This window comes from Streptomyces tricolor (assembly GCF_002155905.1).
Lineage (GTDB): Bacteria > Actinomycetota > Actinomycetes > Streptomycetales > Streptomycetaceae > Streptomyces > Streptomyces tricolor.
The window spans coordinates 1-45,114 of sequence record NZ_MUMF01000126.1; the positions used below are offsets into that span (position 1 = coordinate 1).

The 45,114-nt window shown below is 72.1% G+C and carries 42 protein-coding genes; 27 read left to right on the top strand and 15 right to left on the bottom strand.

Features of this window, described 5'->3' with window-relative positions:
* Positions 1-766: 766 nt before the first annotated feature.
* The 5 genes from CCN44_RS10325 (at position 767) to folE (ending at position 6,838) form a co-directional block, all read left to right on the top strand.
* Positions 767-1,900, top strand: a complete 1,134-nt coding sequence (locus tag CCN44_RS10325; protein ID WP_059251565.1) for a zinc-dependent metalloprotease — start codon at positions 767-769, stop codon at positions 1,898-1,900.
* A 191-nt stretch (positions 1,901-2,091) separates the two neighbouring features.
* Positions 2,092-3,150: a tRNA lysidine(34) synthetase TilS gene (gene tilS, locus CCN44_RS10330; protein ID WP_059251567.1), complete on the top strand. Its 1,059-nt coding sequence runs from the start codon at positions 2,092-2,094 to the stop codon at positions 3,148-3,150.
* Between the two features lie 110 nt (positions 3,151-3,260).
* Entirely contained in the window at positions 3,261-3,821 is a 561-nt protein-coding gene (hpt, locus tag CCN44_RS10335; RefSeq protein ID WP_030342680.1) for a hypoxanthine phosphoribosyltransferase, read from the top strand.
* 217 nt (positions 3,822-4,038) lie between these two features.
* The gene (gene ftsH, locus CCN44_RS10340; protein ID WP_059251569.1) at positions 4,039-6,078 is read left to right on the top strand and encodes an ATP-dependent zinc metalloprotease FtsH; all 2,040 of its coding nucleotides are present in this window, start codon (positions 4,039-4,041) and stop codon (positions 6,076-6,078) included.
* 154 nt (positions 6,079-6,232) lie between these two features.
* Positions 6,233-6,838, top strand: a complete 606-nt coding sequence (gene folE / locus CCN44_RS10345; RefSeq protein ID WP_030342684.1) for a GTP cyclohydrolase I FolE — start codon at positions 6,233-6,235, stop codon at positions 6,836-6,838.
* Between the two features lie 25 nt (positions 6,839-6,863).
* On the opposite strand, the gene CCN44_RS10350 is transcribed toward folE, so the two are convergent.
* From CCN44_RS10350 to CCN44_RS10375, 6 genes are all read right to left on the bottom strand, one after another.
* Positions 6,864-7,352, bottom strand: coding sequence for a DUF3180 domain-containing protein (locus CCN44_RS10350; protein WP_086697454.1), 489 nt, complete (start codon positions 7,350-7,352; stop codon positions 6,864-6,866).
* A 73-nt stretch (positions 7,353-7,425) separates the two neighbouring features.
* Positions 7,426-8,037, bottom strand: coding sequence for a 2-amino-4-hydroxy-6-hydroxymethyldihydropteridine diphosphokinase (gene folK / locus CCN44_RS10355; protein WP_059251573.1), 612 nt, complete (start codon positions 8,035-8,037; stop codon positions 7,426-7,428).
* Positions 8,034-8,393: a dihydroneopterin aldolase gene (gene folB / locus CCN44_RS10360; protein WP_059251576.1), complete on the bottom strand. Its 360-nt coding sequence runs from the start codon at positions 8,391-8,393 to the stop codon at positions 8,034-8,036. Before folB ends, folK begins: the two co-directional genes overlap by 4 nt.
* Before the next feature lie 228 nt (positions 8,394-8,621).
* Entirely contained in the window at positions 8,622-9,155 is a 534-nt protein-coding gene (locus tag CCN44_RS10365; RefSeq protein ID WP_059251578.1) for a nuclear transport factor 2 family protein, read from the bottom strand.
* On the bottom strand, positions 9,152-10,066 hold the full coding sequence (folP, locus tag CCN44_RS10370) for a dihydropteroate synthase (protein WP_189397103.1): 915 nt from the start codon (positions 10,064-10,066) through the stop codon (positions 9,152-9,154). Before folP ends, CCN44_RS10365 begins: the two co-directional genes overlap by 4 nt.
* 127 nt (positions 10,067-10,193) lie before the next feature.
* Entirely contained in the window at positions 10,194-12,008 is a 1,815-nt protein-coding gene (locus CCN44_RS10375) for a phosphatidylglycerol lysyltransferase domain-containing protein (protein ID WP_086697455.1), read from the bottom strand.
* A gap of 226 nt (positions 12,009-12,234) precedes the next feature.
* Between CCN44_RS10375 and CCN44_RS10380 the strand changes: the two genes are divergently transcribed.
* Both CCN44_RS10380 and CCN44_RS10385 read left to right on the top strand, forming a co-directional pair.
* Complete coding sequence (locus CCN44_RS10380) at positions 12,235-13,362, top strand: alpha/beta hydrolase (protein ID WP_059251583.1); 1,128 nt, start codon at positions 12,235-12,237, stop codon at positions 13,360-13,362.
* Between the two features lie 98 nt (positions 13,363-13,460).
* The gene (locus CCN44_RS10385) at positions 13,461-14,888 is read left to right on the top strand and encodes a hypothetical protein (RefSeq protein ID WP_208639746.1); all 1,428 of its coding nucleotides are present in this window, start codon (positions 13,461-13,463) and stop codon (positions 14,886-14,888) included.
* 447 nt (positions 14,889-15,335) lie between these two features.
* Here CCN44_RS10385 and CCN44_RS10390 read toward each other — a convergent pair whose 3' ends face one another.
* Together CCN44_RS10390 and CCN44_RS10395 are read right to left on the bottom strand one after the other, a co-directional pair.
* On the bottom strand, positions 15,336-16,763 hold the full coding sequence (locus tag CCN44_RS10390) for a PH domain-containing protein (protein ID WP_086697464.1): 1,428 nt from the start codon (positions 16,761-16,763) through the stop codon (positions 15,336-15,338).
* A gap of 35 nt (positions 16,764-16,798) precedes the next feature.
* Positions 16,799-17,302, bottom strand: a complete 504-nt coding sequence (locus tag CCN44_RS10395) for a PH domain-containing protein (RefSeq protein ID WP_059251585.1) — start codon at positions 17,300-17,302, stop codon at positions 16,799-16,801.
* Positions 17,303-17,333: 31 nt separating this feature from the next.
* Here CCN44_RS10395 and CCN44_RS10400 point away from each other — a divergent pair, with 31 nt between their 5' ends.
* The gene (locus CCN44_RS10400) at positions 17,334-18,485 is read left to right on the top strand and encodes an NADH-quinone oxidoreductase subunit D (protein WP_059251587.1); all 1,152 of its coding nucleotides are present in this window, start codon (positions 17,334-17,336) and stop codon (positions 18,483-18,485) included.
* 19 nt (positions 18,486-18,504) lie between these two features.
* Here CCN44_RS10400 and CCN44_RS10405 read toward each other — a convergent pair whose 3' ends face one another.
* Complete coding sequence (locus CCN44_RS10405) at positions 18,505-19,785, bottom strand: SAM-dependent methyltransferase (protein ID WP_208639747.1); 1,281 nt, start codon at positions 19,783-19,785, stop codon at positions 18,505-18,507.
* Between the two features lie 118 nt (positions 19,786-19,903).
* Here CCN44_RS10405 and CCN44_RS10410 point away from each other — a divergent pair, with 118 nt between their 5' ends.
* Together CCN44_RS10410 and CCN44_RS10415 are read left to right on the top strand one after the other, a co-directional pair.
* A complete protein-coding gene (locus CCN44_RS10410; protein WP_059251588.1) occupies positions 19,904-21,109 on the top strand; it encodes a sensor histidine kinase in 1,206 nt (401 codons plus the stop codon).
* Between the two features lie 73 nt (positions 21,110-21,182).
* Positions 21,183-21,854, top strand: coding sequence for a response regulator (locus CCN44_RS10415; protein WP_059251591.1), 672 nt, complete (start codon positions 21,183-21,185; stop codon positions 21,852-21,854).
* 28 nt (positions 21,855-21,882) lie between these two features.
* On the opposite strand, the gene CCN44_RS10420 is transcribed toward CCN44_RS10415, so the two are convergent.
* Positions 21,883-22,986, bottom strand: coding sequence for a DUF5937 family protein (locus CCN44_RS10420; protein ID WP_059251594.1), 1,104 nt, complete (start codon positions 22,984-22,986; stop codon positions 21,883-21,885).
* Positions 22,987-23,147: 161 nt separating this feature from the next.
* On the opposite strand from CCN44_RS10420, the gene CCN44_RS10425 reads away from it, so the two are divergent.
* Positions 23,148-23,354: a hypothetical protein gene (locus CCN44_RS10425; protein WP_059251596.1), complete on the top strand. Its 207-nt coding sequence runs from the start codon at positions 23,148-23,150 to the stop codon at positions 23,352-23,354.
* Here the strand turns inward: CCN44_RS10425 and CCN44_RS10430 are convergent.
* Complete coding sequence (locus tag CCN44_RS10430; protein WP_086697466.1) at positions 23,351-24,559, bottom strand: threonine aldolase family protein; 1,209 nt, start codon at positions 24,557-24,559, stop codon at positions 23,351-23,353. The genes CCN44_RS10425 and CCN44_RS10430 overlap by 4 nt on opposite strands.
* A gap of 210 nt (positions 24,560-24,769) precedes the next feature.
* Between CCN44_RS10430 and CCN44_RS10435 the strand changes: the two genes are divergently transcribed.
* The 10 genes from CCN44_RS10435 (at position 24,770) to CCN44_RS10480 (ending at position 33,013) form a co-directional block, all read left to right on the top strand.
* The gene (locus CCN44_RS10435; protein ID WP_086697456.1) at positions 24,770-25,762 is read left to right on the top strand and encodes a Rossmann-like and DUF2520 domain-containing protein; all 993 of its coding nucleotides are present in this window, start codon (positions 24,770-24,772) and stop codon (positions 25,760-25,762) included.
* A complete protein-coding gene (gene panC / locus CCN44_RS10440; protein WP_059251603.1) occupies positions 25,759-26,751 on the top strand; it encodes a pantoate--beta-alanine ligase in 993 nt (330 codons plus the stop codon). Before CCN44_RS10435 ends, panC begins: the two co-directional genes overlap by 4 nt.
* Positions 26,748-28,445 carry an L-aspartate oxidase gene (locus tag CCN44_RS10445; RefSeq protein WP_059251605.1) on the top strand — a complete coding sequence of 566 codons (1,698 nt, stop codon included), beginning with the start codon at positions 26,748-26,750 and terminating at the stop codon, positions 28,443-28,445. Before panC ends, CCN44_RS10445 begins: the two co-directional genes overlap by 4 nt.
* 25 nt (positions 28,446-28,470) lie before the next feature.
* Positions 28,471-29,448: a carboxylating nicotinate-nucleotide diphosphorylase gene (gene nadC / locus CCN44_RS10450; protein WP_059251607.1), complete on the top strand. Its 978-nt coding sequence runs from the start codon at positions 28,471-28,473 to the stop codon at positions 29,446-29,448.
* Positions 29,449-29,453: 5 nt separating this feature from the next.
* Positions 29,454-30,251 (top strand): type III pantothenate kinase, encoded by a 798-nt coding sequence (locus CCN44_RS10455; RefSeq protein WP_030651508.1) that lies wholly within the window; start codon positions 29,454-29,456, stop codon positions 30,249-30,251.
* Between the two features lie 158 nt (positions 30,252-30,409).
* Complete coding sequence (locus CCN44_RS10460; RefSeq protein WP_086697457.1) at positions 30,410-31,078, top strand: hypothetical protein; 669 nt, start codon at positions 30,410-30,412, stop codon at positions 31,076-31,078.
* Positions 31,079-31,154: 76 nt separating this feature from the next.
* Positions 31,155-31,331, top strand: coding sequence for a hypothetical protein (locus CCN44_RS44975; RefSeq protein ID WP_086697458.1), 177 nt, complete (start codon positions 31,155-31,157; stop codon positions 31,329-31,331).
* 177 nt (positions 31,332-31,508) lie between these two features.
* Positions 31,509-31,931 (top strand): BlaI/MecI/CopY family transcriptional regulator, encoded by a 423-nt coding sequence (locus tag CCN44_RS10470; RefSeq protein WP_059251611.1) that lies wholly within the window; start codon positions 31,509-31,511, stop codon positions 31,929-31,931.
* A gap of 9 nt (positions 31,932-31,940) precedes the next feature.
* Positions 31,941-32,474: an amino-acid N-acetyltransferase gene (locus CCN44_RS10475; RefSeq protein WP_030651520.1), complete on the top strand. Its 534-nt coding sequence runs from the start codon at positions 31,941-31,943 to the stop codon at positions 32,472-32,474.
* Positions 32,475-32,677: 203 nt separating this feature from the next.
* Positions 32,678-33,013 (top strand): histone-like nucleoid-structuring protein Lsr2, encoded by a 336-nt coding sequence (locus CCN44_RS10480; protein ID WP_059251614.1) that lies wholly within the window; start codon positions 32,678-32,680, stop codon positions 33,011-33,013.
* Here CCN44_RS10480 and CCN44_RS10485 read toward each other — a convergent pair.
* The gene (locus CCN44_RS10485) at positions 32,992-33,684 is read right to left on the bottom strand and encodes an SCO3374 family protein (RefSeq protein ID WP_202430263.1); all 693 of its coding nucleotides are present in this window, start codon (positions 33,682-33,684) and stop codon (positions 32,992-32,994) included. The two genes, CCN44_RS10480 and CCN44_RS10485, sit on opposite strands and share 22 nt — an antisense overlap.
* A 448-nt stretch (positions 33,685-34,132) precedes the next feature.
* Here CCN44_RS10485 and CCN44_RS10495 point away from each other — a divergent pair, with 448 nt between their 5' ends.
* Entirely contained in the window at positions 34,133-36,658 is a 2,526-nt protein-coding gene (locus tag CCN44_RS10495; protein ID WP_059251616.1) for an ATP-dependent Clp protease ATP-binding subunit, read from the top strand.
* Between the two features lie 68 nt (positions 36,659-36,726).
* On the opposite strand, the gene CCN44_RS10500 is transcribed toward CCN44_RS10495, so the two are convergent.
* Together CCN44_RS10500 and CCN44_RS10505 are read right to left on the bottom strand one after the other, a co-directional pair.
* Positions 36,727-39,762, bottom strand: a complete 3,036-nt coding sequence (locus CCN44_RS10500) for an NACHT domain-containing protein (RefSeq protein WP_086697459.1) — start codon at positions 39,760-39,762, stop codon at positions 36,727-36,729.
* A 60-nt stretch (positions 39,763-39,822) separates the two neighbouring features.
* A complete protein-coding gene (locus CCN44_RS10505; protein ID WP_086697460.1) occupies positions 39,823-40,446 on the bottom strand; it encodes an HAD family acid phosphatase in 624 nt (207 codons plus the stop codon).
* 458 nt (positions 40,447-40,904) lie between these two features.
* Here CCN44_RS10505 and CCN44_RS10510 point away from each other — a divergent pair, with 458 nt between their 5' ends.
* Positions 40,905-41,456, top strand: coding sequence for a M23 family metallopeptidase (locus CCN44_RS10510; RefSeq protein ID WP_059251622.1), 552 nt, complete (start codon positions 40,905-40,907; stop codon positions 41,454-41,456).
* 1 nt (position 41,457) lies between these two features.
* Here CCN44_RS10510 and CCN44_RS10515 read toward each other — a convergent pair whose 3' ends face one another.
* Entirely contained in the window at positions 41,458-42,057 is a 600-nt protein-coding gene (locus CCN44_RS10515; protein ID WP_059251624.1) for a TetR/AcrR family transcriptional regulator, read from the bottom strand.
* A 128-nt stretch (positions 42,058-42,185) separates the two neighbouring features.
* Here CCN44_RS10515 and CCN44_RS10520 point away from each other — a divergent pair, with 128 nt between their 5' ends.
* The 4 genes from CCN44_RS10520 to CCN44_RS10535 all read left to right on the top strand — a co-directional run.
* Positions 42,186-43,757, top strand: coding sequence for an MDR family MFS transporter (locus CCN44_RS10520; RefSeq protein WP_208639748.1), 1,572 nt, complete (start codon positions 42,186-42,188; stop codon positions 43,755-43,757).
* A 170-nt stretch (positions 43,758-43,927) separates the two neighbouring features.
* Positions 43,928-44,404, top strand: a complete 477-nt coding sequence (locus tag CCN44_RS10525; protein WP_086697462.1) for a helix-turn-helix transcriptional regulator — start codon at positions 43,928-43,930, stop codon at positions 44,402-44,404.
* Positions 44,401-44,835 (top strand): VOC family protein, encoded by a 435-nt coding sequence (locus CCN44_RS10530; protein WP_059251630.1) that lies wholly within the window; start codon positions 44,401-44,403, stop codon positions 44,833-44,835. The genes CCN44_RS10525 and CCN44_RS10530 overlap by 4 nt, the downstream gene beginning before the upstream one ends.
* Positions 44,832-45,114: class I SAM-dependent methyltransferase (locus tag CCN44_RS10535; RefSeq protein WP_143649683.1), on the top strand; the 283-nt coding region annotated here is incomplete at its 3' end. The genes CCN44_RS10530 and CCN44_RS10535, both read left to right, overlap by 4 nt.

The following is a 45,114-nucleotide window of genomic DNA, read 5'->3' on the forward strand; positions in this document are numbered from 1 at the left end:
CGGCTCGCGTCGAGCGCCGTCGGTCCCTGCCGGTTTCCGTCGGGCACCGTCGGTCCCTGCCGCGTTAAGCCCCGCACCACCGTCCCCAGTCGGCTCGCGTCGGGCGCCGTCGGCCGTTGCCGGCTTCCGCCCCGCATCACCGTCCCTTGCCGGTTTCCGCCGGGCGCCACCGTCCCTTGCCGGCTTCCGCCGGGCACCGCCGTCCCCTGTCGGCTTCCGTCGGGCGCCGTCGGCCCCTGTCGGTTTCCGTCGGGCGCCGTCGGTCCCTGCCGCCTTCAGCCCCGCAGCACCGGTCCCTGTCGGCTCGCGTCGGGCGCCGTCGGCCGTTGCCGGCTTCCGCCCCGCATCACCGTCCCTTGCCGGCTTCCGTCGGGCACCGCCGTCCCTTGCCGGTTTCCGTTGGGCGCCACCGTCCCTTGCCGGCTCCCGTCGGGCACCGCCGTCCCCTGTCGGCTCGCGTCGGGCGCCGTCGGTCCCTGCCGGTTTCCGTCGGGCACCGTCGGTCCCTGCCGCCTTCAGCCCCGCAGCACCGGTCCCAGTCGGCTCGCGTCGGGCGCCATCGGCCGTTGCCGGCTTCCGCCCCGCATCACCGTCGCTTGCCGGCTCCCGTCGGGCACCGGTCCCTGTCGGCTCGCGTCGGGCGCCGTCGGTCCCTGCCGGTTTTCGCTCTCCGACGCCGGTCCCTGTCGGCTCCCGCCCCCTGCCGCCGCCGCTCGCCGGCTCCACGGCCTGCCCCAAGCGGGAGCCCTCACGTACGGTTGACAACATGACTGGCTTCGGCGGCACCGCATCTCCCGGGATGGTCGACTGGAACCTCGCGGTGGCAACCGCGACACGGCTCGTACGCCCAGGTCCCGACGTCAGCCGCGACGAGGCCAGGGCCGTCGTCGCGGAGCTGCGCCGGCACGCGAAGGCCTCGGAGGGACACGTCCGGGGCTTCACTCGTATGGGCACCGAGGACACGCACGACACCCCGGTCCTCGTCGTCGACCGGCCCGGCTGGGTCCGGGCCAACGTCGCCGGCTTCCGGGAGATCCTCAGGCCCCTCCTGGAGAAGATGCAGGAACGGCGTGCCGGCAGCCCGGGCGGCGCGATCCTCGGCGCCGTCGGCGGCAAGGTCACCGGCGTCGAACTCGGCATGCTCCTGTCGTTCCTGTCCTCCCGCGTCCTCGGCCAGTACGAGACCTTCGCCCCCGCCACCCGCGACCTCCCGGCCGGCGAGAACGGCGGCGGCCGGCTGCTGCTCGTCGCGCCCAACATCGTCCACGTGGAGCGCGAACTCGACGTCGAGCCGCACGACTTCCGCCTGTGGGTGTGCCTGCACGAGGAGACCCACCGCACGCAGTTCACCGCCGTGCCCTGGCTGCGCGACCACCTGGAGGGCGAGATCCAGTCGTTCTTGGCGGAGACCGACGTCGACCCGATGACCTTCCTGGAGCGCATCCGGGACGCGGCCCAGTCCCTGGCCGGCGGCCGGCCCGAGGGCGAGGAGGAGGACGGCGGGCGCTCCTTCGTCGAGCTGGTGCAGACCCCCGCCCAGCGGGAGATCCTCGGCCGCCTGACGGCCGTGATGTCCCTGCTGGAGGGGCATGCCGACTACGTCATGGACGGCGTCGGCCCGAGCGTCGTACCGACCGTCGCGGAGATCCGCGAGAAGTTCCAGCAGCGCCGCGCCAAGGGCGCCTCCCGGCTCGACGTCGCCCTGCGCAAGCTGCTGGGTCTGGACGCCAAACTGAAGCAGTACCGGGACGGCGAACGGTTCGTGCGGGCCGTGGTCGACCAGGTCGGCGTCGACGGCTTCAACCGCGTGTGGACCTCGCCCAACACCCTGCCCACCAAGGCGGAGATCGCCAAACCGGCGGACTGGGTCGCGCGGGTGCACCGCAAGGCGGAGTCGTGAACGGCGCGGGGAGGTCGTGAAAGGAATCCGGCCGACGGCAGGCGAACGCCCCTCCAATCACCCGTCCGAGGGACCGTGAGCCATGCGTAGGCGTGCAATGCTCGGGGAACGGCCCGCTTCTGTCACCATCTACACACTCTGAGTGACCGTCTCGGGCTCACCCCCCGAAAACTTCATGAAGGGAACCGGACATGGGTCCCCATCCTGCGGTCGCGGCGATACGCCTGGCGGTCCGCCGCGTCCTTCACGACATCCTCAACGACCACCAGACCTCCCGCGCGTACTCGGGCCACCAGCTCGTCGGCGGGCCCCCGGACCGGACGGCCGAGCGACCCCCCTCCCCGCTCGTCCTCGTCGCGTGCTCCGGCGGCGCCGACTCCATGGCCCTCGCCTCCGCCCTCGCCTTCGAGGCCCCGAAGCTCGGCATCCGGGCCGGCGGGGTCACCATCGACCACGGCCTCCAGCCCGGCTCCGACCTCCGCGCCGACGAGGTCGTCCTGCGCCTGCGCGGGCTCGGGCTCGACCCCGTCGAGTCCGTCGCCGTGACCGTCGGCCGCGAGGGAGGCCCCGAGGCCGCCGCCCGCGACGCCCGCTACGCCGCCCTGGACGCCGTCGCCGAACGCCACGGCGCCGCCGCCGTCCTGCTCGGCCACACCCGCGACGACCAGGCCGAAACCGTCCTGCTGGGCCTCGCCCGCGGCTCCGGTATCCGCTCCCTGTCCGGCATGGCCGCGGTCTCGGGGGCCGGCGGCCGTTACCGGCGGCCCTTCCTGCAGCTCGACCGGCAGACCGCCCGCAAGGCCTGCATGGCCCAGTCGCTGCCCGTCTGGGACGACCCGCACAACACCGACCCCGCCTACACCCGCTCCCGGCTCCGGCACGAGGGCCTGCCCGCCCTGGAGAAGGCCCTGGGCAAGGGCGTCGTGGAGGCGCTCGCCCGCACCGCCCAGCTCTCCCGCGACGACGCCGACGCCCTGGACGCCTGGGCCAGCCAGGCCGAGGCCTCCGTACGGGACGCGGCCGGCCGGCTGGAGTGCGCCAAGCTGTACGCGCTCCCGCCCGCCGTGCGCCGCCGGATCCTGCGCCGTGCCGCCATCGAGGCCGGTGCTCCGGCCGGCGCGCTGTTCGCCCGTCACATCGAGGAAGTCGACCGCCTGATCACCGGCTGGCGCGGCCAGGGAGCCATCAATCTCCCGGGCAAAGTCGTCGCCCGGCGGCAGGGTGGCAGACTGGTGATTCGGCAAGGCTGAATCCCGACCTCCCGGAGTGCCCCTCCGGCGGGCCGGACAGCCGGAGGCCGTGCGTGCGGCCGGAGCCGGTGGCCGCACACGCGGCCGTAAGTGCGGGACGACCGAAAGTGATGCGGGTGGACGCGAAAGACATGGGTGCCGACCTCCAGCAGGTGCTCATCACCAAGGAAGAGATCGACGCGAAGCTGGCCGAGCTGGCCGCGAAGATCGACGCGGAGTACGCGGGCAAGGACCTGCTGATCGTCGGCGTCCTCAAGGGCGCGGTGATGGTCATGGCGGACCTCGCCCGGGCGCTGTCCACCCCCGTCACCATGGACTGGATGGCCGTGTCCTCCTACGGCGCGGGCACCCAGTCCTCCGGGGTCGTCCGCATCCTCAAGGACCTGGACACCGACATCAAGGGCCGGCACGTCCTGATCGTCGAGGACATCATCGACTCCGGCCTGACCCTGTCCTGGCTGATCAACAACCTCGGCTCGCGCGAGCCCGCCTCGCTGAAGGTGTGCACGCTGCTGCGCAAGCCGGACGCCGCCAAGGTCGCCATCGACGTCGAGTGGGTCGGCTTCGACATCCCGAACGAGTTCGTCGTCGGCTACGGCCTCGACTACGCCGAGAAGTACCGCAACCTGCCGTTCGTCGGTACGCTCGCCCCTCACGTCTACGGCGGCTGAGCCGGACCGGGCCGCGGGCTGAGCCAGTCGGCCCAAGCCCGGCAGGACGATCGGGAACCCCAGCGGGTTCCGCGCCGTTGAAGCATGCAGAGACGGGATTCCCAGCCGTCGAAACGGCTCCGTGCGGCTTCGGGCAACAATGCTGGGGTACCGTCAGAAGAACTGTCTTATCAAACTCACTATGGCAGGAGGGACGGGGCGGCACCGCTCCGTATGGATGGACGTGAAGCGATACTTCCGTGGGCCGGTCATGTGGATCGTGCTGGCCGTCCTTGCCGTGGTCGTGTTGATGCAGGTCGTCGGCTCGTCCGGCGGCTACAAGACGGTGGACACCGGCCAGGTCGTGGCGGCGATCAACGACAACAAGGTCGAGTCGGCCAAGCTCACCACCGGTGACGAGCAGAGCATCAAGGTCACGCTCAAGGACGGCTACAAGGTCGAGGGCAGCTCGAAGATCCAGGCGAGCTACATCGGCGACCAGGGCGTGCAGCTGGCCGGGACACTGCAGAACAAGTACCAGGAAAAGCAGATCACGGACGGCTACACGGTCTCGCCGTCCAAGCAGAACCCGTTCGTCGGCGTCCTGCTGTCCCTGCTGCCCTTCGTCCTGATCGTGGTCGTCTTCCTGTTCCTGATGAATCAGATGCAGGGCGGCGGCTCCCGGGTCATGAACTTCGGCAAGTCCAAGGCGAAGCTCATCACCAAGGACACCCCGAAGACGACCTTCTCCGACGTCGCCGGGTGTGACGAGGCCGTCGAGGAGCTCCAGGAGATCAAGGAGTTCCTCCAGGAGCCGGCCAAGTTCCAGGCCGTCGGCGCCAAGATCCCCAAGGGCGTGCTGCTCTACGGCCGCCCGGGTACCGGCAAGACCCTGCTCGCGCGCGCCGTCGCCGGCGAGGCGGGCGTCCCCTTCTACTCGATCTCCGGTTCCGACTTCGTCGAGATGTTCGTCGGTGTCGGTGCCTCCCGGGTCCGTGACCTGTTCGAGCAGGCCAAGGCGAACGCCCCGGCGATCGTCTTCGTCGACGAGATCGACGCGGTCGGCCGCCACCGCGGCGCCGGCCTCGGCGGTGGTCACGACGAGCGCGAGCAGACGCTGAACCAGCTGCTGGTCGAGATGGACGGCTTCGACGTGAAGGGCGGCGTCATCCTGATCGCCGCCACGAACCGCCCGGACATCCTCGACCCGGCGCTGCTGCGTCCCGGCCGCTTCGACCGGCAGATCGCGGTCGACCCGCCGGACCTGCAGGGCCGCATGGAGATCCTCAAGGTCCACCAGAAGGGCAAGCCGGTCGCGCCCGACGTCGACCTGTCCGCCGTGGCCCGCCGCACCCCGGGCATGACCGGCGCCGACCTCGCCAACGTGCTGAACGAGGCCGCGCTGCTCACCGCCCGCGGCGACCAGAAGCTGATCGACAACAAGGCGCTGGACGAGGCGATCGACCGCGTGGTCGCGGGCCCGCAGAAGCGGACCCGGATCATGTCGGACAAAGAGAAGAAGATCACCGCGTACCACGAGGGCGGTCACGCCCTGGTCGCGGCGGCCTCGCCGAACTCCGACCCGGTCCACAAGATCACGATCCTGTCCCGCGGCCGTGCCCTCGGCTACACGATGGTCCTGCCGGACGAGGACAAGTACTCGACCACCCGCAACGAGATGCTCGACCAGCTCGCCTACATGCTGGGCGGCCGGGCGGCCGAGGAACTGGTCTTCCACGACCCGACCACGGGTGCCGCGAACGACATCGAGAAGGCCACCAACCTGGCCCGCGCGATGGTCACGCAGTACGGCATGACCGAGCGTCTCGGTGCGATCAAGTTCGGCGGCGACAACAGCGAGCCCTTCCTCGGCCGTGAGATGGCTCACCAGCGCGACTACTCGGAAGAGGTCGCCGCGCTGGTGGACGAGGAGGTCAAGAAGCTGATCGAGACGGCGCACAACGAGGCCTGGGAGATCCTGGTCGAGAACCGCGACGTGCTCGACAACCTCGTCCTCCAGCTGCTGGAGAAGGAGACGCTGGGCAAGGAGGAGATCGCCGAGATCTTCGCCCCGATCGTCAAGCGCCCGCCGCGGCCCGCCTGGACCGGCTCCTCCCGCCGTACCCCGTCCACCCGCCCGCCGGTGCTCTCCCCGAAGGAGCTGGCACTGACCAACGGTGCGAACGGCGCGACGGCGGCGATCAGCACGGCCAAGTCGACGGCGACGGAGTCCGCCCCGGTGACGGAGCAGACCCCGGAGGACCGCCCGGAGAGCTGACGAGCCCGCCCCGTGAGCCGGCCATGTTTCGGCCAGCAGGGCCGGAATGAATGCCGCGCCCCCCAGGTTCTAGCCTGGGGGGCGCGGCATTTCGCTTGTCCGCAGACGGAACGCGAGGCACACCCGCGTGCAAGGCACAGGAACGAGGAACCAGATGACCGACCCGGTGACGCTGGACGGCGAGGGCCGCATCGGCGAGTTCGACGAGAAGCGCGCCGAGAACGCGGTACGGGAACTCCTGATCGCCGTCGGCGAGGACCCGGATCGCGAGGGGCTGCGCGAGACGCCGGCCCGGGTCGCGCGGGCTTACAAGGAGATCTTCGCGGGCCTGTGGCAGCAGCCGGAGGACGTCCTGACGACGACGTTCGACCTGGGGCACGACGAGATGGTCCTCGTGAAGGACATCGAGGTGTACTCGACCTGTGAGCACCACCTGGTGCCGTTCCGCGGCGTCGCCCACGTCGGCTACATCCCGTCCGAGACCGGCAAGATCACCGGCCTGTCCAAGCTCGCCCGGCTGGTCGACGTCTACGCCCGCCGGCCCCAGGTGCAGGAACGCCTCACCACGCAGATCGCGGACTCGCTGATGGAGATCCTGGAGCCGCGGGGTGTCATCGTCGTGGTCGAGTGCGAGCACATGTGCATGTCGATGCGCGGCATCCGCAAGCCGGGCGCGAAGACCATAACGTCGGCCGTGCGCGGTCAGCTGCGGGACGCGGCGACGCGGAACGAGGCGATGAGCCTCATCATGGCGCGCTGACCGCGCCGCCCGGCGGGGCCGGCGGTCAGGCCACCGGCTCCGCTCCCGGAGGGTTCTGGTCGTCGTCCTCCGGCAGCTTGCAGACCCGCTCCAGGAACAGGGCCGCCGCTATCACGCCGAGGCCGGCCAGTACCGACAGACCGGCGTAGACCGCCTGGTCCCGGCGGGCCGGGATGTCCAGCTGCTCCAGCAGGAAGACGCCCGCGCCGCCGTACATACCGGCGACGAGGGCGGCCACCAGGGCGCTGGCCTGGCCGAAGACGACCGCCCGGGCGGCCATCAGCGGATCGACGCCCTTGGCGCCGGGCCGGCGCTCGCGCTGGGCCCTCAGGCGGGCGCGCAGCGAGAGCGCCGTCGCGAGCAGGACCACCGCGATCAGCGCGAGGACGATGGGGGCGGCCACGGGGACGCTGGGCAGGGTCCCGATCGAGTTCCAGAGGCGGGCGCCCGCCCAGGACAGGACGCCGGCCACGACGAACACGCCCGCCAGCACCCTGATGCGCAGCTCTCTCACGGTGTCCCTTCAGTTCCCCCGGACCGTGCCGGCCGGTGGTCGTCCTGGTCTTGATCCGTCTCGACCTTAACGACTACTCGGGCAGCCGGAGTTCCAGGTCCGCGCGCGGCGCGACACCCTCACGGGTGACGCCGGCCAGCAGCTCGGCCACCGTGCCGCGGCCGGGGAGCTGGGCCTGCGGGTCCACGTCGTGCCAGGGGGCGAGCACGAAGGCCCGCTCGTGCGCGCGCGGGTGGGGGAGGGTGAGCTGCGGGTCGTCCGAGGTGACGTCCGCGTAGGCGACGATGTCGACGTCCAGGGTGCGCGGACCCCAGCGCTCGTCCCGGACGCGGTGGAAGGCCTCCTCGACGGCGTGCGCCCGCTCCAGCAGGGAGGAGGGCGGCAGAGTGGTCTTGAGGACCACCACCGCGTTGAAGTACGAGGGCTGGCTGCCGGGCTCGACGCCCCACGGCTCGGTCTCGTACACCGGGGAGACGGCCTTCACGCGGACGCCCGGGGTGTCCTCCAGGGCGTCGACGGCCCCCTGGAGGGTCTCCAGGCGGTTGCCGAGGTTGGAGCCGATGGAGAGCACGGCCCATTTGGGGTTGCTCAGCGTGGTGTCGGCTGCGTCCACCTTCTCGACGACCGAGGCGGGCACCGGCTGGACGGTCGGGTCGCTGTGACCCTGGCGGAAAGGTCGGGTCATACTCGGCTCCGGGTGATGGTGACGGTCACGTCGTCGAAGGGCACGGTGATCGGCGCGTCCGGCTTGTGGACGCAGACCTCGACCTCCTGAACCCCTTCGTGCTTCAGACAGGTCCGGGCGATCCGCTCGGCGAGGGTCTCGATGAGGTCCACCGGCTCGCCCTCGACCACGGCCACGACCTCCTCGGCCACGATGCCGTAGTGCACGGTCTTCGCCAGGTCGTCGTCGGCCGCGGCCGGCCGGGTGTCCAGGCCGAGGACGAGGTCCACGATGAAGGTCTGGCCCTCCTCCCGCTCCTTGGGGAACACACCGTGGTGCCCACGGGCCTTGAGGCCGCGCAGCGCGACACGATCCACGCGAATCACTCCTGCAATCGTCGGGAACGACCGGCTCGCACCGCGTGCGGGCGGCACACCGGTCTCTGACGAATCTACCTGCGGGCGCCGACAAAGCCGGGCCGCGGGGGCGTGGGCAGGGGCCGCCGCCCGCAGGGTTCACCGGGCGTTCTCCCTGGGGAACCCGGCCCTGTCATGGGCTGGTAGCCGCTTCTACCCCGGGTAGGTGATTCCAACCACTTCCCGGGGTCAGGCGAGGGGCCCGTCGTCCGGATCCACGCCGTTCACGTGGTTGTCCTCGTCGTCCTCGCCGGTCTCGGCCAGCACCGGGGAGGCGTGGTGCGACCAGAGCTTCCAGCCCGAGGGGGTGCGCCGGAAGACGTTGGTGGCGACGACGAGCTGACCGACCAGCGGGCCCAGTTCCGCGCCCTCCTCCGGGGCGGGTCCGCCGCTGAGGATGTTCTCCGTGCAGGTCACCAGCGCGGTGTCACCGGTCACGGAGACGTGCACATCGGTGAGGAAGAACTGGATGTAGTCCGTGTTGGCCATGATCAGGGCGTACGACCTGAGGACCTCGCCGCGGCCGGTGAGCACCGGCCAGCCGGGGTGCACGCAGGAGATCACGCCGGTGTCCGCGGGGTCGTGCCAGGTCTCGTCCACGCCCAGGTCGGCGGGGGCCAGCCAGAGGGAGGAGACCTCCTCGAAGTCGCCGCGTTCGAGTGCCTCGTAGAAGGCGGTGTTGGCTGCCTCCACCTGCTCGACGTCGGTGTGGGGGGCGCTCACCGGGCTCCTTCCGCCCCGCGCTCGCCTTCGGCGCCGGGCGCCCTTCCCGTCGTACGCGCCTCTTCCACGGCCCGTGCGACCCGTACCGCGTCCGCGGTGGCGCGTACCTCGTGCACGCGCACCGCCCAGGCGCCGGCGTGCGCGGCGAGGGCGGAGACGGCGGCCGTGGCGGCGTCGCGCTCCCGGGCGGGCGGCGGGGCGCCCTCCGGGCCGGCCAGGACCCGGCCCAGGAACCGCTTGCGGGAGGCGGCGACCAGCAGGGGGTGGCCGAGGGCGCGCAGCCGGTCGAGGTGGGCGAGGAGCGCGAGATCGTGCTCGGCCTCCTTGGAGAAGCCGAGGCCCGGGTCGACGACGATGCGGTCCGGGGCGATGCCGCCGGCCAGCACGGCCTCCACGCGCGCGTGCAGCTCGTCCACGACCTCCGTGACGACGTCCTCGTAGACGCCCTTGACGTTGCCGCCCTGGAGGAAGCCGCGCCAGTGCATGACGACGAAGGGGGCGCCCGCGTCGGCGACGACCGGGATCATCGCGGGGTCGGCGAGGCCGCCGCTGACGTCGTTGACGAGGGCGGCACCGGCCGCGAGGGACTGGGCGGCGACGGAGGCGCGCATGGTGTCGACGGAGACGACGACCCCCTCGGAGGCGAGGCCGCGCACCACGGGGATGACCCGCCGCAGCTCCTCGGCCTCGTCCACGCGCGTGGCGCCGGGCCGGGTGGACTCGCCGCCGACGTCGACCAGGTCCGCGCCCTCGGCGACCAGATCCAGGCCGTGTTTGACGGCGACGGTCGTGTCGAACCAGCGGCCGCCGTCGGAGAAGGAGTCGGGGGTCACGTTCACGACCCCCATGACCGCGCACCGGTCCCATGCCGGAAGGCCGGCGACTCGGCCGCGCCCGCTGAGGTTGTTCATACGTTCAGCGTAGGCCCAGCAGGGGGCCGGGAACGCGCCGCGGCCCGGGCGGGAGCCTCCGTGCCGGAGGGGGTAGGGGTCCCGCCCGGGCCGGTCCTGGTGCCGCACCACGCGGCGGAACCGCGGCTCAGGCCGCTCGCACGTCCCGTTCCGCCACCGCGTGCGCGCACGGGCGCTCGGCCGTCGCCCGGCGCCGGCGCAGGAAGCGCGGCAGCGGCAGGGCGAAGTTGACGAAGCCCTCAGCCTGCATGGCGGCGAAGCCGATGCGGGGCAGGTCGGCGGAGGCCCGGTAGACCACGAACCGCGGCTCCCAGCGGGGCTGGAACTTGGCGTTGAACTTGTACAGCGACTCGATCTGGAACCAGCGCGAGAGGAACACCAGCAGCCCGCGCCAGGCGCGCAGCACCGGACCGGCGCCGATCTTCTCCCCGCGGGCGAGGGCCGAGCGGAACATCGCGAAGTTCAGCGAGACCCGGGCGATGCCGAACTTCGGCGCGGCCTGGAGGGCGGCGACGATCAGCAGTTCGTTCATGCCGGGGTCGGCGCTCCGGTCGCGGCGCATCAGGTCCAGCGACACGCCGTCCTTGCCCCAGGGCACGAAGTGGAGGATCGCCTTCAGGTCGCCGTACTCGCCCGGTTCGTCATCGGCCTTGTGGGCGGTGGCGATCAGGCAGTCGCCGTCGGCCGGGTCGCCGATGCGGCCGAGCGCCATGGAGAAGCCGCGCTCGGTGTCCGTGCCGCGCCAGTCCTCCGCCGCCCGGCGGATCCGCTCCAGCTCGGCGTCGCCGAGGTCACGGATGCGCCGCACCCGGGTCTCGTAGCCGGCCCGCTCGATGCGCTTGACCATCTGGCGCACGTTGCGCATCGCGCGTCCGGCGAGCGAGAAATCCGCCACGTCCACCACCGCCTCGTCGCCCAGTTCCAGGGCGTCCAGGCCGGTCTCGCGGGTCCACACCTCGCCGCCCGTCTCCGAGCAGCCCATGACCGCGGGCGTCCAGGAGTGGGCCCTGGCCTCGTCCATGAAGCGCTCGATGGCACCCGGCCAGGCCTCGACGTCCCCGATGGGGTCGCCGCTGGCGAGCATCACGCCGGACACGACCCGGTAGGTGACCGCGGCCTTGCCGCTCGGCGAGAACACCACCGCCTTGTCGCGGCGCAGCGCGAAGTGGCCGAGCGAGTCACGCCCGCCGTGCTTCTCCAGCAGCGCGCGCAGCCGGGCCTCGTCGTCCTCGGTGAGGCGCGCGGCCGGGTGCTCGGGGCGGAAGGCCAGGTAGATGGTGGTGACGGCGGTGATCCAGCCGAGGGCGCCGAGGGAGAACGCGACCGTCCAGGAGGTGTTGCCCTGGTAGTCGACCGGGCCCTCGAAGCCGAACAGGCCGTAGATGACGTGCGTCAGCCGGTCGGCCAGGCTCGGGTCGCCGATCGTCCGGTGCGGGTGGACACTGACGATGACCAGACCGAGGGCGAGCGAACCGGCGCCCATCAGCACGAAGTTGGCGAGCGCCCGCCACCTGCTGCGCGGGTCCGGCAGCGCCGCGAACTGGTCCCGGTGGCGCAGCAGCGGAACCAGCAGCGCGACCGCGATGAGCACGCCGATGATCGAGTGCCGGTAGGCGAACTGCGCCACCGCGCCCGCCGGGAGCAGCGCGACCGCGGCCCGCCACGCGCGGCGCTTGCGCCGCTTGAGCCCGTGCGCGAGCAGCAGCAACAGCACGCCCGCGCTGAGCGAGAGCGCCGCCGCGAACGGGCCGAACGAACCCGGCAGCACCTCGGCGATGGCGTGCATGCGACTGTGGCGGAAGCGCGGGAACACACCCGCGGCGATGTCCAGGACGCCGACGAGCGCGGCGGCCCGGCCGACCAGAGCGGGGACGGCCTCGGGGCGCGGGCCGCGCAGTATGCGCCGCACCCGGCTGGATCGGCCCGGAACCCCGTCCGACATTTCCCCATCTATCCTGACAGACATCGCATCCCGTAGTTCTGCGAGAGACCTTGGACCCGGGCCCGATCGGGCGTCCGGCGACATTGCGCCCTCTAGGACGGTGTCTCGGGGGGAGAGGTTCACTCCCCGCCGGAAAGTCGGGTCAAAGGCCAAGAAAAGCCCCGGGCAAGCCCACGCGACGACGCGTGGACACGATACGGGCGGAAAGCGCAGGCAGGAACAGCCCATGGGTCTCACGAGCGACAAAGTGCTGGCGCTGGCGATTCTGATCGCCGTCGTGCTGTTCATCGGCACCGTGTGGCTGTGGCCGCGTCTCGCGCGCCAGAGCTGGCGGGCCGTCAGCGGGCGGATCGGCCTGCTGCTGTCCACCCAGGTGGCGCTCTTCGCCTGCGTGGGGCTCGCCGCCAACCAGGCCTTCGGCTTCTACGCCAGCTGGGCCGACCTGTTCGGCAAGGAGACCGGCCAGGGGCTGGTCATCGACCACGCGGCGGGCGGCACCGCCGGCGGCCCGCTCCAGGTGGCCTCCACCTCCGACGTACCGGGGGTGAGCGCCACGCGGCCGCAGACGGGCGGGCAGATCCAGAAGGTGAACATCGTGGGCCGCAAGTCCCGCCTGGTCTCGCCGGCGTACGTGTACCTGCCGCCGGAGTACTTCCAGCCGCAGTACCGCACGCGGACGTTCCCGGTGTCGGTCGTGCTGACCGGTTACCCGGGCACCGCGCGGTCGCTGGTGGACAAGCTGAACTATCCGAGCACGGCGCAGCGGCTGGCCAAGGAGGGGCGGGTGCAGCCGATGATCCTGGTGATGCTGCGGCCCACCGTGGCGCCGCCGCGCGACACCGAGTGCGTGGACGTACCGGGCGGGCCGCAAGCGGAAACGTTTTTTGCCAAGGATCTGCCGGACGCCGTCCGCGGGCACTACCGGGTCGGCAAGCGGGCGCGCAGCTGGGGCATCATCGGCGACTCCACGGGCGGCTACTGCGCGCTCAAGCTCGCCATGCACCACCCGAACGTCTACGCGGCCGGGGCGGGCCTCTCGGCGTACTACAAGGCGCCGATCGACCCCACCACCGGTGACCTCTTCCACGGCGACAAGAAGCTGCAGAACCGCGCCGACCTGTTCTGGTTCCTCCAGCACGAGGAGGCGCCGGACACCTCGCTGCTCGTCACCAGCAGCAAGGTCGGCGAGCACAACTACAAGGACACGCTGAGGTTCATAGACCGGGTGCAGGCCACCAACCTGACCCGGATCTCGTCGATCATCCTCGACAGCGGCGGTCACAACTTCAACACCTGGCGGCGCGAGATCCCGCCGACCCTCCAGTGGATCAGCGGACGGCTCAGCGACCGCTGACCCCGACGCTGCTCTGACGCCCTGTGAAGCCCGCCCCGTGGCCGTGTTTTTACGGGGCGGGGGCCCACGAATCGCCTACGCGCGGTAAGTTTCTGGCCATGCCACGTGGACGCCACCGCCATTCCCCGCCTCTGCACCGGCTGTTGCCTCCCTCCGCGATCGCGGGCGTCTCCCTCGTCTGCGCGCTGGGTCCCTGGGTGTTCTCCGAGGCCACCGTGTTGCGCGCGCTGGCCGCGGCGGCCGCCGCGACGGCGGTCGTCGGCGCGGTCGTGATGCGCCGCTGGGACACGCAGGCGGGCAAGCGGGTCGCCGAACTCACGCGCGCGCGTGCCGGTGACGAGTGGCGGTACGAGGAACGGGTCGCCGAACTGGAGAGCGACCTGGAGGAGTCCCGCGAACTGCGCGCCAAGCTGGAGCAGCGGCTGCGTGCCAAGCGGGCCGAGCTGGCGGGCCTGCGCAACGAGCACGCGGCCCTGCTGCGCCGGTACGCCACCGCCGAGACCGAGCGCGCGAGCGCCCTGGAGGGGCGGCGGCTGCTGGAGCTGGAGACGGCGGTGCCCGAGCTGGAGACCGCGCCCTCGTCGTCGCCCGCGCTGCCGCCCGCGCCCGCGCGGAGCGGCGAGCCCTCGGCGCCCTCCGGGTCCGCCGAGCCGTCCGGGGCGGGCGCGGAGGACGGGCCGACGGCCCGCGCGGTGTTCTCGCCCGAGGGCGCGCAGCTGTACCGGCAGGCCCTGACGGCTCTGGTCCGGTTCGGCCGGGGGGCTGCGGCAGAGCCGGGGGCCGAGGCGGAGGCTGACGTCGCGGCCGAGGCGGAGGCCGAAGGCGGGCCTGCGGCTGAGGCCGAGGGGGAGCCCGTGGCCGTGGCCGAGGCTGTTGCTGACGCCGAGCCGGAGGGTGTCGTGGCGGAGCTCGAGGAGGAGGGGGCCGGGGCCGGTGAGCCTCGGACCGCCGGACAGCCCGAGTACGCCGGACAGCCCGAGTACGCCGAGTCGGCGGCCGACGCGACGGAGGCCCCTGCGGAGCGGGAGGCCCTGGCGGAGCGGGAGGTTCTTGCGGACCGCGAGTCTCCCGCCGACCAGGCGGCTCCCGCGGACCGTGCGGACGCCGAGGCCGGGCCCGTCGCCAAAGGAGAGGACGCCGCGGCAGCCGTGACGGACGGCGCCGACGCCTCTCACGCGGCCGAGGCCGCCAAGCCCGCGGGGCAGCCGCCCGCCGGGCACTTCACGGTGCCGACCGCGGTGGCCGTCGTACCGCCGGCGCCCGCGCGGCGCCCGGTGGTCGAGGGCGGGTTCGACTTCTTCGGCACCCAGAAGGACGCGCCGAAGAGCGCCCTGGACTCCGTGCAGAACGAGGACCTCGCCGACGTCGTCGGCCCGGAGGCGCTCGCTGTGCACAAGGCGGAGTCCGAGGCCGCCTTCAAGCCGGCCGCCGCGCGGTCCCCGGAGACCGGCCAGGTCATCGACCTGACGGCGCACGACGAGACCGAGCAGATCGACGTCCAGGGGCTGCGCAGCGCGGCCTCCTGAGCCGCCGCGGACAGCGATGCCGGGCCCGGCCTTCCCGTGAGGGGGAGCCGGGCCCGAGGCGTCTCCGGCCGAAGCCGGTGCCGGCTGCTCGGTCAGCCGGGGGCCGGCGGTCCGGTCGCCGGTCAGCCGGTGGTCATCCAGCGGTCGGGGAGGGCGTCGCGGCGGCCCGTGCGGGTGCGTTCCGCCTGTTTGTCCAGGAGCCGTGCGGCTTGCCTGTGCCGGGCGCCGGGCGCCGGGCGCCGGGTGCCGGGTGCCCGGTGCTCGGTCAGCCGGGGGCCGGCGGTCCGGTCGCCGGTCAGCCGGTGGTCATCCAGCGGTCGGGGAGGGCGTCGCGGCGGCCCGTGCGGGTGCGTTCCGCCTGCTCGTCCGGGAACCGTGCGGCTCTCCTGTGCCAGGCGCCGGGTGCCGGGTGCTCGGTCAGCCGGGGGCCGGCGGTCCGGTCGCCGGTCAGCCGGTGGTCATCCAGCGATCGGGGAGGGCGTCGCGGCGGCCCGTGCGGGAGCGTTCCGCCTGCTCGTCCAGGAGCCGTGCGGCCTCCCGTGCGTCCCGCAGCCGGGCCGTCACGGTCTTGTCGGCCCCGGTGTCCACGTGCACCTCGGCGAGCCCCCAGCGACGCTCCCAGGGCCCCTGGGTGAGCCGTACGCTCTGCACCTTGGCGTGCGGGACGAGCGAGAGCCGGCGGCACAGCAGGCCGCTCCGGGCGGCGAACACCGTGTCGGTGACCGCCAGCCGGTGCCCGCGCCACCACACCGGTACGCACCACCGGGCCCGGCGCGGCACCCGCGACAGCTCCCGGGGCACCGCCACACCGGGCAGCACGCGCGCGACGACCGCCTCCGCGGCCTCGCGCGGGGCGACGGGCACCAGCACGGAGTTGTCGGATCCGGCCACATCGAGCTCGACGCGCACCCAGCCGCGCCCCCGCCACAGCAGCGGCTCCACGATCCGCACGGTCTGCACCCGGCCGGGCGGCACCGTCTCGTGCGCACGGTCGAGCAGCCCGTGGTCGATGCGCAGCCCGTCCGGGGACTCGCTCACCGTCCAGTCGAACTCGGTGACGAACCGGCCCACACTGCTCGCGCCGGCCGCGCCGAACAGGGGCAGGGCGGTCGCGAGGGCCGTCCACGGGTTGTGGGTGACGAGCCACAGCACGGTCGGTACGACCAGCGCGGCGCACAGCGAACCCCAGGTGGCGCCCGTCAGCAGCACCGAGCGCACCAGCTCCCGCGGTGGCACGCGCAGCAGCGTCCGCGCAGGTGCCTCGCCGACCTCGTGCGCCGTCTCGGGCGCGAAGCCCGCCGCGCGGGCCAGCAGCTCCGCGCGCAGGGCGCGCGCCTCCCGCTCGCCCAGGAAGGCCAGTTCGTCCTTGTCGTCGGTGCCGACGACGTCGAGCCGCAGCTTCGCGACGCCCGCCACGCGCGCGAGGAGCGGACGGGAGACGTCCACGGCCTGGATGCGTTCCAGCCGGATGTGCGCGGTCCGCCGGAACAGCAGTCCAGTCCGTATGCGCAGCTCGGTGTCGGTGACGGCGTAGTGCGTGAACCACCAGGACAGGAAGCCGTAGAGGCCGGCCGCCGGCACCAGCACCGCGAGTGCCAGCAGGAGCACGGTCCCGGTCAGCCGGGTGAGCTGCTCCTGCGCGCCGTTCGGGTTGTGCACCGCCCAGCCGGCCAGCACGGCGAGCGGCGCCCACGCCCGGCGGAAGGGCGTGACCGGGTGCAGCCGGCGCTCGATGACGGGCGGGCGCCCGGTGGCGGGCGGGTGCTCCGGTACGCCGCCGTCGGGTACGCCGCGGCCCCGTTCCGCGCCGTCCGGTATGCCGTCGTCGGGTACGCCGCGGTCCCGCTTCGCGTCGTCCGGTATGCCGCCGTCCATGCCCTGGTCCCTGTCGTCGGCGCGGTCGTGGGGCGTCACAGGCCCGCCGATCGTGCCTCGCCCAGCTCGGTCAGCCGGTCGCGCAGCCGCTCCGCCTCGGCCGGGTCCAGGCCGGGGATGGTCGCGTCGGTCGCGGCGGCGGCCGTGTGCAGCTGCACGGTGGCCAGCCCGAAGCGCCGCTCCACGGGCCCGGAGGTCACCTCCACGAGCTGCATCCGCCCGTACGGCACCACCGTCTCCTCCCGCCACAGGACACCGCGGCTGATCAGCAGATCGTCGGCGCGCTCGGCGTACCGCCAGGAGCGCCAGTTGCGCTCCAGCAGCCGCCAGCACCAGGCGGCGAAGACCGGCGGCAGCAGCGCGCAGGCCGCCCAGCCGGGCCCCGCGAACAGCCCGGGGAGCAGCCCCGCGGCGACCGCGAGCACCCCCGTCCACACCACCAGCAGCAGCCGGCGCACCCGCAGCAGACCGGGCTGCAGCCCCCGCCACACCGGCTGGTCCGCCGGCGCTCCCGTCTCTTCCGGAGTCCCCGTTTCCATGAGGCCAGCGTACGTAGGGGAAACTGGGCCCATGACTCCTACGACGGAGACCACGGTCGGCATCGGCGGCGCGGCGGAGAGCACCGACATGGTGCTCAACATCGGGCCCCAGCACCCGTCCACGCACGGTGTGCTGCGGCTCAAGCTCGTGCTGGACGGCGAGCGCATCGTGCGCGCGGAGCCGGTGATCGGCTACATGCACCGAGGCGCGGAGAAGCTCTTCGAGGCGCGCGACTACCGGCAGATCATCGTGCTCGCCAACCGCCACGACTGGCTGTCGGCGTTCTCGAACGAGCTGGGCGTCGTCCTCGCCGTGGAGCGGATGCTCGGCATGGAGGTCCCCGAGCGGGCGGTGTGGACACGCACCCTGCTCGCCGAGCTGAACCGGGTGCTGAACCACCTGATGTTCCTCGGCTCCTACCCGCTGGAGCTGGGCGGGATCACGCCGGTGTTCTACGCGTTCCGCGAGCGCGAGGTGCTCCAGAACGTCATGGAGGAGGTCTCGGGCGGGCGCATGCACTACATGTTCAACCGCGTCGGCGGCCTCAAGGAGGACCTTCCGGCCGGCTGGACCGCACGCGCGCGTGAGGCGGTCGCCGCGGTGCGCTCGCGCATGGACGTCTTCGACGACCTGGTGCTCGGCAACGAGATCTTCCGGGGGCGCACCCGCGGCGTCGGGGCGCTCACGCCCGAGACGGTGCACGCGTACGGCGTGAGCGGGCCCATCGCGCGTGGCTCGGGGGTCGACTTCGACCTGCGCCGCGACGAGCCGTACCTGGCCTACGGCGAGCTGCGGGACACCCTGAAGGTCGTCACCCGGAGCGAGGGCGACTGCCTCGCCCGCTTCGAGGTGCTGCTGGCGCAGACGCACAACGCGCTGGACCTGGCCGACGCCTGCCTGGACCGGATCGCCGAGCTGCCGCCGGGGCCGATCAACCAGCGGCTGCCGAAGGTGCTGAAGGCACCCGAGGGGCACACGTACGCGTGGACCGAGAACCCGCTCGGGATCAACGGCTACTACCTGGTCAGCAAGGGTGAGAAGACGCCGTACCGGCTGAAGCTGCGCTCGGCCTCGTACAACAACATCCAGGCGCTGACCGAGCTGCTGCCGGGCACGCTGGTGGCGGACATGGTGGCGATCCTGGGGTCGATGTTCTTCGTGGTCGGCGACATCGACAAGTAGGCCGCGGTGCCGACGCCCGCTACCGCTCCGGCTCCGGTCCCGGCTCCAGGGGGTCCGGGATGCCGACCGGCTGGAGGAGCCAGCCGAAGTCGCCGAGGCCGCCCGGTGCCGTCAGCTCGGCCGCCTCACCGGCGCTCGCCAGGGCGCGCACGTAGGCGGAGGGGTCCGTGGAGGCCAGCGCGAGCGGGGGGCGTGCGCCGGTGAGGCCGAGGGCGCGCAGAGCAGCGCGCTGCGTGAGCAGGCGCGCGGGAGGAAGCTCACGCGCTGCTTTGCCGGGCTCGTGCGCCGTGTCCCGGGGAGCTTGTGCCGCGCCGCGAGGGGTGCGAGAAGCCGTGCGCGCCGCTTCGGAAGGCGCTGGGGAATCCGTGTGCGCCTGGTCGAGGGGCGCGTGGGGCGAGATGTGCGCCGTGCCCGGCGGCGTCTGCGCCGTATCGGCGGCCGTGTGGGTCCTACCGGCGCCCGTGTGGGTCGTACCGGACGGCGCGTGCGCCGTGCGCGGTGCCCACGCGCACGCGTCCAGGGCGACGTGGGCCGTGATGTCGCACGTCCCGTCCGGCACGGGGGCCGTCTCGCGGCCCTCGCGGAAGCCGGTGAGCGTTCCGAACGGGGGGCGGGTGTCCACGGTGTGGGCGTAGTCCACGGCCACCGCCAGCCCCCGCACCACCCGGTCCACGGCCGCCGCCCAGGCCCTGTCCCGGGGCAGCCCGATCTCGGCCCGCAGCCCTTCCTCGGCCGGCAGCGGCCACCAGCGCGCGAGCCAGTCCGCCACCGCTCCCGTCACGGGCTCCCCGAGCCGCTCCGAGCCGTCCTCCGCCACGAGCACCAGCCGGGGCACGCCCGCGGAGTTCACCTCGACGACGTCGACGGGGACGTTGTCCAGCCACTCGTTGGCGAACAGCAGTCCGGTGACCGCGTCCGGGAGTTCGCTCAGCCAGGTGATCCGTTCGTCCAGGCCGGCCGGGCGGCCGGCGATCTCCACGGCGTACACGCGCGTGCGTGCCGCCACGTCGGCCGGCAGCGCGGCGAGCACCCCGCCGGCCAGCTCGCCCCGCCCCGCGCCCATGTCGACGAAGTCCAGCGCGGCGGGCCGGCCCAGCGCGGCGTCGACCCGGCACAGCAGCCCGGCCACGGCCCGCGCGAACAGCGCGGAGGCGTGCACGGACGTACGGAAGTGACCGGCCGGTCCCTCCGGGCGCCGGTAGAAGCCGCCGGGGCCGTACAGGGCCGTCTCGGCCGCCGCGCGCCAGCCGCGCGGACCGGGATGCTCGCGGGAACCCGCCGCCGTCGTCTCATCCGCCACCGGAACAGACTAGGCGCACAGATGATCACCGCATCCACCTTGGGGAGTACGCGCGCCGGACGCGGATCGGCCCATCGGTTGACCCGTGCACGCATCTGGTTTCCCTACTCTGGGTTACGTGCAGCGCCTCTATGACTTCCTCCGCCGCCACCCGTCCTGGGTCGACGCCTTCTGGGCCGTCGTCCTGTTCGGGGTGTCCGCGGTGAGTGTGGTCAGCCTCGACAGGACACCCGGCTACCACGGGACGCTCCCCGAGGGGATGGCGGTCTCCGCCGGCCTCTGCGCCGTCGTGGCGCTGCGCCGCCGTTTCCCGGAGCCGATGCTGCTGGTCGCGCTCGTGATCGGGCTGGCCCAGCTGGTCCTGGACGTCGAGACGACCGTCGCCGACTTCGCCATGCTGGTGATCACCTACACGGTCGCGGCGGTCGGCGCGCGCTGGGCCTCCCGGCTCGCCCTCACCGTCAGCCTGTGCGCGGCGGCCGTGGCCCAGATCCGCTGGCCGGACGAGCACAGCAGCTTCGCCGGGCAGGTCGCCATCGCCGTCTTCCAGACGGTGCCCTTCGCCCTCGCCTGGGTGCTCGGCGACTCCATGCGCACCCGGCGCGCCTACTTCGCCCAGCTGGAGGAGCGTGCGTCCCGCCTGGAGAAGGAGCGCGAGGCGCAGGCGAAGGTCGCGGTGGCCGCCGAGCGCGCCCGGATCGCGCGCGAGCTGCACGACGTCGTCGCGCACAACGTGTCGGTGATGGTCGTGCAGGCCGACGGCGCCGCCTACGTCATGGACGCCGCGCCCGACCAGGCGAAGAAGGCCCTGGAGACGATCTCCTCCACCGGCCGCCAGGCCCTGGCCGAGATGCGCCGCCTGCTGGGTGTGCTGCGCACCGGTGAGCACCAGGAGAGCGGGGAGTACGTCCCGCAGCCCGACGTCGAGCAGATCGACGACCTCATCGAGCAGTGCCGCAGCTCCGGCCTGCCGGTCGACTTCAAGGTGGAGGGCACCCCGCGCCCGCTGCCCAGCGGGGTGGAGCTGACCGCCTACCGGATCGTGCAGGAGGCGCTCACCAACACCCGCAAGCACGGCGGGCCGAACGCGGGCGCGAGCGTGCGCCTGGTGTACTTCGACGACGGTCTCGGCCTGCTGGTCGAGGACGACGGCAAGGGCGCCCCGCACGAGCTGTACGAGGAGGGCGGTGCCGACGGGCAGGGCCACGGCCTGATCGGCATGCGCGAGCGCGTCGGCATGGTCGGCGGCACCCTGGACGCCGGCCCGCGCCCGGGCGGAGGCTTCCGTATCAGCGCCCTGCTGCCGCTCAAACCGGCGCACTGACCCCGTCGTACGCCCGCCGTACGCCCCCGCCCCCGTAGGCTCCACGGCAACCGAAGACACGGAAGAGGACCCGATGACGATCCGCGTGATGCTCGTCGACGACCAGGTGCTGCTGCGCACCGGGTTCCGGATGGTGCTCGCCGCCCAGCCGGACATGGAGGTCGTCGCGGAGGCGGGCGACGGCGTGGAGGCCCTTCAGGTGCTGCGGTCGACCGGGGTCGACGTCGTCCTGATGGACGTACGCATGCCGAAACTCGACGGCGTGGAGGCCACCCGCCGCATCTGCCAGGAGCCGAACCCGCCCAAGGTGCTCATCCTGACCACCTTCGACCTCGACGAGTACGCCTTCTCCGGGCTGAAGGCGGGCGCCTCCGGCTTCATGCTCAAGGACGTGCCGCCGGGCGATCTGCTGGCCGCCATCCGGGCCGTGCACAGCGGTGACGCGGTCGTGGCGCCCTCCACCACCCGGCGCCTGCTGGACCGCTTCGCGCCGATGCTGCCCTCCGCCGGCAAGCAGCCCCAGCACAAGGAGCTGGAGCGGCTCACCGAGCGGGAGCGCGAGGTGATGGTGCTGGTCGCGCAGGGCCTGTCCAACGGCGAGATCGCGGCCCGGCTGGTGCTGAGCGAGGCGACCGTGAAGACCCATGTGGGCCGCATCCTGACCAAGCTCGGGCTGCGCGACCGGGTGCAGGTGGTCGTGCTGGCGTACGAGACGGGGCTGGTGCGCGCCGGCGGCCACGGCTGACGGCCCGCGGGGGCGGGAGGCGCCCTCCTCAGCGCAGGACGCCCTCGATGAAGTCGCTGCCGAGCCGGGCCACCGCGGACAGGTCCAGCTGGTGCTGGACGTACCGGCCGCGACGGCAGTCGGTGACCAGGCCGGCCTTCTTCAGCACCGTCAGGTGCCGGGATATCTCGGGCGCCGACATGCCGTGCGCGTCGGCCAGTTCGCTCGTGGTGTGCGCCGCGCGCGCCAGGTGCCGGCACAGCCGCATCCGCACCGGGTGCGCCAGTGCCTCCAGCCGGCGCGTGAGCTGCTCCACGGACGGGCCCTGCGGCCGGGAACCGCTCACGGGGTAGGTGATCGAGGGCTGCCAGCCGTACCGGTGCAGGACCATCACGTGCGGCCAGCCGAGGCTGGTCGGCACCAGCACCAGGCCGCCGTCGCCGGTGGCGGTGTGGCCCACCAGCAGCTTGTCGACCGTGACGAGTCCGGCCTCCTCGTCCAGCGAGACCGCCCCGGACAGGGACGCGAGTGCCTCGCCGAGGCCCTTGCGGCGCAGCAGTTCGGTCTTGTGCCGGGCGTCCGCGGCCAGCTGGGGCTGGATACGGGCCCAGGTGTCGGCGAAGAAGGCGTCGTCGCAGTCGAGCATCAGCTGCCGGAACCAGGCGCGGACGGCCGGCGGATCCGCCAGCAGGCGGCGCGTGAACCGCTCCTGCACGGCACCGCGCGCGGCGGCCAGCTCCAGGGAGCGCCGGCGCAGCTCCGGGTCGTCCAGCGGGCCGGGCTCCTGCACGTCGTAGCGGAGCTGGCAGGTGAACTCCAGGGCCGCGTTGACGAACTGCTCGTCCGTCAGCTTGTCCAGTTGGTCCAGCTCTTCGGCGAGCGTGGCCCCGGGGAGCGCGCACCCGCCCGGGATGCCGGCGAACGGGGCGAAGACGTCCGAGAACGTCGTACGCCACAGGAAGTCCGCCTCGCACAGCCGGTCGGCCAGGCCGGGGTCAAGCCGGGAGGAGACCGCCGTCGCCCAGCCCTGCAACTGCGGGTGGTGGCCGGGCTCGCTCAGCGCGTGCAGCGCCATCCCCAGCTCCGCCAGCGGAGAGGGCACGACGGCGATCCGCTCCGCGGGCAGTCCGGTGATGTCGATCGTCACGCTCATGCCCTCCATCGTGCACCCGCCCACCGACAGTGCCGCCGTGGATTGACGGCAGCCGTCAATCCACGGGACATCCGCACCGGACGGCAGCAGGCTGAAGGCACCGGGGCAGCCGCGGAGCCCGATCAGTCACCCGATCACACACGTCCCGAAGGCGATCCGCCATGAGCATCACCCAGCAGTACCTCCTCGACACCTACCGCGCCCGCCTGCACGGCGAGTCCGCACCGCCCGCGCCGGGCCGCCACGACCTCGCCCTGGTGCGCGAACTGCGCGACTACCGGCGCTTCCGCGCGGTCGTCGCCGGGCGCCCCGCGCGCGGGCGGCTCCGCCGCGCGCTCGCCCGCCGGCTGCGCCCCCGCGCCTGCTAGGCCCGCCCGGGCAGGCGGCCGACGAAGTCCCGTACGGCCGCGCGGACATCGTCCGCCGTCCACTCCAGGGCCTCGGCCTGCACGCTGACCTCGGTGAACGCGAGTCCGGGCCCGCCGGCGTCCCAGGCGTTCGCGAAGAGCAGCACCGAGGTCTCCTCGCCCTGGCGCACCGCCGCCTCGGCGGCCACCTCGGGCTCGTACGGCAGCCAGACCTGGAACTGGTGGGTGTGCGGCTGCTCCGGGTGGACGCGGGCCCAGGGCAGCCCGGCCGCCGCGAAGCCCTCGCGCAGCGCGGCGGCCACCACGCGCGCGTGCCGCACGTACGCGGGCAGCCGGGGCAGTTCGCGATCGAGGCCGACGAGCGCGGACAGGGCGGTCGGGAACTGCTGGAAGATCATGCCGCCGTACCGGTGCCGCCAGGTCTTCGCCTCCTCCACCAGCGTCCGCGGACCGGCGAGCGCGGCGCCGCCGAAGCCGCCGAGGGACTTGTAGAACGACACGTAGACGCTGTCGGCCAGGCCCGCGATCTCGGGCAGGGGGCGCCCGAAGTGCTCGGTGCACTCCCACAGGCGCGCGCCGTCGATGTGCACCACCGCGTCGCGCTCCCGCGCCGCCTCGACGGCCTCGGTCAGCTCCTCCCAGGTGGGCAGCACGAAACCGGCGTCCCTGAGGGGCAGCTCCAGCATCAGCGTGCCGAACGGCTCTTCCAGGTCCCGTATCTCGGCCGCCGTGGGCAGCCGGCGCCCCTCGCCAACCTGGACCGGACGCAACCCGCTGACCTGGCTGAACGCCTGCCGCTCGTGCACCTCCGGATGGGCCAGCGGGTGCAGGGCCACCGCCGGGTCGCCGGTGCGGGCCGCCCAGCAGCGCATGGCCACCTGCTGGGCCATGGTCCCCGTCGGGAAGAAGGCGGCGGCCTCGGTGCCGAGCAGCGCGGCGACCCGCTCCTCCAGGGCGGCCACGATCCGGTTGCCGTAGACGTCGGCCGGCTCGTCCAGGTCGTACACCCCGTCCGCCGCCTCCGTCAGCTCCGCCAGGCGCTCGCGGATCGTGCGCGCCGAGCCCCCGCGGGACAGCGTGCGCCGCGCCCGCAGCTGCGCCGCCGTCCGCCGCTCGCGCAGCCGCTCCCGCGCCGCCTGTTCCGTGTCCTGCCCGGTGACGTGCCCGGTGTCCTGCCCTGTGCGCTGTTCAGCCGTGTCGGTCATGCCGCGGATCATGCCCCGGCGGACCGGTGAGGGCACTGTGATTTCCGCCCGGCCGCCCGCCCGCTCGTCCCCTGCCCGGCCGGCCCGCCGGAAGGGCGTGGCGTAACCCACAGCCTGTGGACAGCCGGCCGCCGCCGTACCCGATAGCGTTAACATGACGAGAAATCGTCCGGTACCCAGAGCGGACTGGAACGGGAAGGCCGCCGTCGCGTGAGTACAGTCCACCAGCCAGACCTCAAGGACCGCCCCGCGCGGCTCACCGTCGGCGTCGTCGGCGCCGGCCGCGTGGGCCCCGCGCTGGCCGCGTCCCTCCAACTCGCCGGGCACCGCCCGGTGGCCGTCTCCGGCGTCTCCGACGCCTCCCGCAGGCGCGCCGAGACCATGCTCCCGGACGTCCCGCTGGTGCCGCCCGCCGAGGTGCTCCAGCGCTCCGACCTGGTGCTGCTCACCGTCCCCGACGACGCCCTGCCCGGCCTGGTCGCCGGGCTCGCCGAGACCGGCGCGGTACGGCCGGGACAGCTGCTCGTGCACACCTCCGGCCGGTACGGCACGAAGGTCCTCGACCCGGCCCTGCGCGCGGGCGCGCTGCCGCTGGCCCTGCACCCGGCGATGACCTTCACCGGCACGCCCGTGGACGTCCAGCGCCTCGCCGGCTGCTCCTTCGGCGTCACCGCCCCCGAGGAGCTGCGGCTGGCCGCCGAGGCTCTGGTGATCGAGATGGGCGGCGAGCCGGAGTGGATCAGCGAGCAGAACCGCCCGCTGTACCACGCGGCCCTCGCCCTGGGCGCCAACCACCTGGTGACCCTGGTCGCCCAGTCCATGGAGCTGCTGCGCACGGCCGGCGTGGCGGCGCCCGACCGGATGCTCGGCCCGCTGCTCGGCGCCGCCCTGGACAACGCCCTGCGCTCCGGCGACGCCGCCCTGACCGGGCCGGTCGCGCGCGGGGACGCCGGCACGGTCGCCGCGCACGTCACCGAGCTGCGCAAGCACGCCCCGCAGACCGTGGCGGGCTATCTCGCGATGGCCCGCGCGACCGCCGACCGGGCGCTCGCCCACGGCCTGCTGAAGCCGGAACTCGCCGAGGACCTCCTCGGGGTACTCGCCGACGGAGGCCACGCGGACCACGCCGACCGGGGAGGCGACGGAACCGACGGCACGAACGGCACCGACGGCACGACCGGCACCGAGGGGAACGACCGATGACCACCGCCCTGCTGAGCACCGCCGAAGAGCTGCACGCGCGCGTGCGCCACGGCCGCCGCGCCGTCGTGATGACCATGGGCGCGCTGCACGAGGGCCACGCCACCCTGATCCGCACCGCGCGGGAGGTCGTCGGCCCGGACGGCGAGGTCGTCGTCACCGTCTTCGTCAATCCCCTGCAGTTCGGCGCGGGGGAGGACCTGGACCGCTACCCGCGCACCCTGGACGCCGATCTGAAGCTCGCCGAGCAGGCGGGCGCGGACGCCGTGTTCGCGCCCTCCGTGGACGAGGTCTACCCGGGCGGCGAACCCCAGGTGCGGGTCTCCGCGGGCCCCATGGGCGAGCGCCTGGAGGGTGCCTCGCGGCCCGGGCACTTCGACGGGATGCTCACCGTCGTCGCCAAGCTGCTGCACCTCACCCGCCCCGACGCCGCCCTCTTCGGGCAGAAGGATGCCCAGCAGCTGGCGCTGATCCGGCGCATGGTGCGGGACCTGAACTTCGGCGTCGAGATCATCGCCGTACCGACCGTGCGCGAGGAGGACGGGCTCGCCCTGTCCAGCCGCAACCGCTACCTCTCGCCGGACGAGCGGCGCACCGCGCTCGCGCTGTCCCGCGCCCTGTTCGCCGGCCGGGACCGGCACGCGGCGCAGGAGGCGCTGCGCGCGCGGGCCCGTGAAGTGCCCTCCACGCACGCGCGTGCCGAGGCGCTGAGCGCCATAGGAGAGTCCCGCGCGGCGGCCGACGCGCACGCGGTGGCCACCGCCGCGCCCGGCGGCCCGGCGGCCGTCCGCGCCGCCGCCCGCCAGGTCCTGGACGAGGCCGCCCGCCTCGACCCGCCGCTGAAGCTGGACTACCTCGCGCTGGTCGACCCCGCCGACTTCACCGAGATCGGCGACGACTTCACCGGCGAGGCCGTCCTCGCCGTCGCCGCCCGGGTCGGCACGACCCGGCTGATCGACAATCTCCCCCTCACCTTCGGAGCCGCCTCGTGACCAGCACAGGCATACGACTGCACGCACCCGCACCCGGCTGGGCCATCTCCGCGGACGTGGTCGTCGTCGGCTCCGGCGTGGCCGGCCTGACCGCGGCCCTGCGCTGCGAGGCCGCCGGCCTGACCACGGTCGTCGTCACCAAGGCCCGCCTGGACGACGGCTCCACCCGCTGGGCGCAGGGCGGCATCGCCGCCGCCCTCGGCGAGGGCGACACTCCCGAACAGCACCTCGCCGACACCCTCGTGGCCGGCGCGGGCCTGTGCGACGAGGAGGCCGTACGCACCCTCGTCACCGAGGGCCCCGACGCGGTACGGCGGCTGATCTCCACCGGCGCCCACTTCGACACCGACGACGAGGGCGGCATCCACCTCACCCGCGAGGGCGGCCACCACCGGCGCCGGATCGCGCACGCGGGCGGCGACGCCACCGGCGCGGAGGTCTCCCGGGCGCTCGTCGAGGCCGTGCACGCGCGCGGGGTGCGCACCATCGAGAACGCGCTCGTGCTCGACCTGCTGACCGACGCCGACGGCCGCGCGGCCGGGGTCACCCTGCACGTGATGGGGGAGGGCCAGCACGACGGCGTGGGCGCCGTGCACGCCCCCGCCGTGGTCCTCGCCACCGGCGGCATGGGCCAGGTGTACTCCGCGACCACCAACCCGTCGGTGTCCACCGGCGACGGCGTGGCGCTGGCGCTGCGCGCGGGCGCGGAGGTCAGCGACCTGGAGTTCGTGCAGTTCCACCCGACCGTGCTCTTCCTCGGCCCGGAGGCCGAGGGGCAGCAGCCGCTCGTCTCGGAGGCGGTCCGCGGTGAGGGCGCCCACCTGGTCGACGGGGACGGCGTGCGCTTCATGGTCGGCCAGCACGAGCTGGCGGAGCTGGCGCCGCGGGACATCGTCGCCAAGGGCATCCTGCGGCGGATGCTGGAGCAGGACGCCGAGCACATGTTCCTCGACGCCCGGCACTTCGGCGCCGACATGTGGGAGCACCGCTTCCCGACCATCCTGGCCGCCTGCCGGGCCAACGGCATCGACCCGGTCACCGAGCCCATCCCGATCGCCCCGGCCGCCCACTACGCCTCCGGAGGCGTCCGCACCGACGCCCGGGGCCGGACCACCGTGCCCGGCCTGTACGCGTGCGGCGAGGTCGCGTGCACCGGCGTGCACGGCGCCAACCGGCTCGCCTCCAACTCCCTCCTCGAAGGGCTCGTGTACGCCGAGCGGATCGCCGCCGACATCGCCGCCGCCCGCGCGGAGAACGGCCTGCACGCGCGCGTGCCCGCACCGGTCCCGGAGCCCGGGAAGCCCGAGCACCCGCTGCTCGCCCCCGAGACCCGGTTCGCGATCCAGCGGACCATGACCGAGGGCGCCGGCGTGCTGCGCTCCGAGGAGTCCCTCGCCCGGGCCGCGGACCAGCTCCAGAAGCTGCACACCGAGGCCCGGGACGCGCTGGCGGAGAACGGCAAGACCGCCGAGCCCGGCGTGGACACCTGGGAGGCGACCAACCTCCTGTGCGTGGCCCGGGTCCTGGTCGCCGCGGCCCGGCTGCGCGAGGAGACCCGCGGCTGCCACTGGCGCGAGGACCGCGCCGAGCGCGACGACACGAACTGGCGGCGCCACATCGTCGTACGGCTCAATCCCGATCGGTCGCTGGCCGTCCGCACCACCGACACCGCAGACTTCCCCCCTATCCGGTAACAGCGCCCCAGGAGCAGTGACAGACGTGAGCACCGACGACCTTCCCCTCGCCCCGACCGGCGGCTGCGGCGACGGCTGCGCCTGCGGCGCCGAGGGCGACGAGGAGTACCTGGAGTGCGGGCTCGACCCCGCGCTCGCCGAGCTGCTGGCCGCTGCCGGACTCGACCCCGTGGAGGTCGAGGACATCGCCAACGTCGCCATCCAGGAGGACCTGGACGGCGGGGTGGACGTGACGACCGTGTCGACCATCCCCGAGGACGCGGTGGCCACCGCCGACTTCACCGCGCGCGAGGCGGGCGTCGTGGCCGGCCTCCGGGTCGCCGAGGCCGTGCTCTCCGTGGTCTGCACGGACGAGTTCGAGGTCGAGCGGCACGTGGAGGACGGCGACCGGATCGAGGCCGGGCAGAAGCTGCTGTCGGTCACCACGCGCACGCGTGACCTGCTCACCGCCGAGCGCAGCGCGCTGAACATCCTGTGCCGGCTGTCCGGCATCGCGACCGCCACGCGCGCGTGGGCGGACGCGCTGGAGGGCACCAAGGCGCGCGTGCGGGACACCCGCAAGACGACCCCGGGCCTGCGCTCGCTGGAGAAGTTCGCCGTCCGCTGCGGCGGCGGCGTCAACCACCGCATGTCGCTGTCCGACGCGGCCCTGGTGAAGGACAACCACGTGATCGCCGCCGGCGGCGTCGCGCAGGCCTTCAAGGCCGTACGGGAGGCCTTCCCGGAGGTGCCGATCGAGGTCGAGGTCGACACCCTGCACCAGCTGCGGGAGGTCGTGGACGCGGGCGCCGACCTGATCCTGCTGGACAACTTCACCCCGGGCGAGTGCGAGGAGGCCGTCGGGATCGTCGGCGGACGGGCGATGCTGGAGGCCTCCGGGCGGCTGACGCTCACCAACGCGCGCGCGTACGCCGAGACCGGCGTCGACTTCCTGGCCGTGGGCGCCCTGACGCACTCCTCGCCGATCCTGGACATCGGCCTGGACCTGCGCGAGGCGGAGTAACGGCCATGCTGCTCACGATCGACGTCGGCAACACGCACACCGTCCTCGGCCTGTTCGACGGCGAGGACATCGTCGAGCACTGGCGCATCTCCACGGACGCGCGCCGCACGGCCGACGAGCTGGCGGTGCTGCTCCAGGGCCTCATGGGCATGCACCCGCTGCTCGGCGAGGAGCTGGGCGACGGCATCGACGGCATCGCGATCTGCGCGACCGTGCCGTCCGTGCTGCACGAGCTGCGCGAGGTCACCCGGCGGTACTACGGCGACGTCCCCGCCGTCCTGGTCGAGCCGGGCGTGAAGACGGGCGTGCCGATCCTCACCGACAACCCCAAGGAGGTCGGCGCCGACCGGATCATCAACGCGGTCGCGGCCGTCGAGCTGTACGGCGGCCCGGCGATCGTCGTGGACTTCGGCACGGCGACCACCTTCGACGCGGTCTCCGCGCGCGGGGAGTACGTCGGCGGGGTGATCGCGCCCGGCATCGAGATCTCCGTGGAGGCACTCGGGGTCAAGGGCGCTCAGCTGCGGAAGATCGAGGTGGCCCGGCCGCGCAGCGTGATCGGCAAGAACACGGTCGAGGCCATGCAGGCGGGCATCGTGTACGGGTTCGCCGGGCAGGTCGACGGTGTGGTCAGCCGGATGGCGCGAGAGCTGGCCGACGATCCGGACGACGTGACGGTGATCGCCACGGGCGGGCTCGCGCCGATGGTGCTGGGGGAGTCCTCGGTGATCGACGAGCACCAGCCGTGGCTGACGCTGATCGGGCTGCGCCTGGTGTACGAGCGGAACGTGTCGCGGCTGTGAGGGCCGGCCGGCGCCCGCGCGGGCGCCGGCCCCGCCGGTGACACCGGACGAGGGAAACCCGGAGCGACACGCGGCGCATCAGCATTCGCATTCGTCACTTTTGTCCGATTAGTCGGTAGCGTCGCCGCATGCCCACGCCATACGGATCCCGCGGCGGCATGGCGTTCGGCGTGGAGGAGCTGCGTGTGCTCCGCCGCGCCCTCGCCCTCGCCCTTCACCCCGGCCACGCCTCCGCCGAGGACGTGCAGGACTGTTTCCGCCTCGCCGAGTCGCTCGACGAGGCGATGTGCGAGGGGGCCCGGCTGCGCGCCTTCCTGGTGGCCGACCTGGGCCGCTACCGGGCCGCCCTGCCGGGCACCGCCGCCGGCTACCTCACCCTCCTGGAGGAGGCGCTCGGCGCCGGGCACCGGCCGACGCCGGACGATCTCGCCGCGCTCCGGGCGCTGCGCGGGAACCCCGCGGCGGCGGCACTGCTGGACCGCTGCCAGGCGCTGGCCGAGCAGGACGTACGGGCACGGTTCGCGCAGGGCGCGCGGAAGGTGCCGGCGCCCGCCGTGCCGCCCGCGCGAACGCGCCTGCTGGCCCTTGCGGGCGGCGCGGGGGAGCCGGGGGTCCGCCAGGACGACGGAGAGGCCGAGGAGCCCTCCGCGGCCCCGCAGGAGCCCGCGGAGAAGCCCGGGGCGAAGCCGTCGCCCGGCCCCGCGGAGCGGCCCGGGCCGGAGCCGGTCGCGCCGAAGCGGCCCATCCCGACGCCAGGAGAGGTGTTTCCGCGCCGCAAGCCGGCGCCGCCGGCGGAGCCGGAGTCCCGGCAGCTGGCCGCGGGGTAGCCCCGCCGGGTGCCACGGAGCGGTGATCGGCGCACCCCGTCCCTTTCGCCCCGTCCCCCGTGGCTACTCTGGAGACATGGACTACGTCTCCGCGCTCGTGCCCCCGGTCGTCATGGCCGTGTTCTTCATCGGTGTGGTCAGGGTGATCGTGAAGACCCAGGGCGGGACCGCCAAGGCCAAGGAGGACGCGGCCGTCGACGCCGCCCTCGCGCGCGTGGAGGGTGCGCCCAAGACCTCCGCCGGCGACGCCTGAGCGGTACGCCTCATGCCCCCCGCTCGCGGGGGGTCTTCGCATGTCCCGACTGCGGGGACGTGCGCCCTTTTTGTTCGCATCTGTAGTCCTAGCGCACGTCCGGCACGCCAATGCCGGGATCTCCCACTATTGTTCTGAGCTGTGCCTCGCCCATTGGGAGAACTCGAAGACGCGGTCATGACGCGGGTGTGGAAGTGGAACCGCCCGGTGACCGTTCGAGAAGTCCTGGAAGACCTCCAGCAGGAACGCTCCATCGCGTACACCACCGTGATGACGGTTTTGGACAATCTCCATCAGAAGGGCTGGGTGCGTCGCGAGGCGGAAGGCCGGGCCTATCGATATGAGGCCGTGTCGACACGCGCCGCGTACGCCGCCGCCCTGATGAACGACGCCTGGTCGCAGAGCGACAACCCGGCCGCGGCTCTCGTCGCCTTCTTCGGCATGATGAGCGAGGAACAGCGCCAGGCACTCAGGGACGCCGTGCGCATCGTCCAGGGGCCCGAAGAAACCCGGGAAGCCCCCGAAGCCCGCCGGCAGGAAGCTCCCGAAGCCCGTCAAGAGGAGAACCCCGGCTCGGCCGAGGGCGCGGACGGGCGATAGCGTCCGCTCATGTCAGCAGAGCGTCCCGAAGTCTCCGCAAAAGCCATCACCGTCCGGCGGGCCCGGACCAGCGATGTCCCCGCCGTGCGCCGCCTCCTCGACGCCTACGTCCGCGACCGCATCCTGCTCGACAAAGCCACGGTCACGCTTTACGAGGACATCCAGGAGTTCTGGGTCGCGGAACGCGACGACAACGCCGAGGTGGTCGGCTGCGGTGCGCTGCACGTCATGTGGGAGGACCTCGCGGAAGTCCGGACTCTGGCGGTGAAGCCCGGGCTCAAGGGCGCCGGCGTCGGTCATCAGTTGCTGGAGAAGTTGCTCCAGACCGCGCGCTGGCTCGGGGTTCGGCGGGTTTTCTGCCTGACCTTCGAAGTGGACTTCTTCGGGAAGCACGGCTTCGTGGAGATCGGGGAGACACCGGTCGACACCGATGTGTACGCGGAGCTGTTGCGTTCCTATGACGAGGGCGTCGCGGAGTTCCTGGGTCTCGAACGAGTGAAGCCGAACACCTTGGGCAACAGCCGGATGCTTCTGCATCTGTGATCGTCATTGCCCAGGTTCCCTATGTCCGAAACGCGCATGTTTCCGGACGCGGGCGGTCCGTCGGACCACTCCCGAGGGTTTGTGTTTTTCCGGCAAAAGCGGTTTGCTTTCCGACGTACTGCAGTACTGCATATAACAGGGGCGGCGAAACGGCGGACGCCGCACACCCCTGGCCCTCAACGTTATCGATGAAAGGAAATGCGGTGGCACAGAAGGTTCAGGTCCTTCTTGTCGACGACCTCGACGGCGGCGAGGCGGACGAGACCGTGACGTTCGCGCTGGACGGCAAGACGTACGAGATCGATCTCACGACTGCCAATGCGGACAAGCTGCGCAGCCTTCTTGATCCCTATGTGAAGGGCGGGCGTCGTACCGGCGGCCGTGCCTCCGGCGGGCGTGGAAAGGCGCGTGCCGCTTCCGGCGGCAACCAGGACACCGCGGCGATCCGCGCCTGGGCGAAGGAGAACGGTTACGAGGTCAACGACCGTGGTCGCGTTCCCGCGTCCATCCGTGAGGCCTACGAGAAGGCCAACGGCTGATCCCGCCGGCCGGCGGGATGTCCGGCGCACGCGCGCCGCAGCCGGACCCGGTGACACTGCGCTGCCACCGTGTCCACCAGTCGCACGAGATCGGGGGCGCTCCCCTCGCGTCCCACGGGTGTGGCCGGCATGGCCGGCATGGCCGGCAGCGAGGCCTCGACCCCGCGTCCCGGCCCGGGGGGCCGCAGCCACACGGCGGCCCCCTGTACGGAACCGGACCGTCCGGATGCAGGCGGTACGGCTCCGGGCCGCAGGGACCCCGGCCGTACGGCGGCGGGCCCCGCGGGCGGCTCCGGGGCCTCCAGGGTGTCGCCCGTCCCCAGGGCCCGCAGGTCCAGGGATACGGCGCCCCACTCCAGCCAGTCCAGCAGCCCCGGCAGCTCCTCCGCGCTGCCCGCGGCCACCAGCAGCTGCATCCGGTCCCCGCGCAGGGCCACCGGAGAGCCCGGCCCGAGATGCCGGAGCGCCTGAGCGCCCGCCTCGGCCGGCACGTCCAGCACGTCGAACCGCACCCCCGCGAGCAGCCGCAGCGGCCGTCCGGGCACTGTCGGCCAGCCCAGATCGTTCTCGTACCAGTGCCGGGCCCGGGCGTCCGGGCCGGCGGAGAGAACACCGGCCGACGGTGCATCCGGATCGAGGGGCCGGCGGGGAAGGGGGACCGTGGAGGTCATGGGGACCGAGCCAACCATGCCAAGTGCAACCGCCGGATCGCCCTTCGGGTTACGCTGGGTGCCCTATCGGGTGCGCAGAGTGCCGGAAAAGGGGGCGCGTGGGGGTCCGGGGAGGCGCAAGGTTGTTCGCCCATAGCGGAGCGAACCGGTGCGCGCCGCATGGAGTGTCAGTCCCTGCGGGTAAGACATGCCTAGTGGGAGGGGGCGACACGCAGGACGGGGCGTCTCACGTTCGCCATCGGCGTACTGGCGACTGGGGTAACTGCCTGGCCTGCGGGAACATCGTCTCGCACCATCGGGTTGGAGCAGATGTCGGCGTCACGGGTCAGGAGGCCATCGACGGTGTCGGCAGTTGGAATGAGCGGTCCCCGCTTGCGGGACTAAGCTGCGGAAGGACAGGGAGGGGAAGTTCCCCCCACTGCCTGACCGCTCTGAGGAGCGATTAACGATGTTCGAGAGGTTCACCGACCGCGCGCGGCGGGTTGTCGTCCTGGCTCAGGAAGAAGCCCGGATGCTCAACCACAACTACATCGGCACCGAGCACATCCTCCTGGGTCTCATCCACGAGGGCGAAGGTGTCGCCGCTAAGGCCCTGGAGAGCCTCGGCATTTCGCTTGAGGCGGTCCGCCAGCAGGTGGAGGAGATCATCGGCCAGGGCCAGCAGGCCCCGTCCGGGCACATCCCCTTCACCCCCCGTGCCAAGAAGGTCCTGGAGCTGTCGCTCCGCGAGGCCCTTCAGCTGGGCCACAACTACATCGGCACGGAGCACATCCTGCTCGGCCTGATCCGCGAGGGCGAGGGCGTCGCCGCCCAGGTCCTGGTCAAGCTGGGCGCAGACCTCAACCGGGTGCGGCAGCAGGTCATCCAGCTGCTCTCCGGTTACCAGGGCAAGGAGACCGCCGCCGCGGGCGGCCCCGCCGAGGGCACCCCCTCGACCTCCCTCGTCCTGGACCAGTTCGGCCGGAACCTCACCCAGGCCGCTCGTGAGTCCAAGCTCGACCCGGTCATCGGGCGCGAGAAGGAGATCGAGCGGGTCATGCAGGTGCTGTCCCGCCGTACCAAGAACAACCCGGTGCTGATCGGTGAGCCCGGCGTCGGCAAGACCGCCGTCGTCGAGGGCCTCGCCCAGGCCATCGTCAAGGGCGAGGTGCCCGAGACGCTGAAGGACAAGCACCTCTACACGCTGGACCTCGGCGCCCTGGTCGCCGGCTCCCGCTACCGCGGTGACTTCGAGGAGCGCCTGAAGAAGGTTCTCAAGGAGATCCGCACCCGCGGCGACATCATCCTGTTCATCGACGAGCTGCACACGCTGGTCGGTGCGGGTGCCGCCGAGGGCGCCATCGACGCGGCCTCCATCCTGAAGCCGATGCTGGCCCGCGGTGAGCTCCAGACCATCGGTGCGACCACCCTGGACGAGTACCGCAAGCACCTGGAGAAGGACGCGGCCCTGGAGCGCCGCTTCCAGCCCATCCAGGTCGCCGAGCCGTCCCTGCCGCACACGATCGAGATCCTCAAGGGCCTGCGCGACCGGTACGAGGCGCACCACCGCGTCTCCATCACGGACGAGGCCCTGGTCCAGGCCGCCACCCTGGCCGACCGCTACATCTCGGACCGCTTCCTGCCGGACAAGGCGATCGACCTGATCGACGAGGCCGGTTCCCGGATGCGCATCCGCCGGATGACCGCTCCGCCGGACCTGCGCGAGTTCGACGAGAAGATCGCCGCCGTCCGCCGGGACAAGGAGTCCGCGATCGACTCGCAGGACTTCGAGAAGGCCGCCTCCCTGCGCGACAAGGAGAAGCAGCTCCTGGCCGCCAAGGCGAAGCGGGAGAAGGAGTGGAAGGCCGGCGACATGGACGTCGTCGCCGAGGTCGACGGCGAGCTGATCGCCGAGGTCCTCGCCACCGCGACGGGCATCCCGGTCTTCAAGCTGACGGAGGAGGAGTCCTCCCGCCTGCTCCGCATGGAGGAGGAGCTGCACAAGCGGGTCATCGGCCAGGACGACGCCGTCAAGGCGCTGTCGAAGGCGATCCGCCGTACCCGCGCGGGCCTGAAGGACCCGAAGCGTCCGGGTGGTTCGTTCATCTTCGCCGGCCCGTCCGGTGTCGGTAAGACCGAGCTGTCCAAGGCGCTCGCCGAGTTCCTCTTCGGCGACGAGGACGCGCTGATCTCCCTCGACATGTCGGAGTTCAGCGAGAAGCACACGGTGTCGCGTCTCTTCGGTTCCCCGCCCGGATACGTGGGCTACGAGGAGGGCGGCCAGCTGACGGAGAAGGTGCGCCGCAAGCCGTTCTCGGTCGTCCTCTTCGACGAGGTCGAGAAGGCCCACCCGGACATCTTCAACTCGCTGCTGCAGATCCTGGAGGACGGTCGCCTGACCGACTCCCAGGGCCGGGTCGTGGACTTCAAGAACACGGTCATCATCATGACGACCAACCTCGGCACCCGGGACATCTCCAAGGGCTTCAACCTCGGTTTCGCCGCCGCGGGTGACACGAAGACCAATTACGAGCGCATGAAGAACAAGGTGTCGGACGAGCTGAAGCAGCACTTCCGCCCCGAGTTCCTCAACCGCGTCGACGACGTGGTCGTCTTCCCGCAGCTGACGCAGCAGGACATCCTGCGGATCGTCGACCTGATGATCAGCAAGGTGGACGAGCGCCTGAAGGACCGGGACATGGGCATCGAGCTGTCCCAGTCCGCCAAGGAGCTGCTGTCCAAGAAGGGTTACGACCCCGTGCTGGGCGCCCGGCCGCTGCGCCGTACGATCCAGCGCGAGATCGAGGACACGCTCTCGGAGAAGATCCTCTTCGGCGAGCTGCGCCCCGGTCACATCGTGGTCGTGGACACCGAGGGCGAGGGCGAGTCCCAGACCTTCACCTTCCGCGGTGAGGAGAAGTCGGCACTGCCCGACGTCCCGCCGATCGAGCAGGCCGCGGGTGGGGCTGGGCCGAACCTGAGCAAGGACGCGTAAGCCTCCGGCGGTTCCGCCGAGCAGAGGGGCCGGTGCCTTCGGGCGCCGGCCCCTTCACTTTTTGGGGCTCAGTGGCGGTCCAGGCTGACCTCCGCGCCCGGGAAGAGGCGGGCATACCGGGCATATTCGGCAGGGTGGACCTGCAGAATCACTGAGTGCAGGCTGGGTAGTTGCTGCGCCAGGCCGAAGAGCTCCTCGTCGCCGTAGATCGCGGTGATCCGCAGCTTCTCGATGCCGGGCAGTTGAGGCATGACTTGGAACGAGTACGGAAACTGCCGAAATATCACCGCGTGCAGATGGAGTTCCTTCAGCTCAGGCAGTTCGGCGACCGCTTGCCAGTCGGTGTCCGTCAGTTCGGTGGTCAGCTGACCGAGACTGAGCGAACGGAGCCCAGACCAGTGCTGCAGCCCGCGGAGCCCCGTGGTGTCGGTGCTGTTGCTACCCAGGAAGAGGGTTTCCAGCGGTGCGTCGACAGGTAGGACCTCGGTGAGGTCGGTGCCGGGCAGTTCTTGCGCGAGGGAGAGCCGGCGCAGTGACCGAAGACGGCGCAGCCCGGTTACGTCCGCGATGTGGTCACAGCTGAAGCGGACGAGCGACAGCTCGGAGAGCCGGTGCAGATTTCCCGTCGGGCAGTCCGCGAGCCACACCTCGCGGAGCGACCTGAACGCCCGTAGGGCACCTGCGTCGGTGAGGTGCGGGTTCTCCCGGAAGTCGATTGCGGTGACCGCCTCCGGCGCAGGAACAGCGGCCAGGATCTCATCGATCCGCTGCGGACCTCGGAACGACAGACCGGGCCAAGGTCGCATCCAAGACAGGGTCGCTCGCTCCTCGGCCGACTCGCAGGTGAGGAAGAGGTCCGTGCGGTCCAGGTGGTCCAGCACCTCGGCGGCGTACTCCTGGGAGTCGAACCGGTGCCATGTCCCTACCAGCTGGCGGCGTACCCCGAGATCCCCGTGCTCCCGGAACCGCCGCAACACCGCCAGTGCCCCGTCAGGCTCCTCACGGCCCAAAAGTGAGGCGGTGACCGTCACATTCTTGGCTTGCTCGTCCGTTAGTTCTTCTGGCCCTGGCAGCAGCTCCAACACCAGTGGACCCGCCTCTGCAAGGGCCTTCGCCTCCTCTGCCGACCACGGCGGGATCAACGCAACTGCCTCGGAGTCGACGGCAAGCCGCACCTCAGGATCCAGGGCCGGCGCGTGCTCCAGGCACGCCAGCGCGAGCAACGTCAGCCGAGGCGTCTCCCGGGACAGCAGCTGTCGTAGGACCGAAGCGCGCTCCCGTGGGCGCGCATGGGCCACTGCCATGCGGATGACGTCCTCCCACTGGGCGTCGTCCGCGTGGCTCACCAGGACGTCGAGGTGGCCCTCCTCGACGGCGTAGCGCGCGCCGAGGTAGTCCTGGAAGGTGCGGTGGACGAAGTCGACTACGCCCTCGGACGGGCGGCGGAGCAGGCCGCTGCGCAGCAGCAGCTGGGACAGGACAGAGCGGGCGTCCGTTTCGCCCGGCACGGCGATCGTCGGCAGGCAGCGCTCCACGAGGCCCTCAGCCGTGTCCATGTCCATCTCCGTGCGGCCGCTCAGCACCAGTGCGTACGCCAGGCGTTGCAGCACCTCCAGCTGGGCCTGCTCGCCGAGGTCCACCGGGTCCAGCGCGCCCATGCCGCGCTCCCGGTCCCGGCGGGCCAGCAGCATTGCGAGGGCGGCGTCGTACAACTCCTTGCGGCCGGTGGGCAGGTAACCCCGGCGTTCTCGGTGCAGGGCGCAGATCAGGCCGCACATCAGGGGGTTGGTGGCCAGGCGGGCCAAGTCGCGTTTCACTCGCAGGGAGTCGAGCAGCGGGCCCTCGTACTCGGGGGCCCGGGCCGCCGCGTGCCAGCGCCTCACGAAGGTCGCGACCTCCGCTCGACGCATCGGGGCCAGCAGCAGCTCGCGGAAGCCCTCGGAGGCCAGCCATTCCTGCCGTACGGCCGTGGGGCGGGAGGTGAGCAGCCAGCGGTTGCCGGGGAACGCGCGGATCAGGTCCAGCAGCCAGTCGCGGGCGCGGTGGCGTTCGGGGGCCGGGATCTCGTCCAGGCCGTCGACCAGGATCAGCCCCCGACCGGCCGACAGGACGCGGTCCGCCCAGCCCTCCGGCGCAGTCAGCGGGCAGGCCACCGCCGGGAGGAAGTCGGCCGGAGTCGGGAGGGCCGGGCGGCGGACCAACGTTCGCAGCGGAAGCACGTACGGGATCTGCGTCCCGTCCCGCGCCGCCGTCACCGCCAGCCACTGGATCAAGGTCGTCTTGCCCGAGCCCGCGTCGCCACGCAGCAGCACCCGGTCGTGGTCGCGTAGTGCCTGCTCGGCCGGGAGGTGGACCGGCGACGGGGAGGACGGCCCGTCGAAGCGGGGACCCTCCTCCTCGGCGGTCGCCTCCAGGCTGAGATAGGCGACTTCGAGGGGCCAGCGGTCGGGGGAGTCGCGCAGGTCGATGCCGTAGATGGTGATGTGGTTGTGGCGGTCGGCGACGTAGGGCAGGTAGCGGCGCTCGAAGGCCGAGTCGCGGGCGTCGGGGCGGGGGGTGCGGGCGATCAGCTCGTCGATCCTGGCGATCAGCTCCCGCTGGGTCCGAGTCTGTTCCACCAGGGTCCGGGCCACGAAGGTGGACCGGCGGGTGAAGAACTCCAGGATGTGCAGGCAGGCCCACTGGGTCGCCGAGTCGAGGAAGGCGCGGGCGTCGGCGGACAGGCCGTCCGGGGGCGGGGCGTGGCGGTCTAGGTGCCGGGCGAGTTCCTCGCTGCCGAGGCGTACGGCCTGGACGTCGTCCATGTCCAGGTCGCCGAGGGAGAGCAGCCGGCGGGTCAGGGTGTCGGTGACGGCCTCTTCCTCGTCGGGCGGGAACGGCCGCTCACCCGGGGAGGCCAGCGCCTCCGTCACCAGGCGGCCGGCGAGCCGCCGGACCTCCTTCTCGCCCAGCGTTCGCTTCTCGCCCCGGAACGACACCAGCGCCGACAGCCGTACCGGCCGGTCGGCCAGTCCCGCCCCCGGTCCGTCCTGGACGAACAGCTTCTTCACCAGCGGGCCGAGCAAGCTGGAGGCCAGCTTGCTGCCCAGTACGGCAGGCTCCATCCGCCACCCCCGTGTGCGTACGACGTACGGAGGGAGCCTAACCAGCGGATCCGGCCGGTGTTACGACAACTGCCCGTCGTAGTCGGGCAGCTTGAAGGTCTTCTCGGCGTGCCCGCCGGACAGGTCGGTGGCGCTGTTGCCGATGTTCGCGATGATCGTGTAGCCGTCGTTCTCGATGTCGACGCGCTGGGCGGTCTTGTAGGCGGCGACGTCCTTGAAGAGGTCGGACAGGCCGCGGACGTAGAGGCCGGAGACGTCGTAGCCGTCGTGTTCGAGGTTGTACTCGGTGGGCCAGTACAGGACGCCGGGGCGGGCGGTGACGAAGAAGAGGGAGACGCCGTGCTCCTGGGCGTAGCGGGCGACGTCCAGGACGGGCTTGTTGGCCGGCTGGGGGTAGCTGAAGCCGAAGTCGGTCTCCAGCGTGGTGTTGTCGATGTCGAAGACGATCGCCTGCTTCTCGCCGGGCCTTGCGGCGGCGATGCGGTCCTTCAGGTACGGCAGGGCCTGGGCCATGACCGCCTGGCAGTCCTTCTGCCAGGTGGCGTAGTCGACCCGCGCGGAGGAGGTGCTCGTGCGCGCGGTCTCGGCCGGGGCGGCCATCGAGGCCGGGGCGGCCGTCGCGGCCAGGGCGGCCACGGAGACGGCGGTCACGGAGATGCGGCGCGCCCAGGGGCGTCTGGTCATCGGTGGGGGTCCTCTCGCGTCTCTGAAATGTCAGGGGCATGATCTGAGGCGAGGGTGGCGCGAGGGGAACCGTAGGGTTACCGGAGGGTAGGTGCCTAGAGGCCTGCGTCACATTTCGTTGATCGTCGGACTGGCTCGCCGGTGATAAGCGGCACAGGCGAAATGTCCGGTACTAGCAGTGATAGTGGGATGTGACAGGCGGGCAAAACGGGCGAAAGTGGGACCTTCGCCCAGGAATCCCCCGGGGGAAAACCGCGTCGTCAGGGGCTGGTTCGGCGAAGGGTCGAGCTGTCAAGAAAGTGGTTGGTTTTACGGTCATCTACTACCTGCCGCCGTAGATGGGCCGTTTTGGGCTTGATGCGGTGCTCGGTTACCAAGGGATGGCCGCTCCGGTGGACGCCCTTCACGGACGTCCCTGCGCCGGGTGGCCGATACGTCCCCGAGTCCATGAGGTCCAGATGTTCCGACGCTTCACGTCCCGCTCCGCCCGTACGTCCTCGCTCCGTTCCCGCGTGACCGTCCTGGCTGCCGGAATCGGCGCCACGGCCGTGCTGGGGACCGGGGTCGCGAGCGCCGCCACCGCTTCCCCCGCCTCCTGGGTCGACCCGGTGAAGAAGTACACGCTCTCGGCGAGCTTCGCGCAGGCCGGCAACATGTGGTCCGCCAAGCACAGCGGCCAGGACTTCGCCGTGCCGACCGGCACCGAGGTCGTCGCCGCGCACGGCGGCACCGTCGTCAAGGCCGGCCCCAACGGCGGCGGCGACGGCCCGGCGTACGGCAACGCCGTCGTCATCAAGCACGGCAGCGGCACCTACTCGCAGTACGCGCACCTGTCCCGGGTCGACGTCAAGATCGGCCAGGTCGTGAAGACCGGCCAGCACATCGCCCTGTCCGGCTCCACCGGCAACTCCACGGGTCCGCACCTGCACTTCGAGATCCGTACGACCCCGAACTACGGCTCCGCCGTCGACCCGGTCGCGTTCCTGCGCGCCAAGGGCGTGACGGTCTGAGCTAATCCTTCTCGCGGGCGTGTTCGTGCGCCTGCGTGATCAGGTCCAGGGCGACTTCGAGAACGGCCTCGCGCTTCTTCTCGGAGTCGCCTTCGAGGTCCTGCATCACGAACATCCCGGCGTGCAGCGCGAACATCGCGCTGACCGAGCGGACCTGGTCGACCAGCTCCGCCTCCGGGTCGATCAGGATGTTCCGCAGCCCGCGCATCCGGTCCTTGAACGTGTCGCCGATGCGCAGCTCACGGACGGTCGCCTGGTTCTCCTGCATGAAGCGGAACAGCGGTTCCGCCTCCGTCAGCGCCTGGCTGTAGCGGCGGATGATCTCCTGCTTGGTCTCCAGGGTGTGCGGCTGCCGTCTGCCCCACTCGATCAGCTCTTCGATCGGCTTCGTCAGATCCTGGAAGAGGCTGACGATGATCTCTTCCTTCGTCTTGAAGTGGTAGTACAGGGCCGCCTTCGTGACGTCGAGACGCTCGGCGATCTCGCGCAGGGAGGTCTTCTCGTAGCCCTGCTCCGCGAAGAGTTCGAGTGCCACGTCCTGGATGCGCTGGCGGGTGTTGCCGCGGCGCTGCTGCTTGGTGCCGTCCATGGTGACGCCCATCCTCGTACTCCTCGCGCTCCAGCGGAAACTTACTTGACGCCCGGCTAGTAGCGCGTCTACCTTCCCAGTGTAGTGAGAACTAGCCGGGCGGCAAGTAAGTAGCCGCCGCAGGGGGAAACGGGAAGACGATGGCGGACAAGGTCGAAGACGTCATAGCGGGCAAACAGCCCAAGAGTGTGCGAGTGGTACTGCTCGCACTCATGATCGCGATGATGCTCGCGATGCTCGACAACATGATCGTCGGTACGGCGATGCCGACGATCGTGGGCGAACTGGGCGGCCTGGAGCACCTATCCTGGGTCGTCACCGGCTACACCCTGGCCACCGCGGCCTCCACCCCGATCTGGGGCAAGATCGGTGACATGTACGGGCGCAAGGGCGCCTTCCTCAGCTCGATCGTGATCTTCCTCATCGGCTCGGCGCTGAGCGGCATGGCCCAGGACATGGGCCAGCTGATCGGGTTCCGGGCCGTGCAGGGTCTGGGCGCCGGCGGTCTGATGGTCGGCGTCATGGCGATCATCGGCGACCTCGTGCCGCCGCGGGAGCGGGGCAAGTACCAGGGCATGATGGCCGGCGTCATGGCGCTGGCCATGATCGGCGGTCCGCTGGTCGGCGGCACCATCACCGACAACTGGGGCTGGCGCTGGGCCTTCTACATCAACCTGCCGCTGGGCGCGGTCGCCCTCGCGCTGGTCACCGCCGTGCTGCAGCTGCCGAAGAAGCGGTCCAAGGCGGGCATCGACTATCTGGGCGTCGTGCTGCTGACCGTCGGCATCACCGCCATCGTGCTGGTCACCACCTGGGGCGGCACCGAGTACGCCTGGACCTCCGCGCGCATCATGGAGCTGACCGGCATCGGCGTGGCCGCGCTGGTCGGGTTCGTGTTCTGGCAGACCAGGGCCGCCGAGCCGGTCCTGCCGCTGCACATCTTCAAGAGCCGCAACTTCACCCTGATGTCGGTCATCGGCTTCATCACCGGCTTCGTGATGTTCGGCGCCACCCTGTTCCTGCCGCTGTACCAGCAGGCCGTCCAGGGCGCCTCCGCGACCAACTCCGGGCTGCTGCTCCTGCCGATGCTCGGCGCGATGCTCGTGACCTCGATGGTCGCCGGGCGGGTGACCACCAACAGCGGCCGGTACAAGATCTTCCCGATCGTCGGCGGCGTCCTGATGATCGTCGGCCTGTACCTGCTGTCCCTGATGGACACCGGTACGACCCGGCTGACCTCCGGCGTCTACATGGCCGTCGTCGGCGCGGGCATGGGCTGCCTGATGCAGATCACCATGCTGGTCGCGCAGAACAGCGTGCAGATGAAGGACATGGGCGTGGCGTCCTCCTCGGCCACCCTGTTCCGCACCCTCGGCTCCTCCTTCGGCGTGGCGATCATGGGCGCCCTGTTCAACCACCGGGTGCAGGACGTCATGGCCGAGCGGGCCGGCGCGCTGGGCAGGAACATCACCGAGCAGTCGGCGCAGCTCGACGCGAAGAGCCTGGAGAAGCTGCCGGCGGCGGCCCGCGAGGCGTACCAGCACGCGGTGTCCTCGGGCACGCACTCCGCGTTCCTGCTGGGCGCCGGGATCTCGGTGCTGGTGCTGATCGCGGCGCTGTTCGTCAAGGAGGTGCCGCTGAAGGGCGGGCCGCAGAAGGCTTCCCCCGAGGGCGCCGACGCGGCGCCGACGGCCGTGGCCGAGACCGTCTGACCCTCCCCGAGCCCGAAGGCCCCGGCACGTGTCCGCCACGCCGGGGCCTTCGGCGTTCTCCGGCCCACCCACCCGCCGACCGGAGACCCGGCTCCCGGGGCGTATGCGCTGCTCTGTGCCCATACAGCCCACAGGGGCCCGATGTCAGACCCCCGTGCCACCATCGCCCCATGGACAGAATCCGCCGTCTGCGCCTGGCCAAGGACGCCATGGACCGGGACTGGGCCGACCCGGGGCTCGACCTGGACGCGGTGGCGGCCCACGCCGGGTACTCCCGGTACCACTTCCTGCGCGCCTTCAAGGAGGCGTACGGCGAGACACCCGGCCAGTACCTGACCCACCGGCGCATCGAGCGCGCCGAGGAGCTGCTGCGCAGCGCCGACCTCACCGTGACCGAGATCTGCACGCTCGTCGGCTTCAGCAGCCTCGGCACGTTCTCCGCCCGCTTCAAGGCGCGCACCGGACTCACCCCGAGCGCGTACCGGACCCGGCACGTCGGCCGCGGCGCCGCCCTCATACCCGGCTGCTACGCCATGCTCTGGGCCGGCGGCTTCAACTCCGCAACATCGAAGAAGCGCGCCGCGCCCGGCCCTGCCTACGGTGACGAGCAGGAACGGCAGCCTCACGACAGGAGAGCGGAGCCATGATCAAAGGCCTGGGCATCACCACCGTATGGACCACCGACCAGCAGCGGACGAAGGCGTTCTTCACCGAGAAGCTGGACTTCGAGGTGCGCAGCGACCTCGCCATGGGCGACATGCGCTGGGTCACCGTCGGCGCGAAGGACCAGCCCGGCGTCGAGCTGGCGCTGATGAGCCTGGACGGCCCGGGCCTGGACCCGGAGTCCGCCGAGGCGCTGAAGAAGCTGGTCGCCAAGGGCGTGCTGGGGGCGGGCGCGTTCCGTACGGACGACTGCCGGGGTGACTACGAGACCTTCAGGGCGCGCGGTGTGGAGTTCCTCCAGGAGCCGCGGGAGCGGCCGTACGGCATCGAGGCGATCTTCCGGGACGACAACGGCAACTGGTACTCGCTGACCGAGCGCAGCGAGGAGCTGGACTTCTCCAAGGACTTCGGGTGACCTCGGGGCCGGCCGTGCTGCCGGATCACACCGCGGTACGGACCGCCCTGTGGCGGGCGCTGCACGCCCAGGCCGATCCGCCGCCGCACGTCATCGAGGACGAGGTCGGGCTGCGGCTGGCGGCTCCCGGCGACGACTGGCGCGCCCGCCCGGACATGGACGAGCGGGGCACCCGGCCGGTGCGGGCGTCCGTCGCGGCCCGCGCCCGGTTCGTCGAGGACCTGGTGGTGGAGCGGGCCGCGCGGGGGGTGGACCAGTACGTCGTCCTCGGCGCCGGGC

What these genes read in the sequence shown, in the direction of transcription:
- CCN44_RS10415 (WP_059251591.1), top strand. Translation starts at nt 21,183, where the DNA reads ATGACGATCCGCGTGATGCTCGTCGACGACCAGGTGCTGCTGCGCACC.
- CCN44_RS10390 (WP_086697464.1), bottom strand. Translation starts at nt 16,763, where the DNA reads ATGGACGGCGGCATACCGGACGACGCGAAGCGGGACCGCGGCGTACCC.
- CCN44_RS10325 (WP_059251565.1), top strand. Translation starts at nt 767, where the DNA reads ATGACTGGCTTCGGCGGCACCGCATCTCCCGGGATGGTCGACTGGAAC.
- CCN44_RS44975 (WP_086697458.1), top strand. Translation starts at nt 31,155, where the DNA reads ATGGACTACGTCTCCGCGCTCGTGCCCCCGGTCGTCATGGCCGTGTTC.
- folP (WP_189397103.1), bottom strand. Translation starts at nt 10,066, where the DNA reads ATGAACAACCTCAGCGGGCGCGGCCGAGTCGCCGGCCTTCCGGCATGG.
- CCN44_RS10495 (WP_059251616.1), top strand. Translation starts at nt 34,133, where the DNA reads ATGTTCGAGAGGTTCACCGACCGCGCGCGGCGGGTTGTCGTCCTGGCT.
- CCN44_RS10395 (WP_059251585.1), bottom strand. Translation starts at nt 17,302, where the DNA reads ATGGAAACGGGGACTCCGGAAGAGACGGGAGCGCCGGCGGACCAGCCG.
- panC (WP_059251603.1), top strand. Translation starts at nt 25,759, where the DNA reads ATGACCACCGCCCTGCTGAGCACCGCCGAAGAGCTGCACGCGCGCGTG.
- CCN44_RS10470 (WP_059251611.1), top strand. Translation starts at nt 31,509, where the DNA reads ATGACGCGGGTGTGGAAGTGGAACCGCCCGGTGACCGTTCGAGAAGTC.
- CCN44_RS10400 (WP_059251587.1), top strand. Translation starts at nt 17,334, where the DNA reads ATGACTCCTACGACGGAGACCACGGTCGGCATCGGCGGCGCGGCGGAG.
- CCN44_RS10515 (WP_059251624.1), bottom strand. Translation starts at nt 42,057, where the DNA reads ATGGGCGTCACCATGGACGGCACCAAGCAGCAGCGCCGCGGCAACACC.
- CCN44_RS10485 (WP_202430263.1), bottom strand. Translation starts at nt 33,684, where the DNA reads ATGACCTCCACGGTCCCCCTTCCCCGCCGGCCCCTCGATCCGGATGCA.
- CCN44_RS10500 (WP_086697459.1), bottom strand. Translation starts at nt 39,762, where the DNA reads ATGGAGCCTGCCGTACTGGGCAGCAAGCTGGCCTCCAGCTTGCTCGGC.
- CCN44_RS10425 (WP_059251596.1), top strand. Translation starts at nt 23,148, where the DNA reads ATGAGCATCACCCAGCAGTACCTCCTCGACACCTACCGCGCCCGCCTG.
- CCN44_RS10460 (WP_086697457.1), top strand. Translation starts at nt 30,410, where the DNA reads ATGGCGTTCGGCGTGGAGGAGCTGCGTGTGCTCCGCCGCGCCCTCGCC.
- folE (WP_030342684.1), top strand. Translation starts at nt 6,233, where the DNA reads ATGACCGACCCGGTGACGCTGGACGGCGAGGGCCGCATCGGCGAGTTC.
- CCN44_RS10380 (WP_059251583.1), top strand. Translation starts at nt 12,235, where the DNA reads ATGGGTCTCACGAGCGACAAAGTGCTGGCGCTGGCGATTCTGATCGCC.
- CCN44_RS10430 (WP_086697466.1), bottom strand. Translation starts at nt 24,559, where the DNA reads ATGACCGACACGGCTGAACAGCGCACAGGGCAGGACACCGGGCACGTC.
- CCN44_RS10525 (WP_086697462.1), top strand. Translation starts at nt 43,928, where the DNA reads ATGGACAGAATCCGCCGTCTGCGCCTGGCCAAGGACGCCATGGACCGG.
- CCN44_RS10420 (WP_059251594.1), bottom strand. Translation starts at nt 22,986, where the DNA reads ATGAGCGTGACGATCGACATCACCGGACTGCCCGCGGAGCGGATCGCC.
- CCN44_RS10505 (WP_086697460.1), bottom strand. Translation starts at nt 40,446, where the DNA reads ATGACCAGACGCCCCTGGGCGCGCCGCATCTCCGTGACCGCCGTCTCC.
- CCN44_RS10455 (WP_030651508.1), top strand. Translation starts at nt 29,454, where the DNA reads ATGCTGCTCACGATCGACGTCGGCAACACGCACACCGTCCTCGGCCTG.
- ftsH (WP_059251569.1), top strand. Translation starts at nt 4,039, where the DNA reads ATGGACGTGAAGCGATACTTCCGTGGGCCGGTCATGTGGATCGTGCTG.
- CCN44_RS10385 (WP_208639746.1), top strand. Translation starts at nt 13,461, where the DNA reads ATGCCACGTGGACGCCACCGCCATTCCCCGCCTCTGCACCGGCTGTTG.
- hpt (WP_030342680.1), top strand. Translation starts at nt 3,261, where the DNA reads ATGCGGGTGGACGCGAAAGACATGGGTGCCGACCTCCAGCAGGTGCTC.
- CCN44_RS10375 (WP_086697455.1), bottom strand. Translation starts at nt 12,008, where the DNA reads ATGTCGGACGGGGTTCCGGGCCGATCCAGCCGGGTGCGGCGCATACTG.
- CCN44_RS10475 (WP_030651520.1), top strand. Translation starts at nt 31,941, where the DNA reads ATGTCAGCAGAGCGTCCCGAAGTCTCCGCAAAAGCCATCACCGTCCGG.
- CCN44_RS10510 (WP_059251622.1), top strand. Translation starts at nt 40,905, where the DNA reads ATGTTCCGACGCTTCACGTCCCGCTCCGCCCGTACGTCCTCGCTCCGT.
- folK (WP_059251573.1), bottom strand. Translation starts at nt 8,037, where the DNA reads ATGACCCGACCTTTCCGCCAGGGTCACAGCGACCCGACCGTCCAGCCG.
- tilS (WP_059251567.1), top strand. Translation starts at nt 2,092, where the DNA reads ATGGGTCCCCATCCTGCGGTCGCGGCGATACGCCTGGCGGTCCGCCGC.
- CCN44_RS10530 (WP_059251630.1), top strand. Translation starts at nt 44,401, where the DNA reads ATGATCAAAGGCCTGGGCATCACCACCGTATGGACCACCGACCAGCAG.
- CCN44_RS10520 (WP_208639748.1), top strand. Translation starts at nt 42,186, where the DNA reads ATGGCGGACAAGGTCGAAGACGTCATAGCGGGCAAACAGCCCAAGAGT.